The following is a 54,617-nucleotide window of genomic DNA, read 5'->3' on the forward strand; positions in this document are numbered from 1 at the left end:
ACGAGAACTGGCTCGAGGCGACCCGCTACCTCAACATGGATCATCTGCGCGAGCACAAGAAGGAGAACCTGAGGGCATTGGCCGCCTGAGACGCGGCCGCCATATCCGCCGCTCCGCTAAACACGGGGGCTGCGCGGCGGACACGCCAACGTCACGCTGAATGCCACGCCATTTTTTGCAGAACTTGACGCACACAACTCCGCCGCGTGAAGCGTGCGAGGAATTCCACGATTTGGCGGCGGCCGAATCGTCGAGACCGTTGCGGTCGTGATGGCCCGTCATTGCCGCACCTTCCGCTCCGCTGAGCGTCCAGTCGCCGCAGGTCTGGTCGGCAATTTTCGTGCCGTCGGGCTTGGAGCCGGTCAGCACGTCGTGGCGGTTGGGCTTGTCGCCGCGGCCGTTGACCACTTCGCCCTTTTCGTCGAGCGCCGTCTGCTTGGTGATGGCGTTGGCATCGCTATGCAGCGAAGCGACATCGTCGGCAATCTTGACGCCCTTGGCGTTGAACCATGGTCCCGTGCCAATGCGATCGCGCGCATCGGTGTCGCTGGTCGAGAGATAGGCGCGCCATGTCTTGCCCGCAACGCCCGCGGCTTCAGCCAGCGAGGCGCAATGCGCATCGGCGCCCGCGAGGCCGCCGAGATCGGCGCCCTTGCCCGAGCCGACGCTGGTGACGAAGAAGCTCATCGTCGCGTCCTGCGAGGATGCGACGCCGATGGCTGCCAGCGATGCAGCGGCGGTGACGAGAAGCAGTCTGCGCATGATGGTCCTCCGTTTCGGAAAATCTGGTATTCCAATAACGTCGGCGGCGGCGCAATTCTTCCGTCGAAATGCGCGATGCGTCTACTCCGGCTGCCGGTAGGCAACAAAGCGGTTGTGCTTGGCCTGGAAGATCAGTCCGGTTTCCGTAAGCGCCGGGCTGGCCAGCGGCACGATGCGTTTGGCGATCTCCTGGGGATGCGGCAGCGTCTCCGGATCCTCACCGGGCACCGCCTGCGCACGCATGGCGGTGCGGGTGGCGCCGGGATCGGCGGCATTGACCCTGAGGGCCAGGTTTTCCGTCTCATGCGCCCAGGAACGCATCATCGTCTCGACTGCCGCCTTCGACGCCGCGTAGGGCGCCCAGAAGGCCCGCGCCGAATGGGCGGCATTGGAGGAAAGCACGATGGCACGGCCTGCATCGGAGAGCCTGAGCAACGGGTCGACCGAGCGGATCAGCCGCCATGTCGAGGTAACGTTGATGGTCATAACTTTCTCGAAAGTCTTGGCCTCGACATGGCCGATCGGCGAGATGACACCGAGCACCGCCGCATTGGCGACCAGAATATCGAGCTTGCCCCATCGCTCATGGATGGCGCCGCCCAGCCGGTCGATGCCGGCCATGTCGGCGAGGTCGAGCGGCACCAGCGTCGCCTGTCCGCCCGTTGCCTTGATCTGGTCGTCGAGTTCCTCCAGTCCGCCGACAGTGCGGGCAACCGCGATGACGTGCGCTCCAGCGGCGGCAAGTTCCAGGGCGATGAAGTAGCCGATGCCGCGCGAGGCGCCGGTGACGACCGCGACGCGGCCGGACAGGTCGAGGCTAGTGGCAGAGATCATGCGAGGGCCTCCGTGAGCAGGCGTGAAACTCGGAAGGCAATTGGTGTTCCGGCAATCCTACGCCCCGCCCGCCGCCAGCAGCGACAGCGTGCGCACATTGTCCGAACCTTCGAAATCGGCAAGCCGGGTCGGATATTGACCGGTGAAGCAGGCGTCGCAGAATTGCGGCTGCTCATTGTCGCGGCCGGCCTCGCCGACGGCGCGGTAGAGCCCGTCGATCGACAGGAAACCGAGTGAATCGACGCGGATGAACTCGGCCATCTCTTCCACCGACATGCGCGACGCCAGCAGCTTCGACTTCTCCGGCGTATCGACGCCGTAGAAACAGGAAGCGCGCGTCGGCGGCGAGGCGATGCGCATGTGCACTTCCTTGGCGCCGGCATCGCGCACCATCTGCACGATCTTCTGGCTGGTGGTGCCGCGCACGATCGAATCGTCGACCAGCACCACGCGCTTGCCTTCGATCATGCGGCGGTTGGCGTTATGCTTGAGCTTGACGCCCATGTGGCGGATCGAATCGCCGGGCTGGATGAAGGTGCGGCCGACATAGTGATTGCGGATAATGCCGAGCTCGAACGGGATGCCCGCGGCTTGCGAAAAGCCGATCGCCGCCGGAGTGCCGCTGTCCGGCACCGGCACGACGATGTCGGCCTCGACCGGGCTTTCGAGCGCCAGCTCGGCGCCGATGCGCTTGCGCACCTCGTAGACGTTGCGGCCCTCGACCGACGAATCCGGACGCGCGAAATAAACATATTCGAAGATGCAGAAGCGGGTTTTCTGCGGCTCGAACGGAAACAGGCTCTCGATGCCCTTGGCGGTGACGACGACCATCTCGCCGGGCTTCAGGTCGCGCACGAAACGCGCGCCGATGATGTCGAGCGCGCAGGTTTCGGAAGCCAGGATCCAGGCGCCGTCGAGATCGCCGAGCACCAGCGGCCGGATGCCGAGCGGATCGCGGCAGCCGATCATCTTCTTTGAAGTCATCGCCACCAGCGAGAAGGCACCTTCGACCTGGCGCACCGCATCGATGAAGCGCGAGTTGAGATCGCGTTCCCTGCTGGTGGCGACCAGATGCAGCAGTGTCTCGGTGTCGGAGGTCGACGAGAAGATCGCGCCCTGTTTCTGAAGCGCGCGCTGCACCGTCATGGCGTTGGTGAGATTGCCGTTGTGGGCGACGGCGAAGCCGCCATCGGCGAGCTCGGCGAAAAACGGCTGGATGTTGCGCTGGCCGGCGCCGCCGGTGGTGGCGTAGCGCGTGTGGCCGATGGCGCGGTTGCCTTGCAGGCTGTCGATGACGCGCTGTTTGGTGAACGTATCGCCGATCAGGCCGACATGATGTTCGACATGGAACTGGGTGCCGTCATAGGAAACGATACCGGCCGCTTCCTGGCCGCGGTGCTGCAACGCATGCAGGCCGAGCGTGACGATAGCCGCAGCGTCCTGCCGGCCAAAAATACCGAACACGCCGCATTCGTCATGGAAATGATCGTCAGCCTCGGCGGAAAGCACGTCGTCTGCGTCTGCCATCTTCAGCTCCGCTAAAGTCGCTATATAGTGTGATGACGGCTCGAGAGCAACGTAGAGTTTGCGGCCTTCACATGATCGTCAGTTTGCCGGCGCCGGATTGGCCGGTGCATTGTCGGCCGGTGGCGCGTCGGTTTCGCTGCCGTCGGGCGCCGGAGCATCGTCGCCAGTTGCCGGTGCGTCCGCCGCGGGTGCATCCGCTGCCGGAGGTGTCTCGGCGCCGGTCTCGGGTGCCGGCTGATTCGGATTGAGCCTGTTGAGGATCGCGTTTTCCGGATCCTCGGGCAGCAGGCTTTCGAGCTTGGCGCCGATCGATTCGAGCAGCGGCCGCGACTTGGCATCGGCGACCCAGCCCGGAGCCTTGGGGCCGGCCAGCCAGTTGAAGAACAGCAGGGCCACCGCGACGACCAGGATGCCGCGCGCCGCGCCATAGAGGAAACCAAGCGTGCGGTCGAGCGCGCCGACCCTGGAATCGATGATCCAGTCGGCGAGCTTCATGGTGATGATGGAGACGACGATCAGCGCGACGATGAAGACGATGCCGGCGGCCACCACCATGGCAATCTTCTCATTGTCGACATAGGGCTGAACGTAAGGCAGGACCGGTTGATAGAAAAAGAACGCTGCCGCGGCCGCCGCTATCCAGGAGATGACGGAAAGGACCTCGCGCGAAAAGCCGCGAACCATGGCGAGCATCGCCGAGACCAAGGTGAAGCCGACGAGAATTCCGTCAAGCAGCGTAATCGGCATGTCTTTTGCCCCACTTCATGAGCCGCGTCATTCTTGCTCGTCGGCGCGGCTGCGCCGTGAGCCGGCTATGCGCGCCACGAGATCGGCAAGCTCGGTGGGCTGGAAAGCGCCGGCCCCTATCCCCCCGGCAAGTTCCTCGCTGCCCAAGGGCAGAACCGCGCTTCCAAAACCCAGCTTTTCGGCTTCCTTCAGGCGCTGCTGCGCGTGCGCAACCGGCCTCACGGCGCCCGAAAGGCTGATTTCGCCGAAATAGACGCAATCGGCGGGAAGGGCAAGACCGGTGAGCGAGGAAACCAGTGCGGCCGCCACCGCCAGATCGGCGGCCGGCTCCGAGATACGGTAGCCGCCGGCGACGTTGAGATAGACGTCATGCGTGCCAAAGCGGACCCCGCAATGGGCTTCGAGAACGGCGAGGATCATCGACAGCCGGGCACCGTCCCAGCCGACGACGGCTCGACGCGGCGTGCCCAGCGACGACGGCGCCACCAGCGCCTGGATCTCGACCAGCACCGGCCTGGTACCTTCCATGCCGGCGAAAACCGCGGCGCCCGGCGCTTTCGCATGGCGTTCGCCGAGAAAAAGCTCGGATGGATTGGCGACCTCGCGCAGGCCCATATCAGACATTTCGAACACGCCGATCTCGTCGGTCGGTCCGAAGCGGTTCTTGACCGTGCGCAGGATGCGGTAGTGGTGGCCGCCTTCGCCCTCGAAATAAAGCACCGCGTCGACCATATGCTCGACGACGCGCGGCCCGGCGATCTGGCCTTCCTTGGTAACGTGGCCGACGAGCACGATCGCCGCCCCTGTGGATTTGGCATAGCGGATCATCGCCTGGGCGGCGGCACGCACCTGGGTGACGGTGCCGGGCGCCGAATCGGCCATGTCGGTCCACAAGGTCTGGATCGAATCGAGGATCACCAGGTCCGGCCGCTTGCCGTCGGCGATGGTGGCGAGGATGTCCTCGACATTGGTTTCGGCGGCAAGCTCCACCGGAGTATCGGCGACGCCGAGCCGCTGCGCACGCAGCCTGATCTGGGCGACCGCCTCTTCGCCCGAGACGTAGACGATGCGGTGGCCCTTGGATGCCAGTGCTGCGGCGGCCTGGGTCAACAGCGTCGACTTGCCGATGCCGGGATCGCCGCCGACCAGCAGGGCCGAGCCGCGAACGAAACCGCCGCCGGTGGCGCGGTCGAGTTCGCCGATGCCGGAAACGATGCGTGGCGCGTCCTCGATGTCGCCGGACAGAGTCGTGAGCACCACGGCGCGGCCCTTGCGCGCATTGCGGGTATTGGCCGGGCCCGAGCCGATGCCGCCGGACGTGCCCTCCTCGACCAGCGTGTTCCACTCGCCGCAGGCATCACATTTGCCAGCCCAGCGCTGATGCACCGAACCGCAATTCTGGCAGATGAACTGGACGCGGGACTTGGCCATCAGGCTGATGACGCTCCAAAGCGGCCTGAGGCTGGTGATCCCGCCCACCCCCCTCTGTCCTGCCGGACATCTCCCCCGCAAGGGGGGAGATTGGATGTCGCCATCGCTTTGGCCAATCGCTGACGTTGCAGGAAGAGCGATGCCGGCAAAGCTGCCGATCTCCCCCCTTGCGGGGGAGATGGCCGGCAGGCCAGAGGGGGGTGGGAAGGAGCGCGGCGGGAAGTCAAAAGCTACTCAAACCTCTCCGCAATATGATGCTCCTCGGCGAGGTCGGAGAAGCGGGTGAACTCGCCCTGGAAGGCGAGGCTGACCGAGCCGGTCGGTCCATGGCGCTGCTTGGCGACGATGACCTCGGCCTTGCCGCGCATCTCGTTCATCTCGTGTTCCCATTTGATGTATTCGTCGGTGCCCGGCTTCGGCTCGCGGTTCTTCAGATAATATTCCTCGCGGTAGACGAACATCACCACGTCGGCGTCCTGCTCGATCGAACCCGATTCGCGCAGATCCGAGAGCTGCGGGCGCTTGTCGTCGCGGCTTTCGACCTGACGCGACAGCTGCGACAGCGCAATGATCGGCACGGCAAGCTCCTTGGCCAGCGCCTTCAGGCCGGTGGTGATCTCGGTGATCTCCTGCACGCGGTTCTGCGAGGATTTGGCGCTCGACCCTTGCATCAGCTGGATATAGTCGATGACGATGACGTCGAGGCCGCGCTGGCGCTTCAGCCGCCGCGCCCGCGCCGACAGCTGGGCGATCGAGATGCCGCCGGTCTGGTCGATGAACAGCGGGATCTTCTGCATGGTCTGCGAACAGGCGACCAGCTTTTCGAAATCCATTTCGCTGATCTCGCCGCGGCGGATTTTCGACGACGGGATTTCGGTCTGTTCGGAAATGATGCGGGTGGCGAGCTGTTCCGACGACATTTCGAGCGAGAAGAAGCCGACGACGCCGCCATTTGCCGCCTTGAACGAACCGTCGGCCTGTTGTGCCGGCATATAGGCTTCGGCGATGTTGAAGGCCATGTTGGTGGCAAGCGAGGTCTTGCCCATGCCCGGGCGGCCGGCGATGATGATCAGATCGGACGGCTGCAGGCCGCCCATGCGGCGGTCGAGATCGCGCAGGCCCGTGGCGACGCCCGACAGGTGCCCGTCGCGCATATAGGCGGCGTTGGCCATGTCGACGGCGGTCTTGACCGCGTCGGTGAAGCTCTCGAAACCGCCATCGTAGCGGCCGGTCTCGGCCAGTTCGAACAGGCGCCGCTCGGCGTCCTCGATCTGCTCGGATGGCGACATGTCGACCGGCGCGTCGTAGGCGATGTTGACCATGTCTTCGCCGACGGTGATCAGGGCGCGTCGCGTGGCGAGATCATAGATGGCGCGGCCGTAGTCGGCGGAATTGACGACCGTGACCGCCTCGACGGCCAGCCGTACCACATATTGCGCAACCGTCATGTCGCCGACCCTCTCGTCGGCCGGCAGAAAGGTCTTCAGCGTGATCGGCGTCGCTATCTTGCCCATACGAATGAGCTCGGCGGCGACCTCAAAGATCTTTCTGTGCAGCGGCTCGTAAAAATGGCCGGATTTCAGGAAATCCGACACGCGGTAGAAGGCGTCGTTGTTGACGAGGATGGCGCCGAGCAGCGCCTGCTCGGCTTCGATGTTGTTCGGTGCCTCGCGATAGAGCGGTGTTTCCGCCACGCCGAATTTTCGTGCTGCCTCTGCCATAACGTCCCCGATTTCGATGCCGGTCTCTCGATATCAGAACGGGATAGGTCGGTGATGACTTATCTGCATCAGTCTTCATTCAATCAGCTTCGGTGCCCGCGATTCACAGCCAAGATTTTTCGGTGGAAAGAATCTCGATTGACTCGAATCAAGACGGCGAGCCTAGCCGTTCTCGGGCGAGAACAAAACAGGAAAATAGCTGCCAATCACTCCGGCAGTGCGTCGCCCCAGTCGAGTCGCCGCGCGGCCTTGAACACATCGCCATCGCGCTTGGTGAACAGTTTCTCGTCGGCGCTGCCGTCCTTTTCGCAAAGTTTCAGCAGGACCTTGCCCGAGCCCGATTTCGGCGGTGCGATCACACGCGCCTGCGGCGGGGCAGCAGCGTGGCGGGAGGCAGCGACATAGATGAATTTCTCGTCCTCCCATGGCACGTCGGCGTCCTTGGCCAGCCGGTGCAGGCGCGAACGCGCGACACGGCGCGAAAAATGGCACCAGTCGGGCGGCGCGAGCGGGCAGGGTGACTTATGCGGGCAAGGCGCAAGCACGTGCGCACCCGCCTCGATCAGCTGCCGGCGCACGGCAAGGATGCGCTGCCATCCGGCCGGCGTGCCCGGCTCGACGACCAGCAGCGTGTCGTCGGTCAGCTGCCAGAGCCGGTCGATCAGTTTTGGCAGCGCCACCGGTCCGATCTCGTCCAGCACATAGGCGCAGGTGACCAGCTCGGCCGGCTTGAGATCGGCGAGATCGAGGGTGACATCGCCGGCCAGCCAGGCGACCCTGGCCGTCATCGCCTCAGCGGCAAGCGCCGCGCCGACCCGGCGCACCGCCGCGCTCGCCTCGATCAGCACCGCCTGCTCGAGGTCGGGCCAGAGATCGAGCGCAGCCCAAAGCACGGTCCCGGGGCCGGCGCCGACGTCGAGCAGGGTTTTGGGTGCATGATCGGGCCTTGCCTCGCTGACCGCATCGAGACTGGCACGGACAGCGGCATAGGTCGCCGGCAGCCGCGTCGCCAGATAGGCCTTGACCGCGATCTCCTCGGCCATATGCAGGCGGCCGTCGCGCAGTTCGGCGCGATAGCGGTCCGACAGCGTTTTTGCCGCTTGTTTCAGCGTCGGCAGCGGCACTTTTTCGAGGAGGCGCTCGACGCCCTGTCGAAGCGGGATAGGCAGTTCCATAGCTCAGGCACCCCGAGGTGCGAGCAGGATCACCGAGGCGCCAACGATGCAGAGCGCGGAACCGGCTAGGTCCCAGCGGTCGGGGCGCACGCCTTCCACCAGCCACAGCCATCCGAGCGAGGCGGCGATGTAGATGCCGCCATAGGCGGCATAGGCGCGGCCCGCAGCACTGATGTCTACCAGCGCCAGCAGGAAGCCGAACAAAGCGAGCGAGACCAGGCCTGGCGCCAGCCACAGCGGCGACTTTTCCAGCCGCCACCACGCCCAGATCGAAAAGCAGCCGGCGATCTCGGCAAGGGCAGCAGCGATGTAGATGAGATAGGTCATGAAAAAAGTCTCGCGGCGACGGCGAGACCTTTTTCAGCGTGTGGGCCGCCAATGGCAAGCGGCAATGGCGTGATCGCCGGCGGTCTATTCCATATCCGCCACCTTGCGGCGCCGGGCGGGCTTGGCGGCAGGGGCTTTTGGACGATGCCCCATGTCGCGCAGCTGCAACGCCTTCTCGCATTTGGCCATATAGTCACGAGACATCGGCAGCGTGTCGTTCTTCTTGGCGATCTGGATTTGGAAGACCACCAGATCCTGCCAGCGGAAAGCGGCTTCCGAGGCTGCCAGATAGAACTCCCACATGCGGCAAAAACGTTCGTCATAGATCGCCTTGGCCTTGTCGCGGTTGGCGGCAAAGCGCTGGCTCCAATGTCTCAGCGTCTCGGCATAATGTAGCCGCAGGACTTCGATGTCGGTGACGATGAGGCCCGACTTTTCGATCGCCGGCATCACTTCCGAGAGCGAGGGGACGTAGCCGCCCGGGAAAATGTATTTGCGGATGAAGGCGCTGGTTGCCCACGGCGCGCCGGAGCGGCCGATCGTGTGCAGCAGCATGACGCCGTCCGGCTTCAAGAGCGTCGCCGATTTGTCGAAGAAGGTGCGGTAGTGGTTGACGCCGACATGCTCGAACATGCCGACCGAGACGACGCGGTCGAAGCGCTCGTTGAGCTCGCGGTAATCCCTCACTTCGAAATGCACGCGGTTTTCCAGGCCTTGCGCATGGGCGCGGTCGGTGGCGACGCCATGCTGCTCGGTCGACAACGTCACGCCTTGCACGTCGACGTCGAAGGACTTGGCGAGATAGAGACCGAGCCCACCCCAGCCGGAGCCGATGTCGAGCACCGTCTGGCCGGCCTTCAGCCTGAGCTTGGCGGCAATATGGCGCTTCTTGGCTGCCTGCGCCTCGTCGAGCGTCATGTCCGGCTGCTCGAAATAGGCGCAGGAATACTGCATGTCGTCGTCGAGGAAGAGCCTGTAGAGGTCGCCTGACAGATCATAGTGGCGCTGCACGTTGCGGCGCGCGCGCGCCGCCGTGTTGATCTGCTGCAGGCGGCGGAAAGCGTGACGCAGGCCTTCTATCGCCTTCGACCAGGTGGCATCGATGCCGCCGCTGTCCATGTTCTGGAAGGCGATGCGCATCACCCCCAGCACGCCGCCCTCGAGTATATCGAGCTCACCGTCCATATAGGCTTCCGGCACCGCCAGCATCGGATCGAAGCTGATGGCGCGTTCGGCATGCGTGGTCTTGATGTGCATGTGCACCAGATCGCCGCTGCCGTCACCGAAAGTCACCGAGAGGCCTTTCGGTCCGGTGACCTTGAGATTGCCGGTGCGCACCAGGCGGTCGAGAATGCGTTTCAGCAGAATATTCATGAACAAATGTCCCCTCTCGGTCAGACACGCTGTCTCGGCGCATGACCCGACAATCGAAATCGATTTCGGAAAGGATCATGCGCCGAACCAAAGTCCTGCAGCGTCCTTTGCGCGTCCAAACGACGCGCGGCGCTATAGTCTGCATCAAGATATAGGGGGTCGAAAAGTTCCGTTTGGCACAAAAAAGCCCGGGCGAGGCGCCCGGGCGTTGGTCCAGAAATGACTGGAAGCCGACGAAACGTTTTAAAGCGCCGCTCTGACGCCTTGTGACGTGCAATCAGCCGTTGTCTTCGCCGCCTTCGAACTCGGCATTGGGATCGAAGAAGTTGTCCGGGCGCGCATTGTCGTTGATGTCGTCGCCATAGATGGCTTCGGCTGTGGTCAGCATCTCGCCCTTGGCCTGGCGCTCGGCTTCGTCGGCCGTGCGGGCGATGTTGAGCGTGATGGTGACCTCGACTTCCGGATGCAGCGCGATCGCCACATTGGTCAGGCCGATGGTCTTGATCGGCTGGTTGAGCAGGATCTGGTTGCGGTTGACCGAGAAACCTTCCGCCGTCAGCAACTCGGCGATGTCGCGGGTCGACACCGAGCCGTAGAGCTGGCCGGTTTCGCCGGCCGAACGCACGGCGATGAAGCTCTTGCCGTCCAGCTTCTCCGAAATCTGCATCGCCTCGGACTTGCGCTCGAGGTTGCGGGCTTCGAGCTGGGCGCGCTGGCCTTCGAATTTCTTCTTGTTGGCTTCGTTGGCGCGCAGCGCCTTGCCCTGCGGCAGCAGGAAGTTGCGGGCGAATCCATCCTTGACCTTGACGGTATCGCCCATCTGGCCGAGGCGGGAAACGCGTTCGAGAAGAATGACTTCCATGGTTTTGTTCCTTCGTTTGGGGCGCCAAATCACTGGCATCGACGCCGAATTGTCTGGAACAGGTCAGGAAGCTGAGGGCGTCGCCGCCGATGTCGCTGTCCTGCCTGTCGCGGCAGTTAGAGGTCTTCACCCCAACCCGGGATTTGATGGCAACCCCGCGGCGCCCGTCGCCGTGGGAAAAGCGGGCGGCGAACCGCCCGCTGGCTAGACCATGATCCCGAAAAGTGGAAACCGGTTTTCGGACAAGATCATGGTCAACTAATCAGTTTGTCCATGATCCCGAAAAGTGGAAACCGGTTTTCGGAAAAGATCATGGTCTACTAGTCAGTGTTGACCATGATCCCGAAAAGTGGAAACCGGTTTTCGGATAAGATCATGGTCAACTGATCAGTGTTAGCGAACCACGTAGGGCAGCAGGCCGAGGAAGCGGGCGCGCTTGATCGCCTTGGCGAGCTCGCGCTGCTTCTTCTGGCTGACGGCGGTGATGCGCGACGGCACGATCTTGCCGCGCTCGGAAATATAGCGCTGCAGAAGACGCACGTCCTTGTAGTCGATCTTGGGCGCGTTGGCGCCGGAGAACGGGCAAGTCTTGCGGCGGCGATGAAACGGGCGCCGGGTCGGGATCTGGTTGATGTCGACCATTATTCTGCTCCCCCTTCAACAGCTTCGCGCGGGCGGCGCGGGCCACGGTCTGCACCATCGCCACCGAAGCTGCGCGGCGGGCGATCGCCACGGTCGCCGCGATCGCGGTCGCCGAACGAGCGCGGGCCACGGTCACGGTCGCCGAAGCCGCCGCGTTCCGAGCGCTCTTCGCGCTTCTGCATCATTGCCGACGGGCCTTCCTCATGCGCATCGACCTTGATGGTGAGGAAACGCAGCACATCCTCGGACAGGCCCATCTGGCGCTCCATCTCGTTGAGCGCGGCCGGCGGGCAGGTGATGTCCATCAGCGTATAGTATGCCTTCCGGTTCTTGTTGACCCGGTAGGTGAGGGACTTCAGTCCCCAGTTCTCGACCCGGCCGACGGACCCTCCATTCGCGGAGATGACGCCCTTGTACTGTTCGACAAGCGCATCGACCTGCTGCTGCGAGAGGTCCTGCCGGGCAAGAAACACATGTTCGTAAAGAGCCATATTGTTCTTTGCCTTTCTTCGTTTCTCTCCCGGTCCCGGCGGCAAAAGCCTCTGCAACTTCTCTGACCCGGCGACCCCTGGCGGGGCGGGGAAGAAAGGAGCATGACGAGACGGTCGAGAGCGGAGACACGGGAGGCGGAAGCGCTTCTGGCTCCACACGAAGGTTTCGAAAAACCTCCGGCCCTCCGTTCAGCCCCCAGCAAGGACCGGCAGATTGCGGGCGTCTATACAGGAATTTGGCCGCAAGACAAGGGCGAGCCGAAAAACCGCCGCGCTCAGGACGACATGTCGCGCATCTTCAGCTTGTATGCGGGACCCGCTTGTTCACCGTCTCCGGGAAGAAATCGGGCGCTGCACGGCGCTTGCCGAACATCATGTCGTATTGCAGCAGACGGAAATCGCGAATCGCCGGGTCGATTTGCTTCTTGCGCCCCCAGTCGGGCGTGTCCTCGCCCGTCGGCGTCAATAGTAAATTGCGGTCGACGACGCTGTAGCGCTCGCGCATCTGGCCGAGGAAGCCGGTGTAATAGGGGTGGCTGATCCCGGCCGTGGTCAGGACATGGTAGGGCAGAAAGGCTGGACTGACAGTGCCCATGTCCGCGACCGGACCGGTGCGGTTGGACCATACGATCAGCGGCGTTCGGTGATGCAGCAGCATCTGGTCGGGCGGCTCCTTGCGTGGCGCGACGTTATCCCTAAGGAAGCCGGTCTCGACATAGACCGGACCGAGCGGCGGCAGATGGTCGCCGAAGAAGGCGATGACCGTCGGTCGCCGCCGGTTCTTCGCCCATTCGATGAGGCGCTCGAGGCTCTTGTCGGCGTCGGATGCGCCTTCCGTGAAGCTCAGCAGCGAATCCTTTGCCCACTGGCTGGTCGGAGCCTGCACCTTGTGGGTCGGATTGTAATAGCGATTCGGTTCGTAGGGTCCGTGGTTTTGCAAGCTGACGGCGAAGTAGAAGAACGGATCGTCCGTGGCGTCGGCTTCGCGGATGATCTCGTCGGTCATCGCCGCGTCCGACGTCAGCGGCCCGCGCTTTTCGAGATATGGCATGTTTTCTTCGGACTTGAAGTCATCGAAGCCGAAATCCGCATAGACCGGCGTTCGGTTCCAGAACCAGCTTGTGCCCGGATGGATGGCGCGCGTCTCATAGCCCTGGCTCTTCAGGAACGTCGCCATCGACGGCACCGGCGCGCGGACATATTGCTGGTAAGGGATACTGCCGGCCGGCAGGAAGGCGTTGGAAAAGCCGGTCAGCGCCTCGAACTCGACATTGGCGGTCATGCCGCCGAATTCGGGCGAGAACACGTGGCCGGAGCGCAACGCCCGCACGTTGGGAATCGGATCGGGCGTGATGGTGACGCCGGGCAGTTCGGTCGGATCCCAGAAGGATTCGCTCATGACGATGATGATGTCTGGCTTCTCGGCCGGCACCGATGCCTTCACATCAGATCTTTCGATCGCCGCGATCGCCTTGTCGGAGTAGCCGGCAGGCGCGGGGACATGGGCCATTGGCACGTTGAGGGCGAAGGCCAGTGCGAAGCCGTTGGAGGCGTAATTTTCCTTCTGGTCCCACATGATCGGAATGATTTGCAGCCGGTCGCGGGTCCACGAGAACGTCGCGTAATCCATGATCGACACGAAGAAGGCGAGCAGCGGCACGGTCAGCGTCAGCCGGGCCAGGCGCCCCTTGCGACCGAGCGCCGGTATGCGGCGGCGCCACAGCCGCCAGCCATAAACGAGCAGCGAGAGGCTGCCGACGATGCCGACCGCCAGAGCGATGGCGGTTCCCGGACGTTCGCGCACCAGCAGCGGCATCAGCGCCACGATCTGACGTGAATAGAGGAAATCCGTCGGATAGAGCGGATCGCCGAGATAGAGCGATTTCTGGTGGCCGACAAAGGCCAGCGCCAGCGTCAGCGGCGCGACGATCATCAGGCTCTGGTGGCTGCGGCCGAGCACGGCATCGAGGCCGATCAGGATCAGCGCGAAGATGATGATGGTGGTCCAGCCCGGCTTGAAGGGCTGCAGGAAGAAGCCGACGGTGCCGGCAAAGTCGCCGCGCACGATCAGTTCGATGGCAAAAACCAGGATGGTGGCGACGAGAAGGCTGACGAGGCCATAGCGGATAACAGGCCATTTCCGGCCTGGCAGATAGCCGGTGGCCGGATCGCCTTCCAGAAACTGCGGCGCGGATTTGCCAACGCCTTTCTTGATCCTTGCCAACTTACAATTCCCCCGACCATACACAAAGTGTCATTGAGCTGTCATCGATATGTCACGAAAAGCTAGCGTCTGTGGCTGAAATAAGAAGAGCCAGCAAACGAATCGTGAGCGATTTTCATCATGAGTGATCGAAAAAAAGCCTTTTGGAACAGGTACTCGGCCAGCGATACCGAGCCGGAGCGGCCCGGGTCGGGCTGCTAGCGGACTTGACTTGTCAGCCCGCCTTGCGTCACAGGCAGGGAAAATCAGCCGCTTGGGAGGCACGCATGGCCGTCGCATTCACCTTTCCGGGACAGGGCAGCCAGGCTGTCGGCATGGGCAAGGACCTCGCCGACGCCTTTCCGGAATCGCGGAAGATCTTCGAAGAGGTCGACGACGCGCTCGGCGAAAACCTGTCGAAGCTGATCTGGGAAGGGCCGGAAGAGAGGCTGACGCTGACCGCCAATGCCCAGCCGGCGCTGATGGCTGTGTCGCTCGCCGCCATCCGGGCGCTGGAATCGAGCGGCCTGTCGCTGAAGCACAAGGTCGCCTATGTCGCCGGCCATTCGCTCGGCGAATATTCGGCACTTGCCGCCGCCGGTTTCGTTTCGGTCGCCGATGCCGCCCGGCTCTTGCGTATCCGCGGCAATGCCATGCAGGCGGCTGTGCCGGCCGGCGAGGGCGCCATGGCGGCGATCATCGGGCTGGAACAGGCCGTTGTCGAAGCCGCCTGCGCTGAAGCGGCCAAAGAGTCGATTTGCCAGATCGCGAACGACAATGGCGGTGGCCAACTGGTGATCTCCGGCGCCAGGGCGGCCGTCGAGCAGGCGGCGAAGCTGTGCACGGAAAAGGGCGCCAAGCGGGTGCTGATGCTGCAGGTCTCGGCGCCCTTCCATTCGGCGCTGATGGCACCGGCGGCCGAGGTCATGCGCGAGGCGCTGGCCGGCGTGACGAAGAACGCGCCGTTCGTACCCGTGGTTTCCAACGTGTCGGTCACGCCGTCCAGCGATCCGGATGCAATCGCCCACCGCCTGGTCGAACAGGTGACGGGGCGCGTGCGCTGGCGCGAAACGGTGGAATGGTTTGGCGCCAACGGCATCGCGACGCTGTACGAGGTGGGCGCCGGCAAGGTGTTGTCGGGACTGGCGCGGCGCATCAACCGCGACATCGCCACCGGTGCGGTCGGCACGCCGGCCGATGTCGAGGCGGCGTTGGTGGCGCTCGATTGAACCATGCGTCCGGCTGATGCGGGCGCTTGAATTCTTAACCTCGTCGGGATATGTGAATACATGTATTCACAGGAGATCGGAATGCCGACTTCCATCCGACTTGCCCCCGAAATCGAAGAGCGTCTGGATTTTCTCGCGGCCAGGACTGGCCGCAGTAAAGCTTTTTATCTGCGCGAGCTCATCGCGCGCGGTCTTGAGGACGTGGAAGACTATTACCTCGCGGCCGAAGTGCTGGAGCGGATCAGAAGCGGCGAGGAGGACGTCATGACAGCCGAGGACTTCTGGCGTGGCCTGGACGCTTGAATATGCCCGCTCGGCGCGCAAATTTATTGAAAAACTGGATCCGCAGACACGTCACCGGCTCCGCGACTTCATCGAGAACCGTATTGCCGCCCTCGACAATCCGCGTGAAGCCGGCAAGCCGCTGAAGGGACCGTTAGCGACTTTTTGGAGGTACCGGGTTGGGGATTATCGAATTATCTGCGATGTGCAGGACAAGCGGCTCGTCATTCTGGTGGTTACAATAGGCCACCGCAGTGATGTCTACAGGTAGCCACCTTCGCCGGCCTGTCCGATTTGGAAGAGGATCAAAGACATGTTCGAATTGACCGGCCGCAAGGCGCTCGTCACAGGCGCATCGGGAGGCATCGGCGAGGCGATCGCCAGGGTGCTGCATGCGCAGGGCGCTGTCGTCGGCCTGCACGGCACCCGCGTCGAGAAGCTGGAAACGCTGGCGGCCGAGCTCGGCGACCGGGTCAAGCTGTTCCCGGCGAACCTTTCCAATCGCGACGAGGTCAAGGAACTCGGCCAGAAGGCCGAGGCCGATCTCGAAGGCGTCGACATTCTCGTCAACAATGCCGGCATCACCAAGGACGGGCTGTTCGTGCGCATGGCGGACGCCGACTGGGATTCGGTGATCGAGGTCAACCTGACCGCCGTGTTCCGGCTGACCCGCGAACTCACCCATCCGATGATGCGGCGCCGGCATGGCCGCATCATCAACATCACCTCGGTGGTTGGCGTCACCGGCAATCCTGGCCAAACCAACTACTGCGCCTCCAAGGCCGGCATGATCGGCTTTTCCAAGTCGCTGGCGCAGGAGATCGCCACGCGCAACATCACCGTCAACTGCGTCGCCCCGGGCTTCATCGAATCGGCGATGACCGACAAGCTCAACGACAAGCAGAAAGAGGCGATCATGGCGGCGATTCCGACACGGCGCATGGGCACCAGCGCCGAAGTCGCCTCCGCCGTCGCCTACCTGGCTTCCAACGAAGCCGCCTATGTCACCGGCCAGACCATTCACGTCAATGGCGGCATGGCGATGATTTGACAGTTGCGGGAAAACACCCCTTTTCGCCTTGGAGCCCGGCCGATTTTCGTGTAATGCGGCCCGCAACCCGGCGGTTCGGGCAAAAACCGGTCCGGTGCCGTTGCGTTTCCGACAGGACCATCTTTCAGCTTGATTAGCGGCATTCTGCCCGCTAACGAAGACAGACAAACAAAAGACGAGGATGCCCAAATGAGTGACACCGCAGAGCGCGTCAAGAAGATCGTTATCGAGCACCTTGGCGTCGATGCCGACAAGGTGACGGAGCAGGCGAGCTTCATCGATGATCTGGGCGCGGACAGTCTCGACACGGTCGAACTCGTCATGGCGTTCGAAGAAGAATTCGGCGTAGAGATCCCGGACGATGCGGCCGAAACCATCCTGACTGTCGGCGATGCGGTGAAGTACATCGACAAGGCTTCGGCCTGACGCTATTTGCAGTCATCACCGAGGAGGACCTGCGATGAGGCGTGTCGTCGTCACGGGCCTTGGGCTGCTTTCGCCGTTCGGCGTAGGCTTTGAGCATGGCTGGAAGGAACTTCTGACCGGCCGCAGCGCAGCCAAGCGCATCACCGAGTTCGAGGTGGAGGATCTTGCCTGCAAGGTCGCCCACGTCATCCCGCGCGGCAATGGTGAGAATGCCACCTTCAATCCCGAGACCGTTCTCGAGCCGAAGGAACTGCGCAAGATCGGCGACTTCATCCTCTACGGGATCGCGGCCGCCGACGAGGCGCTGAAGGATTCGGGGTGGGCGCCGAAGACGCATGAAGAGCAGTGCGCCACCGGCGTGCTGATCGGCTCCGGCATCGGCGGCATCGAAGGCATCGCCGAGAACGCGATGATCCTGAAGGAGCGCGGTCCGCGCCGCATCAGCCCGTTCTTCATCCCCGGCCAGATCATCAATCTCGTGTCCGGCCAGGTTTCGATCCGGCATGGGCTGAAAGGCCCCAACCACGCCGTCGTCACCGCTTGCTCCACTGGCGCGCATGCCATCGGCGATGCCGCCCGGCTGATCATGTGGGGCGATGCCGACGTGATGGTCGCAGGCGGCACGGAAGCGCCGGTGACGCGGCTGTCGATCGCCGGCTTCGCCGCTTGCCGGGCGCTGTCGACCGACCGCAACGACGCTCCGGAAACGGCCTCGCGTCCCTATGACCGAGACCGCGACGGCTTCGTCATGGGCGAGGGCGCCGGCGTCGTCATTCTGGAGGAACTGGAACACGCCAAGGCGCGCGGCGCCAAGATCTATGCCGAGGTCACCGGTTACGGCTTGACCGGCGATGCCTATCACATCACCGCGCCGGCCGAAGATGGTGACGGCGCCTTCCGTTGCATGGTGGCGGCGCTGAACCGGGCCAAGCTGACGCCCGCAGACGTCGACTACATCAATGCGCACGGCACCTCGACCATGGCCGACACGATCGAGCTGGGCGCCGTCGAGCGGCTTGTCGGCAACGCCGCGTCGAAAATATCGATGTCGTCGACCAAGTCGTCGATAGGCCACCTTCTGGGGGCGGCGGGCGCCGCCGAGGCGATTTTTTCGATCCTCGCCATTCGCGACAACATCGCGCCGGCCACCATCAATCTCGACAACCCGGAGCGTGAAACGGCGATCGACCTGGTGCCGCACAAGCCGCGCGCCCGCCAAATCGATGTGGCGCTGTCCAATTCCTTCGGCTTCGGCGGCACCAACGCCTCGCTGGTCTTCCAGCGCTACAATGGCTGACCGGTCCGCCGACCGGCACGGTCTATGCGTGTCGTCAATTTTGCCATATTCGCCCCTACTGTGCCCAAGGGGATTCGTTGCAAAGATCAAACGGTAGGGCGCCATGAGCACAAATTCGGCGGAAAACGGGCAATTCGGGCAACGGTCCGCACCGTCGGGCCCGATCGTACCGAAAACGGCCAGCGAGGCATTGCGGCCTGAAGCCGGCACGCCGCCGCCCAAGCGCTCGCGGGCCTCGCGCAGCCAGTTCGTGGTGTTCATGAACTTCGTCATCTCCCTGGTGATGCTGATGGTTCTGGCGGCTGGCTTTGCCTTGTATTTCGGCAAGCAGGAATTCAACGAGCCCGGCCCTTCGGCCAATGCCGACACCTTCCTGGTCAAGCCGAACACCGGCGTCCAGGAGATTGCAGAGCAGCTCGAGCGGCGCGGACTGATCAGCGACGCGCGCATCTTCCGCCTTGGCGTGCGCGCTTTTGGCAATGATTCCGCCCTGAAGGCCGGCGAATACGAGATCAAGCCGCAGGCCTCGATGCGCGACATCATGGAGTTGCTGAAGAGCGGCAAGTCGGTGATGTATTCGCTGACCGTCCCCGAGGGGCTGACGGTCGAGCAGGCGCTGCAGCGCATCGCCGATCAGGCAGCGCTCGATGGCGATATGCCGAGGACCATTCCACCCGAGGGCAGCCTTGCTACCGACACGCTGCGTTTCACCCGCGGCGCGACACGCCAGCAGATGGTCGAAAAGCTTTTGGCGGATCAGAAGAAGCTTGTCGAGGAAGTCTGGCAGCGGCGCGCCTCCGATCTGCCTCTGGCCAGTGTCGAAGACTTCGTCACCCTGGCTTCGATCGTCGAGAAAGAGACGGGCAAGGGCGACGAACGCTCGCGGGTCGCGGCCGTCTTCCTCAACCGGTTGGCCAAGGGCATGCGGCTGCAGTCCGATCCGACCATTATCTACGGCCTGTTCGGCGGCAAGGGCAAACCCGCCGACCGCCCGATTTTTCAGTCTGACATCAAGAAGCCGACGCCCTACAACACTTATCTGATCAACGGCTTGCCGCCGACGCCGATCGCCAATCCTGGCCGTGCGGCACTGGAAGCCGTCGCCAATCCGTCGAAGACCGACGACCTGTATTTCGTTGCCGACGGCACCGGCGGTCACGTCTTTGCCACGACGCTCGCCGAGCACAACGAGAACGTCGCCCGCTACCGAACGCTGCAGAAGGAACTGGCCGATGAAGCCGCGAAGGCCGGTGCTGCCAAGGCCGACGCCGCCAAGGTGGAAGGTCAGACCGACGCGCCGGTTGACGACGGCGATGGCGACGCCGGAGCGGCGGCGCAGTAGCGCCGGACGGTTGTGAAGTCGTCCCTCCGATTCGTCTGACGGCCGGGACGTGCTGATTTTGTCATCAGGAGCGCCCTGCGTCCGATTCGACGCGAACAGGCGCTCCGGATTTTGAAGCCGCGCACGATCTGGCCCGGAACCGCTTCCGGGATCATGCGCCAGGGGGAAGCAAGGGCATCATGAATTTGCAGAGCATGACCGGTTTTGCACGGGCCGTCGCCGAACATGACGGCACGTCGATCGCCTGGGAAGTGAAGTCGGTCAACGGCAAGAGCGTCGAGGTCAGGCTGCGGCTACCGCAAGGCCTCGAGCGGCTTGAGCCGGCCGTTAGGCAGACGGTGCAGAAGCGCTTTGCACGCGGCAATTTCCAGGCAACGCTGACCGTCGGCCGCGCAGCCGGCCAGCAGGCGCAGCCAGTGGTCAACGAGGCCTTCCTGAGAGATCTGGCGGGGCTGGCCAAGCGGCTGCAGGAGATGTTCGGCGCAGCGCCTGCGACAGCCGACGGGCTGCTTTCGCTGCGCGGCGTGCTCGACATCCCCGAAACCGTCGAAACCGAAGAGGCGCGGGTGGCGCTCGACAGCGCGATACTCTCGTCGCTCGAAGTGGCGCTGAGCGGGCTGGAGCAGGCACGCCAGGGCGAGGGCACCGCCCTGCGCTCGCTGCTGTCCGGTCATATCGCCGCTATCGAAGCGCTGACACTGCGCGCCGAGGCCGATCCGTCGCGCGAGCCGGCGGTGATCCGCGAACGGATTACCGAGCAGGTGCGGCTGCTGATGGATGCCTCCGCCAATCTCGACGCCAGCCGGTTGCATATGGAAGCGGCGTTCCTGGCCACCAAGGCCGACATCCGCGAGGAGATCGACCGGCTGAAGACACATGTGGCATCCGGCCGGGTGCTGCTGGCAGGCGGCGGCGCCATCGGCCGCAAGCTCGACTTTCTGGCGCAGGAATTCAACCGCGAATCGAATACGCTGTGTTCGAAGTCGAACGCCGCTGCGATCACCGCCATAGGGCTGGAGCTGAAGGCGGTCGTCGACCAGTTTCGCGAACAGGTCCAGAATCTGGAGTAACCCTGATGGTCGCCAAGGAGCCTATGGTTGCCAGGGATTTGGGTTCCCGCATTCGCCGGCGGGGTTTGATGCTCGTGCTGTCGTCGCCGTCCGGCGCCGGCAAGTCGACGATCGCGCGCAATCTTCTGGAGAGCGATTCCAGTCTCGAACTGTCGGTCTCCGTCACCACGCGGCCGCGCCGCGGCAGCGAGATCGAAGGCGTCCACTATCATTTCCGCACTATGCGTGAGTTCGAGCGGCTGCGCGATTCGGACGAACTGCTTGAATGGGCCGAAGTGCATGGCAATTGCTATGCCACGCCGCGTGAGCCGGCCGAACTGGCGCTGGCACAGGGCCGCGATATGTTGTTCGACATCGACTGGCAGGGCGCCCAGCAGCTCAAGGAGAAGATGCGCGCCGACATCGTCTCGATCTTCATCCTGCCGCCCTCGATGAAAGAGTTGAAGGCGCGGCTGAAGCGCCGCGCCGAGGACCAGGAATCGGTGATCGAGACGCGTCTGAAGAACGCTCGCAACGAGATCGAGCACTGGAAAGAATATGATTTCGTCATCATCAACGACGATCTCGACCGTGCCTTCGCCGAGGTACGCGGCATAGTCATCGCCGAGCGGCTCAGACGCGACCGCCGGCCCGGGCTGTTCGATTTCGTCTCGGGGCTGCTCGACGAGAAGACGGACTAGGGGCCGGCGCAATCACACCGCGTTGGTCAGTCGCACGAATTCCTCGACGCTCAAGGTTTCCGCCCGCCGCGTCGGATCGATGCCGGCGCGGGTGAGCAGGGCTTCGCCGCCGAGGCTCTTGACGCTCTGCCGCAGCATTTTGCGGCGCTGGCCGAAGGCCGCTTCGGTAACGCGGCCGAGCTTCTTGACTTCGGCGGGCAGCGGATTTGCCCGCGGCACCAGATGCACCACCGACGACACCACCTTGGGCGGCGGCGTGAAGGCTTGCGGCGGCACGTCAAAAGCGATTTTTGCCTCCGTCCGCCAGCCTGCCAGCACGCCCAGCCGGCCATAGGCATCGCTGCCGGGGCGGGCGACGATGCGCTCGGCCACCTCGCGCTGGAACATAAGCGTCATCGATGCGTAAAAGGGCGGCCACTCGGCGACGGTCAGCCAGCGTATTAAAAGTTCGGTGCCGATATTGTAGGGCAGGTTGGCGACGATCCTCACAGATCCATTGCCTCCATGTGCGCCTTCGGCAAGCGCTGCAAAATCCGTCTTCAACGCGTCGCCGGCAATGATTTCCAAACGGCCCGGATAGTGATCTGACACCTCCGCGAGCGCTGCCAGGCAGCGCTCGTCGCGCTCGATTGCGATGACCCGAGCCGCGCCGTGGGACAGCAGCGCCCGGGTCAGGCCACCTGGACCCGGACCGACCTCGATTACCGTGGCGTCGGTCAGGTCGCCGGCGGCACGCGCGACCTTGCCGGTAAGGTTGAGGTCGAGCAGGAAATTCTGGCCGAGCGCCTTCTTTGCCTGCAACCCATGGCGTTCGATCACCGCGCGTAACGGCGGCAGCCCGTCGATGCTCATGCGACCGCTCTCATGCAAAGCCTCATGCGGCGGCAGCCTTCGCCCCGATGTCGGCAAGCCTGCGGGCGAGCCTGAGCGCCGCGATCAGGCTGTCGGTCAGGGCCATGCCCTTGCCGGCGATATCGAAAGCGGTGCCGTGATCCGGTGAAGTGCGGATGAAGGGTAGGCCGAGCGTAACGTTGACCGCCTCGTCGAACGCCAGCGCCTTGGCCGGGATCAGCGCCTGATCGTGATACATGCACAGCGCCACATCGTAGCCGGCTCGGGCGCGGGCGTGGAACAGCGTATCGGCCGGCAGCGGCCCGAAAGCGTCGATGCCCTCCGCCCTCAGCCTTTCGATCGCCGGGCGGATGATACGCTCGTCCTCGGCGCCCATCGCGCCGCCTTCACCGGCATGCGGATTGAGGCCGGCAACGGCAAGCCGCGGCTTGGCAATGCCGAAGCGATATTCGAGGTCGGTGGCGGTGATGCGGGCGGTCGCGACGATCAGATCCGTTGTCAGCGCTTCCGGCACCTCGCGCAGCGCAATGTGGATGGTGACCGGAACCGTGCGCAACTCGGGACCGGCAAGCATCATCACCGGCATTGCTTGTGCGCCGGTGTGGAGCGTCGCCAGATGCGCCAGATACTCAGTGTGACCGGGAAAACGGAAGCCGGCATCGTAGAGCGGCTTCTTGGCGATCGGGCACGTAACGACCGCCGCTGCGCGACCGCCAAGGCAGTCGTCAACAGCGCGGTCGATGGCCTCGATGATACCGGCGGCGTTGGCCGGGTCCGGCCGGCCGGGGTCGTCGACGAAGCGGGCGGCAAGCGGCATGACGGGCAGGGCGCGCCCAAAGACGCGCTCCGCTTCGGCTGGCACTGTCTCCGTGATTGGCACATCGGCGCCGAGCAGGCGCGCCCGTGCGGCAATCAGCGCCGGATCGGTTATAAGGTAGAAGGGCGGCACACCGGCGCTGTCGCGCGCCTGCCAGGCGGCAATGGCGATTTCCGGCCCGACGCCGGATGGATCGCCGGCGCTCAGCGCCAGCGCTGCCTCTGGCGGCTTCAGCGCTCGACGATGCGGGCTTTCTTCCGCAACTCCTCGACATATTTCGTGGAGAGCTCATCGGCGTCCTTGCCACTCGAGCCTTCGCTCTGGAACACCATCTGGGCAGCCTTGTCGTCGGACACTTCGCGCGACGAGCAGATGCCGATGAACTCGACGCCACGGTCTGTTTCGCGCGTGGGGGTGGCGCCGCCGACCTTGGTGGCCTTGATCTGGTCGGCCCAGTCCGGCGGCAATTGCGGCGCCAGTATCCGGCCGAGATCGCGAACGGTGACGTCAATCAGGCCCTTGGCGAATTCGCGCGAGGTGTTGCAGCCGTTGAAGCGGGCGCGCATGGCGTCGGCCTCGCGCTTGCGCTTGGACAGCGTCGCGCTGCGCTCGGCCGCCGGTACGACGAAAATGACCTGCTGCAGCATGTACTCCATGGCGGTCGGCTTGTTGCCGCCCTTGTCGAGCATGCGCCTGACTGCGTCCTGCTCACTCACGGAGCCGCCGCTCTCCGAGCGATGGCGCGCGGTCAGCGCCTGGTTCCAGGCCATCTGGGAGCGGATGAACTCCTTGAAATGCTCCTTGCCGACGCCGGACTGCGCCATGACGCCATCGAGCTGCTTGAGCTGCATCTTGTTGGTCGTGGCAAAGCGCTGATAGGCGGCCTCGACCTGGGCGTCGCTGATGCGGATGCCGAGACGCTTGGCTTCGGCGACGCGCAGCGTCTGCTCGATCATTTCCTCGGCGGCATTGCCCTTCTTGCGCTGCAGGCGCAGGAAGGCAGCCCGATGCTGAATGTCGCCAGTGGTGATCGGTACGTTGTTGACGACGTATTTGATCTGGCTGGCGAAAGCCGGCGGCGTCATCATGGTGATCGAGGCTGAGGTCGCCGCCACCAGCAGCGCGAACCCTGCCGAAAAGAGGTATTTCCTCATCGAAAGCATCCCAATCCTATCTCGGTTGCGGCCCAATTTTATCGCATTTTGAGGGAACTGGAACCCGTGCCTGCCCTATGCGGCGAAACGATGTCGTTAGCTGCGATGTGCGTCCACTTTGACGCACGACGTATGCTCAAGACACTTTGAATTTTTCGGGCTGGTGCGTTGGCCGGCCGCCCGTTCCGCCTGTCCGTTATTGGCCAGTGGTCTGCTACTGGACAGTGTTGAAGGAGCTTTGCGTCGAGCCGAAATCGCCGAGCGTGCGAAACGACAGGTTGAAACCGATATTCTGCGACACTTCCTTGGAGCTCAGGTCGCGGGATTCCGAGAACGTCATCAAGTAGGTGAAGCAATCATCACTATAGGCAAAGCCGACCCCGTCCTTGACCAGGACGCTTTGCTCGAGATCGTAGGTGCCGGTACCGAAGACACGCCAGTTCTCGGCAAGTTGCGCCGAGGCGCCGAGCGTGACCTCGTGACGATCGGTCGTAAAACCATAGAGCGGCTGAGCCTGGATGAAGGCGTATTTGGCGCTGAACGAAATCGGCAGGCCGGAATAGGCTGCCTTAACCTCGGCGCGGCGAATCTCGAAGCTCTGCTCGTCGAAGCGGCCGCTGACCGAGCCGGAAAGCCCGCCGGGGCTGTTGAAGCCGACAAGGCCGACATAATCGGAACTCGCGGTCTCCAGGCCCGAATCTTCGCCGACGTTGACCAGATCCGGCGCGTCGAAGGAGTTCTGGCCGTCAAGCTGGTAGGATTGGCCGAACAGCGCGTTGGTGCTCCAGCCATTGTCATAGGCGCCGGAATAGCGCAGCCCGACATTGGCGCGCGTGCCGCCTTCCAAGCGGTCGTAACCGGAGAACTTGTCGCGCTCGAACAATGTCGTGGCATCAAAGACGAAGCTCTGCGCGTCCTCGTTGGGAACAGCGAGGCCGCCGACATATTGCTCGTTCGGACGCACGAAGACCTGCGCCATCGGCTCGAAGATGTGACTGGAACTGGTCGACGAGAACAGCACCGGCCAGCGCATTTCCAGTCCGGCGGTTGCCATGAAGCGGGCGAGAGACGATCGCGTATCGTCGTCGACGCCGAGGTTAGACGCCATCTGATTGATGGCATTGAGCGATCCCGAAGAGGCGTTGACATAGCCGGCATCGCCGCGCAGCGCCAAAAGGGGCGTCAGCAGCAGCCCGCCATCGGTGGTGAAGGTGCGCTTCCATTCCGCTTCGGCAGTGAGACGGCCCGATTGGCCCTCGATGCCGCGTACACTGGTGACGGACGCAGCGTTGTTCGGATCGGCAAGGGCCCTATCCAGCCTGTCGCGGCTGATAGCCTGCGCGTTGACATTAAGCGACAGCTGCCCGCCGCCCACCGCCATGTCGGGGATGTAGGCGTAGTCGAGCGAGGGCAGCACCCAGGGCTGTTTGCCGGCGCGCGCGGTCGGATCGTCAGGGAGTGCCTCTTCCTGGACCACAAAGCGCATGGCGCGCACGTCGAAATAGTTGCGGCCGTTGAGGCCGGTCAGGTAGATCGAGGAGCGATGCACGCTGTCGCCGAAGTCTTCGATGGCGTAGGTGCGTGAGAAGTTCTTGTCGGTCTGCAGCAGGACGTCCCAGCCGAAGTCCCAGCGCGGATTGATAGCGAACTGGCCCTTGGTGCCCATCATGCCGCGGAACTCGTTCGGGTCGCCGGCCGCACCCGAATCGACATTGCGCCCGTCGTCGTCGATAAACTTGTCGGGATCCTCTTGCCGGATGCCGGCGATCTTCAGACTGTATTGGCCGTTGTTGAAGCGCTGGCGCCACTCGGCTTCGCCGAGAAAGCCCTGCTTGGTATAGCCGCTGCCGGTGACGGTGAGGTCGTAGGTTGGTGAGAGCGCGAAATAATAGGGGACTTTGACGCCGAGGCCGAGGTCGCTCTTGTAAGCGATGCTGGGGATCAGGAAGCCGCTCTTGCGCTTGACGGTCGGGTCGGCAATTTCAAAGGCCGGCAGATAGGCGAGCGGAAAGCCGAAGAACTCGAAATTCGAATTCTCGAAGCGAACCGTCTTCTTTTCGCCGTTCCAGATGATCTTTCTGGCCTTGATGCGCCAGGTCGGCGCTTTGTCCGGCTTGTCCTCGCACGGCTCGCAGGCCGTGTAGACGCCGTTGTGGAACGTCGTCAGCACGCCGCCCATGCGTTCCGCGCTTTCGGCGGCGAAATAGGTCTTGTCGACGGTTTCGACACGCAGCGCGTTGACGAAGCCGTCGGCGAAATCGTCGGTGATGTCGACATGCTGCGAATAGATCTTAGTGCCGTCGCTGTTGATGACCTCGACATTGCCGCTGGCGACGAGCCGCTTGGTGTTGCGATTGTATTCCACCCGCTGGGCGACGAGGCGGTTGCCGCCATAATCGATCTGCACGCCGCCGACGGCCGTTACGGTCTGGTTGTCATTGTCATAGACCAGCGTATCTGCCGCCAGCAGCATTTGCGAACCGGTGGGAACGTCGGCTGCCATGCCGCTGATATTCTGGGCAAAAGCGGGGATACTCGGAACGACGCAAGCGAGCAGGCACGCCAAGGCGCTCGCCCCATAGAGGCGCGCCGAATCGGCATGCCTATGGATGCGCAAAACCGCCCCCCTCACTAGCCGTCTTCCTTGTACAGCAAGAAAGTCACCCCGAAGAACATAGCCACGACAACCGGAACCCATGCAGCGACGACTGTGGGTACGAATCCCGCCACGCCGAATGCCTTGACCAGCACTGTCACGACATAAAGCAGAAACCCAGCCAGGACGCCACCCAGAATCATCGTCGCGGATTGTCCCATCCTCGCAAATCGCATCGACACCGTTGCGGCGATCAAAGTCATGGCGACGAGAAGGAACGGCAGCGCTACCAGTGAATCAAATTGCATGGCAAAGGCATTTGCCTTGAGGCCGAAGGAGCGGGCAACCTCGATCTTCCCGGGCAGATCGTAGAAGGGGATGGTTTCCGGGCGCGCCAGCCGCTCTTGCACGAACTCGGGCTTGAGATCGGTCGGTATGCGGTCGGTTGCCACCGATTGGATGTTGCCGTCCCGGAACACCTTGACGTCCTGCAGTTCCCAGTAACCATCCCGCAAATAGGCGTGCGCCGCGTCCTTGCGTTCGACGATGTCGCCTTGCGGGTTGAGGACGAAGAAGGCGGCGTCGGCCATCTCCAGGCCCTGATTGAGGATGGCGCGCGCGCCGATGATAGTATCGCCGGAACTGGTTTTCTGCCGGATCCAGGGCTCGGCGTCAGCCGAGACGGTGTTCGACTTGCCGGAGCGGAGCTGGGTTTCGATTTTTTCGGACCAGGAAAACGCATAGGCGGCGATCGGATTGATGACGCCGACCGACAACACCCCGAACAGCAGCGCCCCGATGCAGCACGGCAGCAGGAATTGCCATGCGGATACGCCGGCGGAACGCGCGATGACCAGTTCATACCTGCGATTAAGCGAGACCAGCGTCGCCATCGCCGAGAACAGGCCGACGAACGGCACCGTCTGCAGCATGATCATCGGCATTCGCAACCCTGAGATGGCAAACGCCGTGCCGTAGGTAAAACCCGGCAAGCCGGTCGTGCGGCCGGAAAGCTCGGTGAAGTCGATCAGGAACACAAGCGCCAGGAGGCCGATGAAGAACCAGATGGTGATCGTCACGTAGCGGAAGAAGAAGTATCTGCCCAGAGTCCAGCCCATTAGCGTGTCCAGCCCATCAGCCGGCCTCTTGGCCAGAAGCGCCGCGCCTGGCGAAGCGGAGCTTCAGGGCGCTCCAGCCGTCACCGAAGCGGCCGGCGAAATTCGTCATCCAGTCGGCCCAGGCGACCGGCAATTCCATGGTCCGGTTGGAGACGATGAACCATGTCGCGACTGCGGACGCCACAATAGGAATGCCGTAGACCATATAGGCGTATTGCGGAATGTTGTCGGCCTTCCCAGCGGCAAAGAAACCGAGCCAGCGCACGAAAAGGGCGATTGCGATAGACGTGATCAGCGGATGAATGCGCGCCTCGCGATGGGAACGCGCGTCTCCCGCGACCGCAAGCGCGATCAGCGCGAAAACGAGTGAATAGGACCATTCGGAGAAACGCTGGTGGACCTCGGCCAGGTACTTGTTCGGCCTCTTCTGGAACATCTTGTCGTTCGGACTGGGATTGAGCAGGTACTGTGTCGTCCGGTCCTTCGGCAACAGCAATACCTCCGATGAGGCCGACATGAAGGCCGACAGGTCGAAGGCATAGGAGGTGAACCGGATGACCGAAAGATCGCCGGCCAGCGTTTTGCGATGGATGACGCCGTCGTTCATCATCAGCACCCGCTCGTCGCCGCTTTCGATGATGGCGCCGCTCTTGGCGTAGTAGATGAGGTTGACGCCTTCTTCGCGTGAATCGGCGACAAAAATGCCGCCAAGGCGGTTGTCCGGAAGCCGCTGGCCGATCTGCAGGAACAGGCCGTCGTCGATCTTGCGGAAGGTGCCTTCCTGGATGATGAGCGACAGAAGATCGGCGCGCGACGACGCCACCAGTTCGCGGTTTTTCTGTCGTGCATAGGGGTCGACGCCGTTGTCGACGGCGAACGAAAAAACACTGGCCGCCAGTGCCAGGAGCATGATCGGCGTGACGATGGTCCAGCGCGAAGCGCCCGCGGCGTTCAAGACGGCAAGCTCAGAATCGGAATTCATCGCGCTCAGTGTCTGCGCGACCGCGACCACCAGGGCGAAGGGCACGACGATCGGGACGATCGACGGAATGATCAGCGCAGCGACCTCGAAGAAGGTCAGCGCCGACTGCCCACTGTCGGTCACGAGATCGATGCGGGCGAGCACCTGCGTCGTCCACACGATCGCCAGCGTCCAGATGAGCGCTGCGAGGAAGACGGCCAACGCACGACGCATGATGTAGCGTTCAACGACCTTCATGAAGGCTTTTCTCGATTTTGCCGAACGGCATCATGCCTCCAGACAAGGTAGTCGCCCGGCGACGCCTGCACAACCGGTCCGTTGGCGGTTCGATCTGGTTCCCGTCCCACATCGTTGTTTCCGGTGGCCGGAGTGTCGGCGGCATTGGATAAGAAAGGGCGAACATCAATGGTTAACAACAGGTTGCGGCAGTAAAGCGGGGCCGTGCCGCGACGAATCGCCATCGATTCCATCTGCCATATGGGATCGGATTCCGGCAAAGTCTTGCCAAATGCCGGAAAACGACCAAATGTCGCGCCGGTCACTGACATGGCCGCCGCGGCTGCGACAGGTACAGGCATGAAAGCAGAAGTAACAGAATTGCGCAGCAAAGCCGGCCAGGAATCGATTTTTCACGGTGCGGTCGTGATCGGCGCCAACACAATACGCAGCAGATCGCCAGGCAGGGGCGATGATTGAAAATGGGGGTGGTGCTTCCGGTCGGAAACAGCCAAATATCTGGTTCGTCAAGGCACTCCCCCGAAAACCCAACGCCTTTCCCGAAAGCAGGACATGATGACTTCGAGACCTTCGATCGCCTTTGCCAGGTTCGCAGTGCCCAAAAAAGGCAGCGTCTTCATGCTGGCGGCCAACGATGGCGGTCTCGGCGACGCGGCAAAGGCTTGCGATCCGGCAAAGACCCTGGAGCGGGCGTTTCCGGTGGCCGACTTTTCCGGCAAGTTCGCCGGCCTGGTCGAAGTGCTGGCGCCGGAGGGCACATCGCTCGACCGGCTGGTGGCGGTCGGCGCCGGCAAGGTCTCGGCGCTCGACGACTATGCCTGGCTCAAGCTTGGCGGCACCATCGCTGCATCCTTGCGCAAGGCGACGGAGGTGGCGGTCATGCTCGATCTGCCGGGTGTTGACGTCGGCGGCAGGCAAGCGGCACAGCTTGCCGCGGGCATTCTTCTGCGCAGCTATGCTTTCGACAAGTACAAGACGAAAAAGGACAATGGCGACGGCCAGCGCGACGGCAACAAGGCCGAGCCCAAAAAGCCGGTTAAGGTGACCATCCACACCGCCGATCCGGCGGCGGCGAAAAAGGCCTTCGCCGACGAGGTGGCGGTGATCGACGGGGTGCTCCTGGCGCGCGATCTGGTCAACGAACCGGCCAATATACTGGGGCCGGTGGAATTCGCCGCCCGCGTCAACGAACTGGAGGCGCTCGGCGTCGCGGTCGAGATCCTGGTCGAGAAGGAGATGAAGAAGCTCGGCATGGGCGCGCTGCTCGGCGTCGCACAAGGCTCGCCGCGTGGCGCGCGCCTGGCCGTCATGCGATGGAACGGCGGCAAGGCCAAGGACAGCCCGATTGCTTTCGTCGGCAAAGGCGTCACTTTCGACACCGGCGGCAATTCGATAAAGACGGCCTCCGGCATGGAGGACATGAAGGGCGACATGGGCGGTGCGGCCGCGGTGACCGGGCTGATGCACGCGCTGGCCGCGCGCAAGGCCAAGACCAATGTCGTCGGCATCATCGGGCTGGTGGAAAATGCCGTCGACGGCCATGCGCAGCGCCCCGGCGACATTGTCACTTCGATGTCGGGCCAGACCATCGAGGTGCTCAACACCGACGCCGAAGGCCGCCTCGTTCTGGCCGATGCGCTGTGGTACTGCAGCGATCGCTTCCAGCCGAAATTCATGGTCAATCTGGCGACGCTGACCGGCGCCACCATGGTCGCGCTCGGCCAGCACTATGCCGGGCTGTTCTCCAACAATGACGAATTGGCGAACAGGCTGACGAGCGCCGGGCAGGCGACGCAGGAACGAGTGTGGCGGATGCCGCTCGGCACCGAATACGACAAGCTGATCGATTCGAAAAATGCCGACATGAAGAACATCGGCGGCCGCTATGGCGGTGCCATCATCGCGGCGCAGTTCCTGCAGCGCTTCGTCAGGGATACACCCTGGGCGCATCTCGACATCGCCGGCACCGCGATGGGCGCGCCGTCCAGCGAGATCAACCAGTCATGGGCCTCCGGCTTCGGCGTCAGGCTGCTCGACCGGCTGGTTCGCGACAACTACGAGGAGTGAGGCCTTTCAAGGCGCGATCATGGCCGACGTCCTGTTCTACCACCTGACCGAATCGACTCTGGAGGATGCGCTGCCCGGCCTGCTCGAGCGCAGTGTCGATCGCGGTTGGCGCGCCGTGGTACAGACCGGCTCCGAAGAACGGCGCGACGCGCTGGACCAGCATCTTTGGACCTTCAGGGACGATTCCTTCCTGGCGCATGCGACGGACCGCGAATCCTATCCGGCCGAGCAGCCGATCCTTTTGACAACCAGCCATGACAATCCGAACGAGGCGCAGATACGCTTCCTGGTTGACGGCGCGGTGCCGCCGAAGCTTGCCGGTTACGAGCGCGCCGTGTTCCTGTTCGACGGCCACGATGCGGCCCAGGTCGAGGCGGCGCGCACGCACTGGAAGACGATGAAGGAAGCCGGCCACGCAGTCACCTACTGGCAGCAGACCTCAGACCGGCGCTGGGAACGCAAGGCGTAGTAAAGCCCGCAGCCTGGGCGATCCGCAACCTGGGGTTGCTACAACTTAAGTCGTTCAGCCAAGTCAATGAAGTCGCTGGCCACCAGGTCCCAGGCTTGATCAGGGTGCAGATCCGTGGTCTGCGCTACCCCGTGCTCGGTCGGACGCGGGACAAAGGCTGTTCGCAATCCGCATGCCCGAGCCGCTGCAAGGTCGCCATTGTGGGCGGCCACAAGACAAATCTCATCCGGCTTCATTGACAGGACGTCAGCGGTGCGAAGATAGGCTTCCGGCGCAGGCTTGTAGGCTTGCACGACTTCGGCGCCGAGGATCGCATCCCAGGGGATGCGAGTCCGCTTCGCCATGTTGAGCATGAGGGCGATGTTGCCGTTCGAGAGCGGCGCGATGATATAGCGGGCCTTGAGCCGTGTAAGGCCGGCCACCACGTCCGGCCATGGCTCCAATCGGTGCCATGCCAGGTTCAGTTCGTCCAACTCGGACGCTGGCACCGAAGCCGGGTCGATCCCGAATTCTGGCAAAACGGCTTCCAGATTCTCCCGATGCAGCACGTCGAGCCGTGTAAAGGGCCGCCGGCCGCTGCGCACCTCCTCCATCGCTGGGGAGTAACGGCGGCGCCACGCATCCGCGAAAGCGGTAGGAATAGCGGATACTGCTCCATGCCGCTTCAGGAACGGCTCAGCTTCGCGGGCCACGCCGCTGCGCCAATCGACGACAGTGCCGAACACGTCGAATACCAACGCACGTACGCCATCCAATGCCATCACATTCGGCTCCTCGATCCCCACTATTTTCCTTCGTCGCCTGCCTCGTTTTCCCTGCTGAGCGTCCCTACCGCGATCCGTAATTCGTAATTCCACGAAGCTCTGGACAATTGCGAAAGGCGAGCGGCACCACTATTCCAGAATGACGACGGCCTCCACCTCGAAGAGCATGGGGTCAATTGCAAGCTTGGGGACGGGAATCAGGGTCTGCGCCGGCAGCGCTTCACCGAACATTTTTTTGACGTTCTTGGTCAACACCTCGAGCTTGGACATATCGTGATCGACCACGAAGACGGTGAGCTTGGCGACCTGATCCGGCCTCGCACCGAGCGCATCGAGGGCGGTGCGCAAATTTGTGTAGGCCTGCTCAACCTGGACAGCGAAGTCGGGCGACAAGGCTCCCGTGCTGTCTTGCCCGCCCTGTCCGGAGATGTAGGCCACCCGGGCTCCGCGCGGCGTGATCACCGCCGTGCTGTAGCCATTTGGCGACGGGTCGTAGAGGTTTTGTGGATTGACGATGGTCAGCTTGAGATCCTTCTCATTGGCTGTCGTGGCAGTGGGAACTCCCATGGTCATGATGATTAGCCCTTCGATAAGCAGATGCTTGATTGCGCGTGACATGATTTTCTCTTGGCTATGCGAGCAACGTGCCTCGCGGCCGGCATTATTGAACTTTAACCGTATCGCCCATACGATGACTCGTGCGACGTACGAGTCATCGTATGGTACGCCGTACGAGTCAATCGTTCAGATCGACATTCGTTCGCGTTGCCGGTCAAAATCGACGTTCTGAACAGCGAGGAAGACGGATGGCGGCCAAACGCAGCGGCCGGAGCAAACGAGGGATAAATGAGCGGCTCCAGCCCTTGCAGGAGCCGCGCAGTGAACCGCCGCTCTCTCGGGAACGTATCGTGGCGACCGCGGTGGAACTGCTTGACGCTCAAGGAGTCGACGGATTGACGATGCGTCGGCTGGCCGATCGCCTCGGCTCGGGCGTGATGAGCCTATATTGGCACGTCGACAACAAAGAGGATGTCTTTGATCTGGCGCTCGACTCGGTGCTTGAATATCGCGGACCGCCGCAAATAGCTCAAGGCTGGCGCGGAGAAGTCGTTTATGTGCTCGAAGACTGGCGCGCCAGCATGCTGCGCCACCCTTGGTCGGCGACGCTGTTGCCGCGCCGGGCGCTCGGCCCGAACATCCTCGGTCGCTTGGAACTGCTGAGCAAGACGTTGTCCAGAGCCGGCGTTGCGGACGCAGATGTGAACGTTGCGATATGGTCGCTCTGGAACTATGTGATGGGCGCCACCATCACCCGGGCCAGCTTCGACCTCTCGGACGACGACAGGGCCGCTGCGCAGCAGCGCCTTACACGTCTCAGCGAACGTTATCCGACAATCGAACGCTCTCGTCTGCTGTTGGACAATGATTGGGACGGCGCTTTCAGGAATGGCCTCGGCTTCCTGCTCGATGGCCTCTCTCCAAAATGAGGCTGAACGGTAGCTTTGGCTGAAGCTGATTTTTGCAAGGTCGCAGAAGACGCGGCAACGTCCAAGGTTCCGCAATGGGTGTGAGCCGAAAATGCAATCTCTGCACTGCCGAGGCCACTTGACGAAAGGCCGGCGGCGCGCAAAACTGCTAAGATGTCAGACCAATTTTGGGCGTAGGTACCCATGCGTATGCGCGGCGAACTGCCCGGGGCACCTGCCACGCGTGTGGCAATCGCCACGCTCCCGCCGTTGGACCGCGGCAAACAAGTCATGGAAGCGCTGGCAGACTATGTTGAGCGCGCTGCGCTGAAGAGCGGCGACCGGCTTCCGACCGAACGCGAACTGATGGCCGCGCTTTCCGTGGGGCGTTCGACAATTCGCGAGGCGATGGGGCGTTTCGAAGCGCTCGGCGTCACCGAGACCCGCAAAGGCAGCGGCACCTATCTGCTCAAGCCGATATCCGCCGGCACGATCCATTTGCCGCTGTCGCTCAATACGGCTGAGCTGCGCGACGGTCTCTTGCATACCCTCGAGGTGCGCCGCGGCATCGAGGCCGAGGCAAGCATGGTTGCGGCGCGGCGGCGGACAGTCGACGATCTGCGGACGATCGAGGAAAAACTCATCGAGATGGAGCGCGTCCATCACGCCACCGGCACGTCGGGGCCGGAAGACCTGGCCTTTCACCTGGCGGTCTACGATGCCACGCACAACCCGCTTTTCCGGCAGCTCCTGGGGCAGATGCGCGAAGCGTTCGAGCGCTTCTGGGACCATCCTTTCGACCGGCAGGATTTCGCGCGGCGATCGTTCCCGTATCACCGTGAGCTGTTCGATGCCATCGTCGCCGGGGACGCGGAGCTGGCGCGCGGAAAAACGCTGAAGATCCTCGAGATCGTGGAAGAGGATATCGAGGAAATGTCGAAATGAATGGCCCGGATTTTTTCGACCAGGCCTCGCTGATCGCCGCCCATGACGAGGGCAACGCCTTCGATGCCGTCGTCCCGCCGATCGTGCAGACCTCGCTCTTCACCTTCTCGAATTATGACGAGATGCTCGAGACATACCGCGGCGAAAAAGTGCGGCCGACCTACACGCGCGGGCTGAACCCGACCGTGCGCATGTTCGAGGAAATGCTGGCGAAGCTGGAGGGCGCCGAGGACGCGATCGGTTTTGCAAGCGGCATGTCCGCCATCTCGTCGGCAGTGCTGAGCTTCGTCGAACCGGGAGACCGCATTGTCGCGGTCAGGCATATCTACCCGGACGCGTTCAGACTGTTCGGGACGTTGCTCGCGCGCATGCGCATCGAGGTGACCTATGTCGATGGGCGCGACGAGGCGGCTGTCGCGAGCGCCCTGCCTGGCGCCAAGCTGTTCTATATGGAAAGCCCGACCAGCTGGGTCATGGAAACGCATGACATCGGCGCGCTCGCTGCGCTGGCAAAGTCCCGCGGCATCCCGACCATCATCGATAACAGCTGGGCCAGCCCGGTCTTTCAGCGGCCGCTGTCGCTCGGCGTCGACGTTGTGGTCCACTCCGCATCCAAGTACCTGGGCGGTCACAGCGACGTGGTGGCCGGCGTGGTCGCGGGCTCGAAGGAATTGATCGGCCGCATCCGCGGCGAAGCCTATCCATATCTCGGCGGCAAGCTGTCGCCATTCGATGCCTGGCTCTTGATTCGCGGCTTGCGCACACTGCCGATCCGGATGCGCGCTCATCAGGCCTCCGGCCTCGAAATCGCACGGCGCCTGCGGGATCATCCAATCGTTGAGAGGGTCTGCCATCCAGGGTTGGCCAACCTGCTTCCCGCGGGGCTCACCGGCACGTCGGGCCTGTTCTCATTTGTCTTCCGCGACGGCATCGACATCCGCACCTTTGCCGACCGCCTCAAGCTGTTCAAGCTGGGCGTGTCGTGGGGCGGCCACGAAAGCCTCATTGTGCCCGGCGAGGTCGTGCTGCAGCAGAAGGCCCAACCCAATTCCGCGATGGCGTTCGGCGTCCATCCGCGGTCCGTGCGTCTCCATGTCGGCCTCGAGGGAACCGAGGCGCTGTGGAGTGACCTGGAAACGGCGATCGACGCCGCTTCCGAAGAAAAGACCTGAAGCAACCAGACAAGAAGGGAACGGAAAATGAAGAAGCTTCTTATCGCCGCATTCGCCACCGTACTGATGTCGGGTGCTGCACTCGCCGACACGACGCTGAAGCTCGTGGAGGTGATCACCAGCCCCGAGCGTACCGAAACCCTGAAGTCAATCGTCGCCAAATTCGAGGCGGCCAACCCGGGCACCAAGGTCGAGGTGGTCTCGCTGCCCTGGGGCGAGGCGTTCCAGAAATTCGCGACCATGGTGTCTGCCGGCGAAATCCCCGACGTCATGGAGATGCCGGACACCTGGCTGTCGCTCTATGCCAACAACGGCCTTCTCGAAAGCCTCGAACCCTATCTTGCCAAATGGGAGCACACCTCGGGCCTCACCGATCGCGCGCTCGAACTCGGCCGCGACGTGAACAACACCGCCTACATGCTGCCCTACGGCTTCTATCTGCGGGCGATGTTCTACAACAAGAAGCTGTTCAAGGAGGCTGGTGTCACCGAGCCGCCCAAGACAATGGAGGAGTTCGTGGCGGCATCGGAGAAAGTATCCAAGCTTCCAGGCAAATATGGCTACTGCCTGCGCGGCGGGCCGGGTGGCCTCAACGGCTGGATCATGTTCGGCGCAACCATGGCCGGCTCCAACGAGTTCTTCAATGAGGACGGCACCTCGACCATGAACAGCGAGGGTTGGGTCAAGGGACTGACCTGGGTCGTCGATCTGTACAAGAAGGGATTGGCGCCGAAGGACAGCGTCAACTGGGGTTTTAACGAAATCGTCGCCGGATTCTACACCGGCACCTGCGCAATGCTTGATCAGGATCCAGACGCGCTGATCGCGATAGCCGAGCGGATGAAGCCGGAAGACTACGGCGTCACGACCATGCCGAAGGGGCCGAGCGGCAAGACGTTCCCGACCATCGGCTATGCCGGTTGGTCGATGATGGCGGCCAGCCAGAACAAGGACCTCTCCTGGAAGCTGATCGAAACGCTCGAAGGGCCCGAGGGCAATGTCGAGTGGAACAAGCGCACCGGAGCGCTGCCGGTCCACAAGTCGGCCGAAAAGGATCCCTTCTACGCAAGCGAGCAGTTCAAGGGCTGGTTCGCTGAACTCGAGGACAAGGATGCGGTGCCAACGGTTATGCCGACCTATCTCGAGGAGTTCGCCTTCTTCAAGGACTCGATGGTCATCAAGACCAGTCAACAGGCACTGCTTGGCGATATCACGCCAGAGGAAATGGCCAACCAGTGGGCCGACTATCTGACCAAGGCGCAGCAGAAATACCTGGCCAAGAAATAAACGGCGGACGCCAGGCATCGGAGCCGCCCATCGCGGGTGGCTCCGATACGTCTCGTCCATGGTCAATTGGAAGGAGGGTCGATTGGAAGGATGGTCGATTGGACGGATGGCCAATTGGAGCGAAAGCGTTAGCTGATGGTCTTTGATGCCACCGCCGGGTTCCCGGAATCGCGCCGCCGGTCGCTGGTCGACCGGATCACGCGCCATGCCGAGCCATATCTTTACACCGCCCCGGCGCTGATTCTGATCGTCACCATCATGCTGGCGCCGCTGGTATTAGGCCTGTCCTACGCCTTCCGCGACGTGCACTTGCTCAACCCCTTCTCCGGCGGCTATGTCGGGCTCGATCATTTTCGCACCCTTTATGACGACGACAATTTCTATCGGGCGCTGCGCAACACGCTGTGGTGGACCGGCGCGTCCGTCTTGCTGCAATTCGTGTTCGGCCTGATCCTGGCGCTGTTGCTCGACCGGCCGTTCGCCGGCCGCGCCATAGCGCAGGCGCTGGTGTTCCTGCCCTGGGCGGTACCGACTTTCCTCACCGGGCTGAACTGGGCGTGGCTGTTCAACCCCGTCATCGGACCGCTGCCGCATTGGCTTTATGCGCTCGGCCTCATGAATGAACCGGTCAACATCCTTTCCAATCCGCAGCTTGCCATGTGGGGACCGATCATCGCCAACGTCTGGTGGGGCATTCCCTTCTTTGCCATCACGCTGCTGGCCGCGCTCCAGGCCATCCCGCGCGACCTCTACGAGGCGGCGGCGATCGACGGCGCCGGGGCATTCAGGCGGTTCACGTCGATCACCTTGCCGTTCCTTGCGCCGACCATTGCGATCACCGTGCTGTTGCGCACCGTCTGGATCTCGAACTTCGCCGACCTGATCATTGTCATGACCAGCGGCGGGCCTGCCGACCGCACCCAGATCGTCGCGAGCTACATCTTCACGCAAGCCTTCAGGGCCCTGGATTTCGGCTATGCCTCGGCCATTGCGCTGGTGCTGCTCGTCCTGTTGCTCGCCTATTCGATGCTGATCGTCATGCTGCGGCAAGTCCTGATGGATCGGGCCTGATCGGGATGACCAGATGAACAGCTATTCGACCTTTGGCACCGCGCTGCACCGCCTGGCGATCCTCTGCTACGTCCTCTTTGCACTGTTCCCGCTGTTCTGGCTGTTGAAAGTATCGGTCACGCCGAACGACCTGCTCTATTCCGAGGGCGTCCGGATGTGGCCGTCACGGATGAGCTTTGAACATTTCCGCTTCGTGCTGGCCCACAGTGCATTCCCGGTCTTCTTCAGGAACAGCATGATCGTTGCCGGCGCGACGGCCGTGATCGTGACGCTGCTTGCGTCTCTCTCCGGCTATGCTCTGTCGCGCTTCACCTTCCGCGGCAAATACTGGCTGGTCGCGCTGATGCTGCTCACTCAGATGTTTCCATTGGTGATGCTGGTCGCGCCGATCTTCAAGATGCTCTCTCCGCTCGGGCTGACCAACAGCCTGACCGGGCTGGTGGTCGTCTACACCGCCTTCAACATCCCCTTCGCGACGTTCCTGATGCAGTCGTTTTTCGACGGCATTCCCAAGGAGTTGGAGGAGGCGGCCAAGATCGATGGCGCCACGCAGTTCATGGCGTTTCGCCAGATCGTCCTGCCGCTGACGCTGCCCGGCATTGCGGCGACGCTGGGTTTTGTATTCACCGCCGCATGGAGCGAACTGCTGTTCGCGCTGATGCTGATTTCGGGCAACAGCGCCGCCACGTTTCCGGTCGGTCTGCTCACCTTCGTGTCGAAGTTTTCGGTCGATTTCGGGCAGATGATGGCGGCCGGCGTGCTGGCGCTGGTCCCGGCCTGCCTCTTCTTCCTGTTCATCCAGCGCTATCTGGTCCAGGGCCTGACGGCCGGCGCGGTCAAGGGCTGAGTGAGGTTCAATGGCATCGATCGACATCCGCAACGTCCGCAAGAATTTCGGCGTCGTCTCCGTGCTGCATGGCGTCGACCTGTCGATAGAGAACGGCGAGTTCGTGGTGCTGGTGGGACCGTCGGGCTGCGGCAAGAGCACGCTGCTGCGCATGATCGCCGGGCTCGAGGAGGTGACCGAAGGTGAGATCCGGATCGACGGCATGCGCGTCAATGAGCGGGCGCCCAAGGACCGCGACATCGCCATGGTGTTCCAGTCCTACGCGCTCTATCCGCACATGAATGTTGCCGAGAACATGAGCTACGGCCTGCGCATCCGGAAGGCTGCCCGCGGGAAGATCACGGCCGCCGTCAGCAATGCAGCCAGGAAGCTTGAGCTGCAGCCGCTGCTTGCGCGGCGGCCGAAGGCACTGTCGGGCGGTCAGCGTCAGCGCGTGGCGATGGGCCGCGCGATCGTGCGACAGCCCAAGGCATTCCTGTTCGACGAGCCGCTGTCCAATCTCGATGCGCGCTTGCGTGAGCAGATGCGGGCAGAGATCAAGAAGCTGCACCGCGATCTCGGCGCGACCTCGATCTATGTCACTCACGACCAGATCGAGGCGATGACACTGGCCGACCGGATCGTCGCCATGCATGAGGGCGTGGTGCAGCAGGTCGGTAGCCCGCTGGAGCTTTACGACCGCCCTGCCAACCTGTTCGTCGCCGGCTTCATCGGATCGCCGGCGATGAATTTTCTGTCGGCGCGCTATGAGGTCGGCGCAGGCACGGCCGGCGCACGATTGCCCGATGGAACGCTGATTGGGCTTTCGTCTGGTTATCAACTGGAGGAAGGCGCGGCGGTGACGCTCGGCATCCGGCCGGAGCATGTCGAGATGTCGCCGGGCTCGGAGAGCAGCCTAAGGGCGACGGTCGACCTGATCGAGCCGACCGGCTTCGGCATCATCCTGCATCTCGGCCTGCATGGCCTGCCGTTCAACGTCTTCACGCTGGACAGGGCGGCGCTGACGGCTGGCCCGACGGTGACGGTGGCTTTCCCGCCGCAACATCTGCATTTGTTCGACGAGACTGGAATGCGCGCATTTGAAACGAGCCTCCAGAAGGGGAAGGGCTGATCGTCCACATCGGGCGTTCAGATCATTCGGATTCTCCCAAAACCGGTTCCCACCTTTGGGTCCGATGCTATTGTCTATCTTGGCACTGCCGAATTCGATACGACATTTGATCTCGGCCTCGACATGGCTCTGGGACGAGATGGAACGCGCCCGCGGCGGCGCTAGACCATGATTCCGAACCGAATGTCAGCGAAACAAAAGTGGGAACCGATTTTCGGACGAGATCATGGTCAAACAAAAGCAGGCAAGGTAGTCGAGCGCATGCGCTTTCTGTTTCTTCTGATCCTGCTCGCCGGCATCGGCATCGGCGTCGTCTATCCCTGGGCGATGACCAATTTCTCCGGCCGTGAGATCGGCACCTGGCGGGTTTACGAACAGGGCCGGTTCAAGCCGGCGACGGTGCCTCTGGCCGCTCGCGACGCGCCGGTGCGGGTGCTGGTCGACCTCACCGCGAGAACCGAACGCATCGTCGTCTCGCAACACCGCACCGTGCTGACGCTGACCGCCGCCACCGGCGGCAGGACCGTGCTCGCCTCGACGCTGCAATTCAACCATTCGGAAAATCCGCGCCAGGTCAGCCCGCAACTGCCGGACAAGATCTTTCGCGACGAAGCCGGCCTGATCGCGAAGGTCAGCCCCGGCCCGTACCTCTTTACCATTGGGCCGGGCGACGCCGAAGGCATCGAGATGCGGACGGTGGACCTCGTGCTGCGTTCCGGCGTCGGCGAGATCGATCGCCGGGCGCGGCCGGTCGGCTTCTCGCTGATAGCGGCCGGCCTGATCGGGCTGCTGTTGGCGTTGCGTTTCGGCGGCCGCCGGCCGCAAAATCCGAACTCGCAGCCGCCACCGCCACGCTGGGGCAGGGGTCGAACTGGATCGTGAATTACCGCCACGCCTATCACGCCGGAAACTTCGCCGATGTCGTCAAGCATGTCGTGCTGAGCCGGCTCGTGGAATATCTGAAGCAGAAGGACAAGGCGTTTCGCGTCATCGACACCCATGCCGGCATCGGCCGCTACGACCTGTCGTCGACAGAAGCGCGAAAGACCGACGAATGGCAAGGCGGCATCGGCCGACTGGTCGATGCCGCGCTTGACGCGCCGGCGGCAGCACTGCTGGCGCCTTATCTGGAAGCCGTTCGTTCGCTCAATCCTGAAGGCGGCGTGAAAAAGTATCCGGGCTCGCCGCTGATCGCGCGTCATCTCATGCGCAAGCAGGATCGGCTGTCGGCGGTCGAATTGCATCGCCAGGACGCCGCGAAGCTGAGGGCGCTATTCGCTGGCGATTTCCAGACCCGGGTGATCGAGCTCGACGGCTGGCTGGCACTCGGCGCGCATCTGCCGCCGAAAGAAAAGCGCGGCCTCGTGCTGGTCGATCCGCCCTTCGAGGAGGAGGGCGAATTCGACCGCCTCGTCGATGGGCTGCGCAAAGCCCACAAGCGCTGGCCCGGCGGCGTCTATGCGTTATGGTATCCGGTCAAGGACCGCAAGGCGGTCGCCGCATTCCGCAAGTCGCTGGCGCAGTCAGGTGTCCCGAAGCTGCTCGACATCGGCTTCGAGATCAGGCCGCCATCGGCCGAGTCCAGCCTCGACGGCAGCGGCATGGTGGTGGTCAACCCGCCGTTCACGCTGGAAGGCGAATTGCGCACGCTGCTGCCGGCTTTGCACAAATTGCTTGTCATTGAAAAACCGGCGCACTGGACGCTGGACTGGCTGGCGGCGTAGGGCGGCAGAGCTATCCGCGCGCCTGTCCTGGTTGAAGGCAGTTTCAAACTAGGAAACCATTGTCGCTACAACCGCTTGACCGCGCGCAAGCGAATCCGCACAGTGTGCGCAGTCGACCATATGAGGCTGCCATGACTCGCTTCGCCCAATCCGCCCTTGCCGCACTGATAGCGCTTTGCACGCCGCTCGGAACGTCCCTCGCTGTCACCCAGGCAGCAAAGGCGGCCGACCTTGCCGTCTATACCGAAGAAGACAGCGGTGTTTGCGGTGAGGCCTGGGTGCTGAACAAGATCACCAGCCGCTTCTCCTACCAGGTGCACCACGTGCCGAATCTGCCCGACGTCGAGATTGTCGATTTCCAGGGCATCCACCAGAATCGCTATCTGCCAGCCAACGAAACCTGGCCGATCGGCCGCCGCTATTGCGGCGCCACCGTCAGCCTGTCCGACGGCCACGCCCGCACCATCTGGTATCTGATCGAGGAAGGGCAGGGCTTTGCCTCGATCGGCGATAATGTCGAATTCTGCGTCGCGGGCTTCGACCGCTGGATGGTCTACAACGGCCGCTGCCGCGTCCTGCGCTGAACGCGTTTGCCGGGCTGCTCCGCCTCATCGAGGATGGCGCGAAGGAAAGCGGCGTGACCGCGAAAGGCGCGCCGTCCGATTGACGTCGCGCTGACCCGCGTCTGCGGTCGACGTCCGACAAACAGCTTTTCGACATCGACATAGCCCGCCGTGGCAAGCGTATCGATATGCGAGCCGAGATTGCCGTCGGTCGCATTGACGATGAGCTTCAATCGGGTGAATTCCAGCGCTTCGCGCCGTTCCAGAGAATTCAGCGCCGCCATGATCCTGAGCCGCACGCTCTGGTGGATGATTTCGTCGGCAGCCATTATCGGGCCTGCTGTGGTGTCCGGCGTTCAGTCTCACTGATCTGGGGCAGCGCCGCCCGATATTGCGCGAATGACATACGCTCTTCCAGATGATTCAGAATACTCTGCTAAATAGAGTAATCTGTCAACCGCGGACAAATCATGGCAACGGAATTGCCGCGCTTTGCTTTTGCAGCTTGTGTAGATCGCCTGCTAGAACAAGAAGATGAGATCGATGAAGCAGCCGTCATGGTGGTGTCGGCCGACGATCAACGAACAAAAAAGGCTTGCTAAGCTTCAGCGCCTTGAAGTGGGATTGGTTCCGGCAATGCGCGCAGAATGTCTGTCGCAAACGGTCGGCAAAGCTCGAAGAGCAGCGCCGGCATTTTGCGAAATCAGCACGAGCGTAGTGTCGCCTGTAACCGAAACTTAAACTTCGGAAATCATGCTGATGCTTCGCTGGCTAGACAAGCGCGAGTCAGATATGCATTACGCGCCGGGTCATTAACGGCCGTCGGCACAACTAAGGGGCATGATATGGCTAAACAGTCATCCAAAGCGCCGGCATCCAAGTCACCGGCAAAGCAGGCACCGGCAAAGAAAGCACCAGTAAAGGCAGTGGCGGCAAAGGCCGCAGCCGCTGTGAAGAAAGCAGCACCTGCTGCCAAACCGAAGGCCGCCGCGGCCAAGGCAAAAGCAGCGCCCGCCAAGAAGCCGGCTGCGAAGGCTGCGGCAAAACCGGCAGTGAAGAAAGCAGCACCGGCCAAGGCTGCGCCCGCTAAGGCAAAAGCAGCGCCGGCCAAGAAGCCGGCTGCAAAGGCCGCGGCCAAGCCGGCAGCGAAGAAAGCTGCGCCTGCCAAGACTGCGCCTGCCAAGACTGCACCGGCCAAGAAGGCTGCGCCGGCAAAGAAAGCGGCTGCAGCGAAGTCTTCGGTAGCGGTGAAGAAAGCAGCGCCTGCGGCCAAACCAAAGGCGAAGGCCGCGACCGCAAAGGCCAAGAAGTAATCGCGCTTCTTCGCTCGCGGAGGACAGTGCTGAGGACGGTTGAGGGCGGGTGCCGGATAGGCGCCTCGCTCGCAGGGTCAGTGCTCGGGCAGCAACAGAGGCGGAGGGAAGACAGCTTTTCGCACTCCCAGGACTTCGCCTTATGGCGAAGTCCGGTGGGGCATTTCTCTGTGCCCGGAGAGAAATTCTTGGTGCAAGACCGAGTTGGCTCGGTTTCGAACCCGTCTGACCTGTTCAGATGCTCTCAGGCTGGCACTGTACCGCTCATCTGCCTGCGGATCGTGGAAGAGGACGGTCGTTCGCCGTGGCGCCCGGTTTTTCCGCCTGTGGGCTGTTGATCATGTCGGGATGTCCGGCCAACAGTGTCGCGGAAATGGATCATACGCAAATTCAAAGTGCTACAGCGGCCTTTGCGCGTCCATGCTCTGTACTCGGCAAATAGGAACCCGATCATGCCCAGACTGCTCTACGCGTCCACGTCACCCTATAGTTCCAAAGTGCGCATGGCCGCGCTTTATGCCGGCATCGCCGTCGAGCTCGTGCCGATAAAAACCGAAGACAAACCGGCTGATCTGATCGACGCCAATCCACTCGGCAAGATCCCGGTGCTGGTGCTCGACGACGGCCGCTCGATCCACGATAGCCGCGCCATTACCCAGCACCTCAACCGCATGTCGAAGAACGCGCTGTTTCCGCGCAATCCCGACAAGCGCCTCGATGCGGAAGTGCTTGAAGCGCTGGCCGACGGCATCTGCGACTGCGCGCTGTCGATGGTCTATGAGCGGCGCACGCGCCCCGAGGATATGGTCTATCAGCCGTGGCTTGACCGCCAGTGGGCGAAGATCACCAGCGCGCTCGATCTGCTCAACGCCAATCCGCCAAAACTGCCAAAGAAGATCACCGCCGGCCAGCTGGCGCTGCGCGCCTGCCTTGGCTATCTCTCACTGCGCTTTGCCGGAAAATGGGAAAAGGGCCGCAGCAGGCTGGTCCGCTGGGCAACGCGATTTGACGACAAGTTTCCCGAGCTGAAACCCTGCGTCCCGGCGTGAGCGGCAGCCAGAGAAGGGGTCATAAAAAAGCCGGGCACGAGGCCCGGCTTTTTCGTGTCGTGGCTTGGACGATTTTAGAACTTCATACCGACGCCGAAGGTGACGCGGTTGTCGGTCGACTTGACCTTGCCGATACCGTCAAAGTCCTTGTCGCCGAAGTCGGTGTAGCGATACTCGACACGGCCGAACACATTGTCGGTGATCTTGATGTCGGTACCGACGCCGGCCGTCCAGCCGAGCATGGTGTTTTCGTCGCTGGCGCCGAGCGCTTCGATCTCCTGGTTCTTGAGCGCGCCACCGGCGGTGCCGTAGAGCAGGATTTCCGGGGTGACGGCGTAGCCGAGGCGGGCACGCAGCGAGCCTTCGAAGCCGCCCTTGGCCTCGACGCCGCCATCGTCGCCCTCGATGCCGCTATAGCCGATATCGGCTTCAGCACCGTAGACGAAGTTCTCCGCCTGCCACTGATAGCCGCCGAAGACGCCGCCGACAAAACCATCGGTGTCGACGTCAGTGCCGATATCCTCGGCATCGGCGTGACCGCTGAAGCCGTAGCCGACGCTCACACCGGCATAGGGACCGGCCCAGGAAGCGACCGGAAGTTCGGCGATCGGGGCGGGGGCCGGCGGCTCTTCCGCGATGACGTCAGCAGCATAGGCGGTTCCGCCGAGGGCGAAGAGCCCGAACGCCACCGCCAGCGGTCGCGCAAATTTAAGATTGGCTTGCATTGTTCTTTACTCCTTAAGCCACAGGCACAGGCTTGCTTTTCACAAGCGCCCTCAACCCGCCGGGGGGAAAAACGGGTCTGGCGCTCAACGGTTCCGAATGTCGTGTCAAAATACGGCTGAAGCGAACCTGAACTTGGGTCATTACCTGGCACGAATAAGGCTGAACTTTGACGTTGCATCTGCGCAACAGATGGTGTCAGGAGGCTTAGCCGTGCCGCGCTGAACGACGCTTGGAGCAAGGGGTCCGTAGCCCTATATTGCGGCTGGCAGGCCGAGTCCCGGCCACAGTCGAAAGACCGATCCGGCCGCTTTGCCACAATGCTGCCCAAGGTCCGAACGGCATTTAACGCTTCGCCGGCCATATTTTGCCGGCTGGCTCAAAATCGAGCCCCATTGAGGATTGACAGGATGAGCAAGGCCGCTGGAACGGCGCTGGTGACGGGCGGGGGCCAGCGGATCGGCAAGGCGCTCGTCGAGGATCTCGCCGCGAACGGTTTTGCCGTCGCCATCCATTGCAACCGCTCGCGGGCCGAGGCGGAAGCATTGGCCGCGCGGATCAACAGCGGTCACTTTGGCCAGGGGGGTGGCCGCGCTGCTGTGGTCGCCGCCGACCTGACCGACATGGCCGCGGTCGAGGACCTCGTTGGCCGCGCCGAAGCCGCGCTCGGGCCTGTTACACTGCTGGTCAACAATGCGTCGCTGTTCGTGGATGATACGGTTCAGGACGTCGATTGGCTTGCCTGGGACCGTCACTTCGCCATCCACGTGAAGGCGCCGGCATTTTTGGCGCAACAATTCGCCCGCGCGCTGCCGGAAGGCGAGGAAGGGCTGATCGTCAATATGATCGACCAGCGCGTCTGGCGCCCGAGGCCCCGCTATTTCTCATACGCGCTGTCGAAATCGACATTGTGGACGCAGACGCAGATGATGGCGCAGGCGCTGGCACCCCGCATTCGCGTCAATGCCATCGGTCCCGGCCCGACGCTGAAGAGCGCGCGTCAGCAAGACAGCGACTTTGCCGCACAGGTCGACGGCCTGATCCTGAAGCGCGGCCCGGAATTGCCTGAATTCGGCGCCACCATCCGCTATCTCTGGGGCGCAAGCTCGGTCACCGGCCAGATGATCGCGCTCGACGGCGGCCAGCACCTTGCATGGCAGACGCCGGATGTGACAGGCATTGTCGAATGAGTCCCATGGACCAGAAACACAAACGCGTCGGCGCCGCCGACGACCTGCCGCCCGATGTCGACCTCGAGGACGAGGTGGCGGAGGAGATCGTCGAACCGTCAACGCCCGGCCCCGGTGGCCCTGACGTCGCCTTCACCGCCATCGATTGGACGCCGCATGCCGGCGATGCCGACGGCATGGTCGGCGCCGAAGTCATCCAGACGCTGGTCAAACGGCTGCCCAACGCGCCCGGCGTCTACCGCATGATGGATGCCGCAGGCGACGTGCTCTATGTCGGCAAGGCGCGCAGCCTGAAGAAGCGGGTGACCAATTACGCACAAGGCCGCTTCCACACCAGCCGCATCGGCCGCATGGTGCGCGAGACGGCGACGATGGAGTTCGTCGTCACCCGCACCGAGATCGAAGCGCTGCTGCTGGAAGCCAACCTTATCAAGCGCTTGCGGCCGCGTTTCAATGTGCTGATGCGGGACGACAAGTCGTTTCCCTACATCCTTTTGACCGGCGATCATGTCTCGCCCGGCATCTACAAGCATCGCGGCGCGCGCTCGCGCAAGGGCGACTATTTCGGCCCCTTCGCCTCGGCCGGCGCCGTCGGCCGCACCATCAACTCGCTGCAGCGCGCCTTCCTGCTCAGGAGTTGCACCAACTCCTTCTACGAGAACCGCACCCGGCCGTGCCTGCTGTTCCAGATCAAGCGATGCGCCGGCCCGTGCACCGGCGAAATCTCGCATAGTGACTATGCCAGGCTGGTCGCCGAGGCGAAGGACTTCCTGTCCGGCCGCAGCCAGAAGGTGAAGACCGACATCTCCGCCGCCATGCAGCAGGCCGCGGAGAATCTCGATTTCGAGCGCGCCGCAATCTATCGCGACCGGCTGGCGGCGTTGTCGCATGTGCAGAGCCATCAGGGCATCAACCCGCAGACCGTCGACGAGGCCGATGTCTTCGCCATCCATCAGGAAGGCGGCCAGGTCTGCATCCAGGTCTTCTTCTTCCGCACCGGCCAGAACTGGGGCAACCGCGCCTATTTCCCCAAGGCCGATCCGGCGATGGAGGCGGCCGAGGTGCTGGGCTCGTTCCTGGCGCAATTCTATGACGACAAGCCGACGCCGCGCGCCATCCTGTTGTCGCATGGCGTCGAGGACCAGGAATTGCTGGCTGAGGCGCTCTCCACCCGCGCGGGTCGCAAGGTGGCGATCTCGGTGCCGCAGCGCGGCGAGAAGAAGGATTTGACCGACAACGCCCTGCAGAATGCCCGTGAGGCGCTCGGCCGCCGGCTGGCCGAGACCTCGACGCAAGGGCGGTTGCTCACCGGTTTCGCCGAGACTTTCGGCCTGAAGAAACCGCCGGTGCGCATCGAGGTCTACGACAACTCCCACATCATGGGCACCAACGCCGTCGGCGCCATGGTGGTCGCCGGGCCGGAAGGTTTCGTGAAGAACCAGTACCGGAAATTCAACATCCGCTCGACCGAGATCACGCCGGGAGACGATTTCGGCATGATGCGCGAGGTGATGGAGCGGCGTTTCTCCCGCCTCCTGAAGGAACATGGCGATGTGCCGCGGAGCGAACAGGCGGCGGACGACATCCTGGCCGAACAGGGCGACGATATCGAGGATGCAGGCGGCTTCCCCGCCTGGCCAGACGTCATCCTCATCGATGGCGGCCAGGGCCAGATGACGGCGGTACGACAAATCCTCGCCGACCTCGGCATCGAGGACCGCGTCCAGGCCATCGGCATCGCCAAGGGCCAAGACCGTGACGCCGGCCGCGAACGCTTCTTCGTCAGGGGCAAGCCACCGTTTTCGCTCCCCGTACGCGACCCCGTGCTCTATTTCGTTCAGCGGCTGCGCGACGAGGTGCACCGTTTCGCCATCGGCTCCCACCGCGCCCGCCGCAAGAAGGAGATGGTCAAGAGCCCGCTTGACGAGATCAGCGGCATCGGTCCCGGTCGCAAGCGCGCGCTGCTCATGCATTTCGGCACCGCCAAGGCGGTCAGCCGCGCCGCGATCGAGGATCTGGTCAAGGTCGATGGCATTTCCGAGCAGGTCGCCAAGCTGGTCTACAACCATTTTCACGAGAGCTGATGATTCGGCTATTTTCGGCTGGTCCATCGACTATCATCTGTTGACCCCCCACATTCGCTTCTGATTTGAGTAGGCAGGTAGAAAGAGTTCCAAAGAAATGGCCCAGCGCGCATTCAACCTGCCCAACATGCTCACTTACGTCCGCATCCTAGCGGTGCCGCTGGTTGTGCTGTGTTTTTTTCTCGAAGGCCATCTGAAGTCGAGCGACTTCGCCCGCTGGTCGGCGTTGGTCATTTTCCTGCTCGCCTCGATCACCGATTATTTCGACGGCTATCTGGCGCGCGCCTGGCAGCAGACCTCGAATATCGGCAAGATGCTCGATCCGATCGCCGACAAGTTGCTGGTCGCCACATGCCTGCTGCTGCTGGCGGCCGATACCGATAGGCATGCCGGCATCGCCGGCTGGTCGCTGTGGGCGGCAATCATCATCCTGTGCCGCGAGATCCTGGTCTCGGGCCTGCGCGAATATCTGGCGGCGCTGAAGGTCTCGGTACCGGTGACGCAGCTGGCGAAGTGGAAGACCACCATCCAGATGATCGCCATCGCCTTCCTGCTCGCCGGACCTGCCGGCGACAAGATCTTCCCGCTGACCACCCAGGTCGGGCTGGTGCTGTTGTGGATCGCCGCGCTGGTGACGCTTTACACCGGCTACGACTATTTCCGCGCCGGCCTCAAGCACATCATGGATGAGTAGCATGTCGACGAGGCTCATCTATTTCGCCTGGGTGCGCGAGCGGATCGGCAAGCCGCAAGAGGACGTCGAATTGCCCGCCGGCATCGAGACGGTGGCCGACCTGCTGCGCTGGCTGAAATCGCGCGGCGAGGAGTACGAACACGCGCTGCAATATCCTGACGTGATCCGCGTCGCCATCAACCAGGAACATGTCGAGCACCGCGAGAAGATATCAGGCGCGCGCGAGATCGCGCTGTTCCCGCCGATGACGGGTGGCTGAAATGCCCGGCGCGGTGGTGCCGACGGTGCGCATCCAGGCGGAGGATTTCGATGTCGCCGCCGAGATCGCCAAGATGACGCAAGGCCGCGCCGACATCGGCGCCGTGGTTACTTTCTCGGGTCTCTGCCGCGACGAGGCAGGCAGGCTCGCGGCACTCGAGCTCGAACATTATCCCGGCATGGCCGAGGCCGAGATCGGCCGCATCGCCACCGAGGCGGTTCACCGCTGGCCGCTGCAGGGGCTCACCGCCATCCATCGCCACGGCAGGATCGCGCCCGGTGAGAACATCGTGCTGGTGGTCGCTGCCTCCGCGCATCGGCAGGCGGCGTTCGAGGCGGCGAACTTCCTGATGGATTATCTCAAATCGCGCGCGCCGTTCTGGAAGAAGGAACATCACACCGACGGCTCGGCAGGCGGCTGGGTCGATGCCAAGGAGGCCGACGACGAGGCCGCCAGCCGCTGGAAGCAGGCCGTGCCGAAACGAAATTGATGCTTCGCGTCACCGCTGGAGGGCGAGGTTCACATCAACCCCGATCACCCCTCGGCCTCCCATCAGCCTTGTCAGTGCCGATCCAGTGATCGAGCGCAACCCGGCCGGGTCCCCACGCCATGATGCCGAGCGCCATCGCCGCCCAGGTGATGTGCAGCGGCCAGCCGTCCGGCACGGTGAGTTGTATGACCAGCGTCATCACGAGCAGGCCGAATGCCGCCAGTCGTGTCGCTAGGCCGAGAACGAGAAGAATTGGCAGCAGGATTTCCGCCGATCCTGAGGCGAACGCCACCAGCCCAGGCGCAGGAAAATCGTAGGGGCCGCCGGGCAGATGCAGCTTGAGCTCCGAGCTGAAAAGCAGCACGGCGACCTCGTTCAACTGCAAAAACCCGTCCCATTTGTTGACACCGGACCGCCAGAACGGGACAGCGAGGGCGCAGCGCAGGACGAGTTGCGTCAGCGAAGGTGTGGCACTCGTGCGCAGCGCGGCATTCACCCTCTCGACGAGGGTGGCAGTCCCTCGCGGCTCGGTGCTGGCGTTCCATCCATGGTTCGTCATGCTCACCCTCCCTGGTCTGCCGCTGTGAAGGCGCCTGCTTGCAGCAGGCCGGCAATGTTGGCGGCAAGGTCGAATTCGGCAGTTTCCGCAAATGCTGCCGCGGCCGCCGCGCCGAGCGGCTCGCCCGCCATTAGACGATCCAGAAAAGCTGCGCCGCCGGGCGGCAGGTGGCGAACAAAGACTTCGAGCCCGGGCCGCGTGACCAGCGCATCTTCAGGGCCGTCCGCCTCGATCCGCCCGACAGGGCGGTCGCGCCGGTTCGCCGCAAAGATCGTCACGACCGGATAGCGCGAGCGCATCGCACGCGTTGCCGGGTGTGGCACGAACACGGTATCGGCCAGCCGTTCAGGCGGGATCGAGCCCAGTGCTACGCAAGCCAGCGGTTCCGCGTCGGCGGCATGATAGGCGTCGAGCCAGGCCCGCTCCAAGCGCGCCACGTCAGCCAGCCATGGCATCGGCCGCGCATAGTCGTAGCGCTCGATGAAGTCGGGGAAGTCGTGGCCGTATTCGAACAGAAGCGGCGAAGTGGGTGGCGTTTCGCGGATATGGAAGCGCGCCATCGCCCGAAAGAAGTCCGGGCCGGTGATGCGCAGCGTCGCTGGAAAGCTGGCGGCCAGCGCATCGATCAGGCTGACCGTGACGTTGTTGCGGTAGACGGCGTATCGTTTGACCGCTGCCTTGCCGTTCGGCCCGGAGACAGCGTCAGGCGGGACACGGTCAGGATCGAGCAAACCGGCGGTGAATGCCGCGGCATAGTCGAACCGGTGGCCAAGATCGCCCGACTGGAGTTCATCCTGCGGCATGGGCTTTTCCGAACACTTGGTGGCTGTCGGCGTGATGGTCGAGAATTGCTTGGGCGGCGGCGGCCTCCGCCTTGAGCACCGGCCAGTCGGGAATGGCGCTGTCCCACTCGATCAGCGTCGGCAGCGGTCCGCATCGGCCGATGACGATATCGAAGAGCTTCCAGACCGCGTCGGCGACCGGACCGTCATGGCTGTCGATGAGCAGCAGGTCGCCCTCGTCATCCTCCTGCTCGGCGTGCCCGGCCAGATGGATTTCGCCGACATGATCGAGCGGGAAATCCGCGAGGTAGGAAAGGGCTGAATAGCCGTGATTGGTGGCCGAAACGAAGACATTGTTGACGTCGAGCAGCAGGCCGCAACCGGTGCGCTGCACCAGCGCGCCGATGAAATCCGTCTCGCTCATCGTCGATTCCGCGAAAAGGACGTAGGTCGAGGGGTTTTCGAGCAGGATCGGGCGGCCGATCGTCTCCTGCATTTCATCGATGTGATCCGCCACGCGCGAAACCGTTGCCGGCGTATAGGGCAGGGGAAGCAGGTCGTTGTAATAGGTGGTGTCGTGGGTCGACCAGGCGAGATGCTCGGAAACGAGCGCCGGCTCATAGCGGTCGACGAGCGCCTTGAAACGGCCGAGATGCACTTTGTCGAGCGGCCGCAGTCCGCCGATCGACATGCACACCCCGTGCAGCGAAACGGGATAGTCGCAGCGAATCCTGGCCAGCGCATCGTGCGGCGGACCGCCGGCCCCCATGTAGTTTTCGGCGTGGACCTCGAAGAAGCAGTCCTTTGGGCCGTCGCCAAGGATCGCGTGCAGATGCTCGTGCTTGAAACTGGTGCCGGCAAGGCCGGCGATCGGGTGCGCCGGAAAGCGCGAGGTTTTCGATATGCGGGATGCCGGGGCCAGTCCGTTCATCTTCATCTCCGCTTTCCGGGCAGCTTGCATTGCTTAGGACGGGATGTCGCGGGTCAGCGCCGTGGGCGAGCCCTTGCGGTCGCCGGGCAGGTCCATCGTCGTACAGGTGCCGCCGTCGACGAACTTCCAGGCGTTGCCCTGGTAATCGACAGTCGAGGTGCCTTGGCAGGTGGTGCCAGGTCCTGCCGCGCAGTCGTTCTGCCCCTTCAGGGCGACGCCAAAGCACTTCTCCTTGCCGGCATCCATCGCCGCCTTGGCCTCTGCCTCGGACAGCGGCGCGGCCGTCGCAAAAGAAGCAAGAGCCGTGGCAACGGCGCCGGCCAGGAAGGCCGCGCTCACGGTTGATCTTGTTGACATGATTTCACCTCCGATTGGGTTGTTGCGCGCGCCATTCCTCAAGCGCGCATTGGCCAGTTCGGTCCGGAGGTTCCCTGCGTTACATCTTTTTGGGACACGACTTCGTGATCGCCAGGGGACTTGGCGTGAGCAATATTTCGCCTGTCACCCCAAGGAGGCCGACCACAGGGCAACGAGCCGCCGGAAGGCACCGCCCTGTGAACAGCCCGTGTGGGGCGCCACGGAACCACCGCAATCCTGCGAGACCTTCCGACCAGTTTGGCGCATTATGGGGAGCAGGATCATGCTGGGCAGGATCGCCGAGTTCTTCATCTTCGGTGTCGTGCCGCTGGTCGTTGGTATACTGGTGGTGCCTGAGTTGTCCGTCGCCGCCGAGAAGACCCTGAAGGGCGAGGTGATGTATCGCGAGCGCATCGCTCTGCCGCCCAACGCCGTGCTTTCCGTGCAGCTTGCCGATGTCTCGCTGGCCGAAGCGACGGCCGCTGTCATCGGCGAGCGCAAGGTGGCGCCGGCCGGCCAGGTGCCGATCAAGTTCGAGATCAGCTTTGATCCCCAGGTGATCCGGCCCCATATGACCTATGCGCTGCGGGCGCGCATCACCGTCGACGACAGGCTGTTGTTCATCTCCGATATGCGCCACCAGGTCGATCCACTGAGCGACGCGCCGCAGACCATCATGCTGAAGATGGTGACGTCGAGCGAGCAGCCGGCGTCGGCCCCGGTGGTCGGGCAGATCTGGCTGATCGAGTATATCGACGGCATCGGTGTGATCGCCGAACCGCAGGCGACGTTCAGGATCGACGAGGCCGGCAAGGCCGGCGGCAGCGGGCCTTGCAACGTCTACTTCGCCACCGCCAAAGTCGATGGTTCGACGATTGCCATCAGTGACATCGGTTCGACCTTCAAGGCCTGCGCGCCCGAGACTATGGCCGAGGAAAAGGCGCTGTTCGAGGCGCTGGCCAAGGCGGCATCGTATCACGTCGACGCCGGCAAGCTCATCATCGTCGACAAAGACGACCGCGTCATCCTGCGCTTCAACGCCGCGAGCTGATAACCGGTTTCGGTTTTTGAGCATCATGCGCAGTTGGCGGGTGTCGGCGCCCGGCGTCTGGTGCCGGATCGCCGCAACGAAAAAGGCCGGCATTGCGCCGGCCTTTTGCATATGACGTGGTGACTTATCGGCTCAGCCGACGATCTCGGTGTCCGAGAACCAGTATTTGATCTCCTGCGCGGCGGTCTCCGGCGCGTCGGAGCCGTGCACGGAATTCTCGCCGATCGACAGCGCGTGCAGCTTGCGGATGGTGCCTTCGGCGGCGTTGGCCGGGTTGGTGGCGCCCATCACGTCGCGGTTTTTGGCAATGGCGTTCTCGCCTTCCAGCACCTGCACGACCGTTGGGCCCGACGACATCGACTCGACCAGTTCGCCGAAGAACGGACGATCCTTGTGCACGGCATAAAAACCTTCCGCCTC

General features: G+C 63.0%; 58 protein-coding genes and 1 pseudogene (1 of these 59 running past the window's edge). 30 read left to right on the forward strand and 29 right to left on the reverse strand.

Features of this window, described 5'->3' with window-relative positions; translation table 11 throughout:
• Nucleotides 1-198 precede the first annotated feature (198 nt).
• The 13 genes and pseudogenes from AC0L3H_RS24130 to AC0L3H_RS24190 all read right to left on the reverse strand — a co-directional run.
• Nucleotides 199-762, reverse strand: a pseudogene (locus AC0L3H_RS24130) (hypothetical protein); the annotation flags it as partial.
• Between the two features lie 81 nt (nucleotides 763-843).
• A complete protein-coding gene (locus AC0L3H_RS24135) occupies nucleotides 844-1,596 on the reverse strand; it encodes an SDR family NAD(P)-dependent oxidoreductase (RefSeq protein ID WP_473587124.1) in 753 nt (250 codons plus the stop codon).
• A 57-nt stretch (nucleotides 1,597-1,653) separates the two neighbouring features.
• A complete protein-coding gene (gene purF / locus AC0L3H_RS24140; protein WP_023800717.1) occupies nucleotides 1,654-3,123 on the reverse strand; it encodes an amidophosphoribosyltransferase in 1,470 nt (489 codons plus the stop codon).
• 78 nt (nucleotides 3,124-3,201) lie between these two features.
• Nucleotides 3,202-3,870 carry a CvpA family protein gene (locus AC0L3H_RS24145; RefSeq protein WP_023800716.1) on the reverse strand — a complete coding sequence of 223 codons (669 nt, stop codon included), beginning with the start codon at nucleotides 3,868-3,870 and terminating at the stop codon, nucleotides 3,202-3,204.
• Between the two features lie 27 nt (nucleotides 3,871-3,897).
• Complete coding sequence (gene radA / locus AC0L3H_RS24150) at nucleotides 3,898-5,301, reverse strand: DNA repair protein RadA (RefSeq protein WP_023800715.1); 1,404 nt, start codon at nucleotides 5,299-5,301, stop codon at nucleotides 3,898-3,900.
• 230 nt (nucleotides 5,302-5,531) lie between these two features.
• Entirely contained in the window at nucleotides 5,532-7,022 is a 1,491-nt protein-coding gene (locus AC0L3H_RS24155) for a replicative DNA helicase (RefSeq protein ID WP_473587125.1), read from the reverse strand.
• 206 nt (nucleotides 7,023-7,228) lie between these two features.
• Nucleotides 7,229-8,197 carry a small ribosomal subunit Rsm22 family protein gene (locus AC0L3H_RS24160; RefSeq protein ID WP_473587126.1) on the reverse strand — a complete coding sequence of 323 codons (969 nt, stop codon included), beginning with the start codon at nucleotides 8,195-8,197 and terminating at the stop codon, nucleotides 7,229-7,231.
• 3 nt (nucleotides 8,198-8,200) lie between these two features.
• Entirely contained in the window at nucleotides 8,201-8,524 is a 324-nt protein-coding gene (locus AC0L3H_RS24165) for a YnfA family protein (protein ID WP_473587127.1), read from the reverse strand.
• An 84-nt stretch (nucleotides 8,525-8,608) separates the two neighbouring features.
• Nucleotides 8,609-9,898, reverse strand: a complete 1,290-nt coding sequence (locus AC0L3H_RS24170) for an SAM-dependent methyltransferase (RefSeq protein ID WP_128247648.1) — start codon at nucleotides 9,896-9,898, stop codon at nucleotides 8,609-8,611.
• A gap of 277 nt (nucleotides 9,899-10,175) precedes the next feature.
• Nucleotides 10,176-10,760, reverse strand: coding sequence for a 50S ribosomal protein L9 (rplI, locus tag AC0L3H_RS24175; protein ID WP_091590536.1), 585 nt, complete (start codon nucleotides 10,758-10,760; stop codon nucleotides 10,176-10,178).
• A 393-nt stretch (nucleotides 10,761-11,153) separates the two neighbouring features.
• Nucleotides 11,154-11,402 carry a 30S ribosomal protein S18 gene (rpsR, locus tag AC0L3H_RS24180; RefSeq protein ID WP_006203718.1) on the reverse strand — a complete coding sequence of 83 codons (249 nt, stop codon included), beginning with the start codon at nucleotides 11,400-11,402 and terminating at the stop codon, nucleotides 11,154-11,156.
• The gene (gene rpsF / locus AC0L3H_RS24185; protein WP_236371601.1) at nucleotides 11,402-11,893 is read right to left on the reverse strand and encodes a 30S ribosomal protein S6; all 492 of its coding nucleotides are present in this window, start codon (nucleotides 11,891-11,893) and stop codon (nucleotides 11,402-11,404) included. The genes rpsR and rpsF overlap by 1 nt, the downstream gene beginning before the upstream one ends.
• Before the next feature lie 298 nt (nucleotides 11,894-12,191).
• Nucleotides 12,192-14,117 (reverse strand): LTA synthase family protein, encoded by a 1,926-nt coding sequence (locus AC0L3H_RS24190; protein ID WP_473587128.1) that lies wholly within the window; start codon nucleotides 14,115-14,117, stop codon nucleotides 12,192-12,194.
• 266 nt (nucleotides 14,118-14,383) lie between these two features.
• On the opposite strand from AC0L3H_RS24190, the gene fabD reads away from it, so the two are divergent.
• The 9 genes from fabD to gmk all read left to right on the forward strand — a co-directional run bounded on the left by fabD (nucleotide 14,384) and on the right by gmk (nucleotide 21,473).
• Nucleotides 14,384-15,325: an ACP S-malonyltransferase gene (fabD, locus tag AC0L3H_RS24195; protein ID WP_473587129.1), complete on the forward strand. Its 942-nt coding sequence runs from the start codon at nucleotides 14,384-14,386 to the stop codon at nucleotides 15,323-15,325.
• 81 nt (nucleotides 15,326-15,406) lie between these two features.
• Nucleotides 15,407-15,628 (forward strand): type II toxin-antitoxin system RelB family antitoxin, encoded by a 222-nt coding sequence (relB, locus tag AC0L3H_RS24200; RefSeq protein ID WP_473492324.1) that lies wholly within the window; start codon nucleotides 15,407-15,409, stop codon nucleotides 15,626-15,628.
• Nucleotides 15,612-15,878, forward strand: a complete 267-nt coding sequence (locus AC0L3H_RS24205; protein ID WP_128247644.1) for a type II toxin-antitoxin system RelE family toxin — start codon at nucleotides 15,612-15,614, stop codon at nucleotides 15,876-15,878. The genes relB and AC0L3H_RS24205 overlap by 17 nt, the downstream gene beginning before the upstream one ends.
• 42 nt (nucleotides 15,879-15,920) lie before the next feature.
• Nucleotides 15,921-16,658 (forward strand): 3-oxoacyl-[acyl-carrier-protein] reductase, encoded by a 738-nt coding sequence (fabG, locus tag AC0L3H_RS24210; protein WP_473587130.1) that lies wholly within the window; start codon nucleotides 15,921-15,923, stop codon nucleotides 16,656-16,658.
• Between the two features lie 189 nt (nucleotides 16,659-16,847).
• On the forward strand, nucleotides 16,848-17,084 hold the full coding sequence (locus AC0L3H_RS24215; RefSeq protein WP_006203723.1) for an acyl carrier protein: 237 nt from the start codon (nucleotides 16,848-16,850) through the stop codon (nucleotides 17,082-17,084).
• A 34-nt stretch (nucleotides 17,085-17,118) separates the two neighbouring features.
• Nucleotides 17,119-18,381: a beta-ketoacyl-ACP synthase II gene (gene fabF / locus AC0L3H_RS24220; RefSeq protein ID WP_091590545.1), complete on the forward strand. Its 1,263-nt coding sequence runs from the start codon at nucleotides 17,119-17,121 to the stop codon at nucleotides 18,379-18,381.
• Between the two features lie 103 nt (nucleotides 18,382-18,484).
• Nucleotides 18,485-19,723 (forward strand): endolytic transglycosylase MltG, encoded by a 1,239-nt coding sequence (gene mltG / locus AC0L3H_RS24225; protein ID WP_473587131.1) that lies wholly within the window; start codon nucleotides 18,485-18,487, stop codon nucleotides 19,721-19,723.
• A gap of 179 nt (nucleotides 19,724-19,902) precedes the next feature.
• The gene (locus tag AC0L3H_RS24230; RefSeq protein ID WP_473587132.1) at nucleotides 19,903-20,793 is read left to right on the forward strand and encodes a YicC/YloC family endoribonuclease; all 891 of its coding nucleotides are present in this window, start codon (nucleotides 19,903-19,905) and stop codon (nucleotides 20,791-20,793) included.
• A 5-nt stretch (nucleotides 20,794-20,798) separates the two neighbouring features.
• Nucleotides 20,799-21,473: a guanylate kinase gene (gene gmk / locus AC0L3H_RS24235; RefSeq protein ID WP_027152668.1), complete on the forward strand. Its 675-nt coding sequence runs from the start codon at nucleotides 20,799-20,801 to the stop codon at nucleotides 21,471-21,473.
• 12 nt (nucleotides 21,474-21,485) lie between these two features.
• On the opposite strand, the gene rsmA is transcribed toward gmk, so the two are convergent.
• From rsmA to AC0L3H_RS24270, 7 genes are all read right to left on the reverse strand, one after another.
• The gene (gene rsmA, locus AC0L3H_RS24240; protein ID WP_473587133.1) at nucleotides 21,486-22,325 is read right to left on the reverse strand and encodes a 16S rRNA (adenine(1518)-N(6)/adenine(1519)-N(6))-dimethyltransferase RsmA; all 840 of its coding nucleotides are present in this window, start codon (nucleotides 22,323-22,325) and stop codon (nucleotides 21,486-21,488) included.
• Between the two features lie 22 nt (nucleotides 22,326-22,347).
• A complete protein-coding gene (gene pdxA, locus AC0L3H_RS24245; RefSeq protein ID WP_473587164.1) occupies nucleotides 22,348-23,376 on the reverse strand; it encodes a 4-hydroxythreonine-4-phosphate dehydrogenase PdxA in 1,029 nt (342 codons plus the stop codon).
• Nucleotides 23,373-24,305, reverse strand: a complete 933-nt coding sequence (locus AC0L3H_RS24250; RefSeq protein ID WP_023800699.1) for a peptidylprolyl isomerase — start codon at nucleotides 24,303-24,305, stop codon at nucleotides 23,373-23,375. Before AC0L3H_RS24250 ends, pdxA begins: the two co-directional genes overlap by 4 nt.
• A gap of 205 nt (nucleotides 24,306-24,510) precedes the next feature.
• Complete coding sequence (locus AC0L3H_RS24255) at nucleotides 24,511-26,799, reverse strand: LPS-assembly protein LptD (RefSeq protein ID WP_473587134.1); 2,289 nt, start codon at nucleotides 26,797-26,799, stop codon at nucleotides 24,511-24,513.
• Nucleotides 26,800-26,927: 128 nt separating this feature from the next.
• The gene (lptG, locus tag AC0L3H_RS24260; protein ID WP_023800697.1) at nucleotides 26,928-28,010 is read right to left on the reverse strand and encodes an LPS export ABC transporter permease LptG; all 1,083 of its coding nucleotides are present in this window, start codon (nucleotides 28,008-28,010) and stop codon (nucleotides 26,928-26,930) included.
• Between the two features lie 16 nt (nucleotides 28,011-28,026).
• Complete coding sequence (lptF, locus tag AC0L3H_RS24265; protein WP_473587135.1) at nucleotides 28,027-29,229, reverse strand: LPS export ABC transporter permease LptF; 1,203 nt, start codon at nucleotides 29,227-29,229, stop codon at nucleotides 28,027-28,029.
• On the reverse strand, nucleotides 29,226-29,540 hold the full coding sequence (locus tag AC0L3H_RS24270) for a hypothetical protein (RefSeq protein WP_287073990.1): 315 nt from the start codon (nucleotides 29,538-29,540) through the stop codon (nucleotides 29,226-29,228). The genes lptF and AC0L3H_RS24270 overlap by 4 nt, the downstream gene beginning before the upstream one ends.
• Nucleotides 29,541-29,784: 244 nt before the next feature.
• Between AC0L3H_RS24270 and AC0L3H_RS24275 the strand changes: the two genes are divergently transcribed.
• Both AC0L3H_RS24275 and AC0L3H_RS24280 read left to right on the forward strand, forming a co-directional pair.
• A complete protein-coding gene (locus tag AC0L3H_RS24275) occupies nucleotides 29,785-31,296 on the forward strand; it encodes a leucyl aminopeptidase (protein ID WP_473587165.1) in 1,512 nt (503 codons plus the stop codon).
• Nucleotides 31,297-31,315: 19 nt separating this feature from the next.
• Nucleotides 31,316-31,765 (forward strand): DNA polymerase III subunit chi, encoded by a 450-nt coding sequence (locus tag AC0L3H_RS24280; RefSeq protein ID WP_473587136.1) that lies wholly within the window; start codon nucleotides 31,316-31,318, stop codon nucleotides 31,763-31,765.
• A gap of 38 nt (nucleotides 31,766-31,803) precedes the next feature.
• Here the strand turns inward: AC0L3H_RS24280 and AC0L3H_RS24285 are convergent, their stop codons facing one another.
• Both AC0L3H_RS24285 and AC0L3H_RS24290 read right to left on the reverse strand, forming a co-directional pair.
• Nucleotides 31,804-32,526 (reverse strand): haloacid dehalogenase type II, encoded by a 723-nt coding sequence (locus AC0L3H_RS24285; protein ID WP_473587137.1) that lies wholly within the window; start codon nucleotides 32,524-32,526, stop codon nucleotides 31,804-31,806.
• Nucleotides 32,527-32,658: 132 nt separating this feature from the next.
• Nucleotides 32,659-33,147 (reverse strand): RidA family protein, encoded by a 489-nt coding sequence (locus tag AC0L3H_RS24290; RefSeq protein ID WP_254023828.1) that lies wholly within the window; start codon nucleotides 33,145-33,147, stop codon nucleotides 32,659-32,661.
• A 188-nt stretch (nucleotides 33,148-33,335) separates the two neighbouring features.
• Between AC0L3H_RS24290 and AC0L3H_RS24295 the strand changes: the two genes are divergently transcribed.
• The 10 genes from AC0L3H_RS24295 to AC0L3H_RS24340 all read left to right on the forward strand — a co-directional run bounded on the left by AC0L3H_RS24295 (nucleotide 33,336) and on the right by AC0L3H_RS24340 (nucleotide 42,736).
• On the forward strand, nucleotides 33,336-34,016 hold the full coding sequence (locus AC0L3H_RS24295) for a TetR/AcrR family transcriptional regulator (protein WP_473587138.1): 681 nt from the start codon (nucleotides 33,336-33,338) through the stop codon (nucleotides 34,014-34,016).
• Nucleotides 34,017-34,205: 189 nt separating this feature from the next.
• The gene (locus AC0L3H_RS24300; RefSeq protein WP_473587139.1) at nucleotides 34,206-34,940 is read left to right on the forward strand and encodes a FadR/GntR family transcriptional regulator; all 735 of its coding nucleotides are present in this window, start codon (nucleotides 34,206-34,208) and stop codon (nucleotides 34,938-34,940) included.
• Entirely contained in the window at nucleotides 34,937-36,112 is a 1,176-nt protein-coding gene (locus tag AC0L3H_RS24305) for a PLP-dependent transferase (RefSeq protein ID WP_236371579.1), read from the forward strand. Before AC0L3H_RS24300 ends, AC0L3H_RS24305 begins: the two co-directional genes overlap by 4 nt.
• A 27-nt stretch (nucleotides 36,113-36,139) precedes the next feature.
• Nucleotides 36,140-37,399: an ABC transporter substrate-binding protein gene (locus AC0L3H_RS24310; RefSeq protein ID WP_473587140.1), complete on the forward strand. Its 1,260-nt coding sequence runs from the start codon at nucleotides 36,140-36,142 to the stop codon at nucleotides 37,397-37,399.
• Nucleotides 37,400-37,534: 135 nt separating this feature from the next.
• Nucleotides 37,535-38,470, forward strand: a complete 936-nt coding sequence (locus AC0L3H_RS24315; protein ID WP_473587141.1) for a carbohydrate ABC transporter permease — start codon at nucleotides 37,535-37,537, stop codon at nucleotides 38,468-38,470.
• Nucleotides 38,471-38,483: 13 nt separating this feature from the next.
• Complete coding sequence (locus AC0L3H_RS24320) at nucleotides 38,484-39,317, forward strand: carbohydrate ABC transporter permease (protein ID WP_023800682.1); 834 nt, start codon at nucleotides 38,484-38,486, stop codon at nucleotides 39,315-39,317.
• A gap of 10 nt (nucleotides 39,318-39,327) precedes the next feature.
• Entirely contained in the window at nucleotides 39,328-40,428 is a 1,101-nt protein-coding gene (locus AC0L3H_RS24325) for an ABC transporter ATP-binding protein (RefSeq protein ID WP_473587142.1), read from the forward strand.
• 261 nt (nucleotides 40,429-40,689) lie between these two features.
• Nucleotides 40,690-41,310: a hypothetical protein gene (locus AC0L3H_RS24330; RefSeq protein WP_473587143.1), complete on the forward strand. Its 621-nt coding sequence runs from the start codon at nucleotides 40,690-40,692 to the stop codon at nucleotides 41,308-41,310.
• Nucleotides 41,307-42,152, forward strand: a complete 846-nt coding sequence (locus AC0L3H_RS24335; RefSeq protein WP_473587144.1) for a 23S rRNA (adenine(2030)-N(6))-methyltransferase RlmJ — start codon at nucleotides 41,307-41,309, stop codon at nucleotides 42,150-42,152. The genes AC0L3H_RS24330 and AC0L3H_RS24335 overlap by 4 nt, the downstream gene beginning before the upstream one ends.
• Nucleotides 42,153-42,283: 131 nt before the next feature.
• On the forward strand, nucleotides 42,284-42,736 hold the full coding sequence (locus AC0L3H_RS24340; RefSeq protein ID WP_287241093.1) for a hypothetical protein: 453 nt from the start codon (nucleotides 42,284-42,286) through the stop codon (nucleotides 42,734-42,736).
• Here AC0L3H_RS24340 and AC0L3H_RS24345 read toward each other — a convergent pair.
• Nucleotides 42,706-43,044, reverse strand: coding sequence for a transcriptional regulator (locus AC0L3H_RS24345; RefSeq protein ID WP_473587145.1), 339 nt, complete (start codon nucleotides 43,042-43,044; stop codon nucleotides 42,706-42,708). The genes AC0L3H_RS24340 and AC0L3H_RS24345 overlap by 31 nt on opposite strands.
• 141 nt (nucleotides 43,045-43,185) lie before the next feature.
• Here AC0L3H_RS24345 and AC0L3H_RS24350 point away from each other — a divergent pair, with 141 nt between their 5' ends.
• The 3 genes from AC0L3H_RS24350 (at nucleotide 43,186) to AC0L3H_RS24360 (ending at nucleotide 45,077) form a co-directional block, all read left to right on the forward strand.
• Nucleotides 43,186-43,317 carry a hypothetical protein gene (locus AC0L3H_RS24350; protein ID WP_473587146.1) on the forward strand — a complete coding sequence of 44 codons (132 nt, stop codon included), beginning with the start codon at nucleotides 43,186-43,188 and terminating at the stop codon, nucleotides 43,315-43,317.
• A gap of 45 nt (nucleotides 43,318-43,362) precedes the next feature.
• On the forward strand, nucleotides 43,363-44,028 hold the full coding sequence (locus AC0L3H_RS24355) for a hypothetical protein (protein WP_473587147.1): 666 nt from the start codon (nucleotides 43,363-43,365) through the stop codon (nucleotides 44,026-44,028).
• A gap of 452 nt (nucleotides 44,029-44,480) precedes the next feature.
• Nucleotides 44,481-45,077 carry a glutathione S-transferase family protein gene (locus AC0L3H_RS24360; protein ID WP_473587148.1) on the forward strand — a complete coding sequence of 199 codons (597 nt, stop codon included), beginning with the start codon at nucleotides 44,481-44,483 and terminating at the stop codon, nucleotides 45,075-45,077.
• 74 nt (nucleotides 45,078-45,151) lie between these two features.
• Here AC0L3H_RS24360 and AC0L3H_RS24365 read toward each other — a convergent pair whose 3' ends face one another.
• Nucleotides 45,152-45,802: an outer membrane protein gene (locus AC0L3H_RS24365; RefSeq protein ID WP_091590581.1), complete on the reverse strand. Its 651-nt coding sequence runs from the start codon at nucleotides 45,800-45,802 to the stop codon at nucleotides 45,152-45,154.
• A 408-nt stretch (nucleotides 45,803-46,210) separates the two neighbouring features.
• Here AC0L3H_RS24365 and AC0L3H_RS24370 point away from each other — a divergent pair, with 408 nt between their 5' ends.
• The 5 genes from AC0L3H_RS24370 to AC0L3H_RS24390 all read left to right on the forward strand — a co-directional run bounded on the left by AC0L3H_RS24370 (nucleotide 46,211) and on the right by AC0L3H_RS24390 (nucleotide 50,517).
• The gene (locus AC0L3H_RS24370; RefSeq protein ID WP_473587149.1) at nucleotides 46,211-46,990 is read left to right on the forward strand and encodes an SDR family oxidoreductase; all 780 of its coding nucleotides are present in this window, start codon (nucleotides 46,211-46,213) and stop codon (nucleotides 46,988-46,990) included.
• Nucleotides 46,987-49,074: an excinuclease ABC subunit UvrC gene (uvrC, locus tag AC0L3H_RS24375; protein WP_473492366.1), complete on the forward strand. Its 2,088-nt coding sequence runs from the start codon at nucleotides 46,987-46,989 to the stop codon at nucleotides 49,072-49,074. The genes AC0L3H_RS24370 and uvrC overlap by 4 nt, the downstream gene beginning before the upstream one ends.
• Before the next feature lie 97 nt (nucleotides 49,075-49,171).
• A complete protein-coding gene (gene pgsA, locus AC0L3H_RS24380) occupies nucleotides 49,172-49,768 on the forward strand; it encodes a CDP-diacylglycerol--glycerol-3-phosphate 3-phosphatidyltransferase (protein ID WP_027152639.1) in 597 nt (198 codons plus the stop codon).
• 1 nt (nucleotide 49,769) lies between these two features.
• Nucleotides 49,770-50,027 carry a molybdopterin converting factor subunit 1 gene (gene moaD / locus AC0L3H_RS24385; RefSeq protein WP_023800670.1) on the forward strand — a complete coding sequence of 86 codons (258 nt, stop codon included), beginning with the start codon at nucleotides 49,770-49,772 and terminating at the stop codon, nucleotides 50,025-50,027.
• A gap of 1 nt (nucleotide 50,028) precedes the next feature.
• Complete coding sequence (locus tag AC0L3H_RS24390) at nucleotides 50,029-50,517, forward strand: molybdenum cofactor biosynthesis protein MoaE (protein ID WP_473492367.1); 489 nt, start codon at nucleotides 50,029-50,031, stop codon at nucleotides 50,515-50,517.
• 34 nt (nucleotides 50,518-50,551) lie between these two features.
• On the opposite strand, the gene AC0L3H_RS24395 is transcribed toward AC0L3H_RS24390, so the two are convergent.
• The 4 genes from AC0L3H_RS24395 to AC0L3H_RS24410 are packed head-to-tail and all read right to left on the reverse strand — an operon-like array spanning nucleotide 50,552 to nucleotide 53,146.
• A complete protein-coding gene (locus AC0L3H_RS24395) occupies nucleotides 50,552-51,076 on the reverse strand; it encodes a DoxX family protein (RefSeq protein WP_473510052.1) in 525 nt (174 codons plus the stop codon).
• A gap of 2 nt (nucleotides 51,077-51,078) precedes the next feature.
• Complete coding sequence (locus AC0L3H_RS24400; protein WP_473587150.1) at nucleotides 51,079-51,879, reverse strand: HvfC/BufC N-terminal domain-containing protein; 801 nt, start codon at nucleotides 51,877-51,879, stop codon at nucleotides 51,079-51,081.
• A complete protein-coding gene (gene bufB, locus AC0L3H_RS24405; RefSeq protein WP_473587151.1) occupies nucleotides 51,866-52,795 on the reverse strand; it encodes an MNIO family bufferin maturase in 930 nt (309 codons plus the stop codon). Before bufB ends, AC0L3H_RS24400 begins: the two co-directional genes overlap by 14 nt.
• A 27-nt stretch (nucleotides 52,796-52,822) precedes the next feature.
• Nucleotides 52,823-53,146 (reverse strand): BufA1 family periplasmic bufferin-type metallophore, encoded by a 324-nt coding sequence (locus AC0L3H_RS24410; protein ID WP_027152634.1) that lies wholly within the window; start codon nucleotides 53,144-53,146, stop codon nucleotides 52,823-52,825.
• 283 nt (nucleotides 53,147-53,429) lie between these two features.
• Here AC0L3H_RS24410 and AC0L3H_RS24415 point away from each other — a divergent pair, with 283 nt between their 5' ends.
• Nucleotides 53,430-54,197 carry a YbaY family lipoprotein gene (locus tag AC0L3H_RS24415; protein ID WP_473587152.1) on the forward strand — a complete coding sequence of 256 codons (768 nt, stop codon included), beginning with the start codon at nucleotides 53,430-53,432 and terminating at the stop codon, nucleotides 54,195-54,197.
• Nucleotides 54,198-54,329: 132 nt separating this feature from the next.
• On the opposite strand, the gene ndk is transcribed toward AC0L3H_RS24415, so the two are convergent.
• Nucleotides 54,330-54,617, reverse strand: the 3' portion of a protein-coding gene (gene ndk / locus AC0L3H_RS24420; RefSeq protein ID WP_473587153.1) for a nucleoside-diphosphate kinase. 135 nt of this gene lie beyond the right edge of the window; only the last 288 of its 423 coding nucleotides appear in the window; its start codon lies off the right edge, out of view — the gene reads right to left on this strand; the stop codon is at nucleotides 54,330-54,332.

This window comes from Mesorhizobium sp. WSM4816, assembly GCF_055811535.1.

Coding starts and splice junctions, on each gene's coding strand:
- AC0L3H_RS24135 (WP_473587124.1), bottom strand. CDS start 1,596: ATGATCTCTGCCACTAGCCTCGACCTGTCCGGCCGCGTCGCGGTCGTC.
- purF (WP_023800717.1), bottom strand. CDS start 3,123: ATGGCAGACGCAGACGACGTGCTTTCCGCCGAGGCTGACGATCATTTC.
- AC0L3H_RS24145 (WP_023800716.1), bottom strand. CDS start 3,870: ATGCCGATTACGCTGCTTGACGGAATTCTCGTCGGCTTCACCTTGGTC.
- radA (WP_023800715.1), bottom strand. CDS start 5,301: ATGGCCAAGTCCCGCGTCCAGTTCATCTGCCAGAATTGCGGTTCGGTG.
- AC0L3H_RS24155 (WP_473587125.1), bottom strand. CDS start 7,022: ATGGCAGAGGCAGCACGAAAATTCGGCGTGGCGGAAACACCGCTCTAT.
- AC0L3H_RS24160 (WP_473587126.1), bottom strand. CDS start 8,197: ATGGAACTGCCTATCCCGCTTCGACAGGGCGTCGAGCGCCTCCTCGAA.
- AC0L3H_RS24165 (WP_473587127.1), bottom strand. CDS start 8,524: ATGACCTATCTCATCTACATCGCTGCTGCCCTTGCCGAGATCGCCGGC.
- AC0L3H_RS24170 (WP_128247648.1), bottom strand. CDS start 9,898: ATGAATATTCTGCTGAAACGCATTCTCGACCGCCTGGTGCGCACCGGC.
- rplI (WP_091590536.1), bottom strand. CDS start 10,760: ATGGAAGTCATTCTTCTCGAACGCGTTTCCCGCCTCGGCCAGATGGGC.
- rpsR (WP_006203718.1), bottom strand. CDS start 11,402: ATGGTCGACATCAACCAGATCCCGACCCGGCGCCCGTTTCATCGCCGC.
- rpsF (WP_236371601.1), bottom strand. CDS start 11,893: ATGGCTCTTTACGAACATGTGTTTCTTGCCCGGCAGGACCTCTCGCAG.
- fabD (WP_473587129.1), top strand. CDS start 14,384: ATGGCCGTCGCATTCACCTTTCCGGGACAGGGCAGCCAGGCTGTCGGC.
- relB (WP_473492324.1), top strand. CDS start 15,407: ATGCCGACTTCCATCCGACTTGCCCCCGAAATCGAAGAGCGTCTGGAT.
- fabG (WP_473587130.1), top strand. CDS start 15,921: ATGTTCGAATTGACCGGCCGCAAGGCGCTCGTCACAGGCGCATCGGGA.
- AC0L3H_RS24215 (WP_006203723.1), top strand. CDS start 16,848: ATGAGTGACACCGCAGAGCGCGTCAAGAAGATCGTTATCGAGCACCTT.
- fabF (WP_091590545.1), top strand. CDS start 17,119: ATGAGGCGTGTCGTCGTCACGGGCCTTGGGCTGCTTTCGCCGTTCGGC.
- mltG (WP_473587131.1), top strand. CDS start 18,485: ATGAGCACAAATTCGGCGGAAAACGGGCAATTCGGGCAACGGTCCGCA.
- AC0L3H_RS24230 (WP_473587132.1), top strand. CDS start 19,903: ATGAATTTGCAGAGCATGACCGGTTTTGCACGGGCCGTCGCCGAACAT.
- gmk (WP_027152668.1), top strand. CDS start 20,799: ATGGTCGCCAAGGAGCCTATGGTTGCCAGGGATTTGGGTTCCCGCATT.
- rsmA (WP_473587133.1), bottom strand. CDS start 22,325: ATGAGCATCGACGGGCTGCCGCCGTTACGCGCGGTGATCGAACGCCAT.
- AC0L3H_RS24250 (WP_023800699.1), bottom strand. CDS start 24,305: ATGCTTTCGATGAGGAAATACCTCTTTTCGGCAGGGTTCGCGCTGCTG.
- AC0L3H_RS24255 (WP_473587134.1), bottom strand. CDS start 26,799: ATGGCAGCCGACGTTCCCACCGGTTCGCAAATGCTGCTGGCGGCAGAT.
- lptG (WP_023800697.1), bottom strand. CDS start 28,010: ATGGGCTGGACTCTGGGCAGATACTTCTTCTTCCGCTACGTGACGATC.
- lptF (WP_473587135.1), bottom strand. CDS start 29,229: ATGAAGGTCGTTGAACGCTACATCATGCGTCGTGCGTTGGCCGTCTTC.
- AC0L3H_RS24270 (WP_287073990.1), bottom strand. CDS start 29,540: ATGTCAGTGACCGGCGCGACATTTGGTCGTTTTCCGGCATTTGGCAAG.
- AC0L3H_RS24275 (WP_473587165.1), top strand. CDS start 29,785: ATGACTTCGAGACCTTCGATCGCCTTTGCCAGGTTCGCAGTGCCCAAA.
- AC0L3H_RS24280 (WP_473587136.1), top strand. CDS start 31,316: ATGGCCGACGTCCTGTTCTACCACCTGACCGAATCGACTCTGGAGGAT.
- AC0L3H_RS24285 (WP_473587137.1), bottom strand. CDS start 32,526: ATGGCATTGGATGGCGTACGTGCGTTGGTATTCGACGTGTTCGGCACT.
- AC0L3H_RS24290 (WP_254023828.1), bottom strand. CDS start 33,147: ATGTCACGCGCAATCAAGCATCTGCTTATCGAAGGGCTAATCATCATG.
- AC0L3H_RS24295 (WP_473587138.1), top strand. CDS start 33,336: ATGGCGGCCAAACGCAGCGGCCGGAGCAAACGAGGGATAAATGAGCGG.
- AC0L3H_RS24300 (WP_473587139.1), top strand. CDS start 34,206: ATGCGCGGCGAACTGCCCGGGGCACCTGCCACGCGTGTGGCAATCGCC.
- AC0L3H_RS24305 (WP_236371579.1), top strand. CDS start 34,937: ATGAATGGCCCGGATTTTTTCGACCAGGCCTCGCTGATCGCCGCCCAT.
- AC0L3H_RS24310 (WP_473587140.1), top strand. CDS start 36,140: ATGAAGAAGCTTCTTATCGCCGCATTCGCCACCGTACTGATGTCGGGT.
- AC0L3H_RS24315 (WP_473587141.1), top strand. CDS start 37,535: ATGGTCTTTGATGCCACCGCCGGGTTCCCGGAATCGCGCCGCCGGTCG.
- AC0L3H_RS24320 (WP_023800682.1), top strand. CDS start 38,484: ATGAACAGCTATTCGACCTTTGGCACCGCGCTGCACCGCCTGGCGATC.
- AC0L3H_RS24325 (WP_473587142.1), top strand. CDS start 39,328: ATGGCATCGATCGACATCCGCAACGTCCGCAAGAATTTCGGCGTCGTC.
- AC0L3H_RS24330 (WP_473587143.1), top strand. CDS start 40,690: ATGCGCTTTCTGTTTCTTCTGATCCTGCTCGCCGGCATCGGCATCGGC.
- AC0L3H_RS24340 (WP_287241093.1), top strand. CDS start 42,284: ATGACTCGCTTCGCCCAATCCGCCCTTGCCGCACTGATAGCGCTTTGC.
- AC0L3H_RS24345 (WP_473587145.1), bottom strand. CDS start 43,044: ATGGCTGCCGACGAAATCATCCACCAGAGCGTGCGGCTCAGGATCATG.
- AC0L3H_RS24350 (WP_473587146.1), top strand. CDS start 43,186: ATGGCAACGGAATTGCCGCGCTTTGCTTTTGCAGCTTGTGTAGATCGC.
- AC0L3H_RS24355 (WP_473587147.1), top strand. CDS start 43,363: ATGTCTGTCGCAAACGGTCGGCAAAGCTCGAAGAGCAGCGCCGGCATT.
- AC0L3H_RS24360 (WP_473587148.1), top strand. CDS start 44,481: ATGCCCAGACTGCTCTACGCGTCCACGTCACCCTATAGTTCCAAAGTG.
- AC0L3H_RS24365 (WP_091590581.1), bottom strand. CDS start 45,802: ATGCAAGCCAATCTTAAATTTGCGCGACCGCTGGCGGTGGCGTTCGGG.
- AC0L3H_RS24370 (WP_473587149.1), top strand. CDS start 46,211: ATGAGCAAGGCCGCTGGAACGGCGCTGGTGACGGGCGGGGGCCAGCGG.
- uvrC (WP_473492366.1), top strand. CDS start 46,987: ATGAGTCCCATGGACCAGAAACACAAACGCGTCGGCGCCGCCGACGAC.
- pgsA (WP_027152639.1), top strand. CDS start 49,172: ATGGCCCAGCGCGCATTCAACCTGCCCAACATGCTCACTTACGTCCGC.
- moaD (WP_023800670.1), top strand. CDS start 49,770: ATGTCGACGAGGCTCATCTATTTCGCCTGGGTGCGCGAGCGGATCGGC.
- AC0L3H_RS24390 (WP_473492367.1), top strand. CDS start 50,029: ATGCCCGGCGCGGTGGTGCCGACGGTGCGCATCCAGGCGGAGGATTTC.
- AC0L3H_RS24395 (WP_473510052.1), bottom strand. CDS start 51,076: ATGACGAACCATGGATGGAACGCCAGCACCGAGCCGCGAGGGACTGCC.
- AC0L3H_RS24400 (WP_473587150.1), bottom strand. CDS start 51,879: ATGCCGCAGGATGAACTCCAGTCGGGCGATCTTGGCCACCGGTTCGAC.
- bufB (WP_473587151.1), bottom strand. CDS start 52,795: ATGAAGATGAACGGACTGGCCCCGGCATCCCGCATATCGAAAACCTCG.
- AC0L3H_RS24410 (WP_027152634.1), bottom strand. CDS start 53,146: ATGTCAACAAGATCAACCGTGAGCGCGGCCTTCCTGGCCGGCGCCGTT.
- AC0L3H_RS24415 (WP_473587152.1), top strand. CDS start 53,430: ATGCTGGGCAGGATCGCCGAGTTCTTCATCTTCGGTGTCGTGCCGCTG.